This window comes from Corynebacterium sp. ED61 (assembly GCF_015233855.1).
In the GTDB taxonomy this organism is placed as follows: domain Bacteria; phylum Actinomycetota; class Actinomycetes; order Mycobacteriales; family Mycobacteriaceae; genus Corynebacterium; species Corynebacterium dentalis.
Genome location: NZ_JADGIT010000006.1, coordinates 1 through 57,671, shown reverse-complemented (window position 1 = coordinate 57,671; position 57,671 = coordinate 1). Strand labels below are relative to the sequence as shown.

Sequence of the window (57,671 nt, the reverse complement as noted above, 5' to 3'; positions counted from 1 at the left end):
CATCACTTTGGCCTGGGTTATCTCCATCGGGTCTGCGCTGCTGATCGGCTAGAGAATCAGGCACTCAAGACGGATGAAAGGCAGGCACCGATTTGTGGTGCCTGCCTTTCGCTTTTTCGACTACCGTGGTCACTTCGCGACGATGTTGACCATCTTGCCTGGTACAACGATGATCTTCGCCACCTTCTTACCCTCAATATGGCCCACCACGTTGGGCTCTTCCAATGCGGCCTTTTCTATATCCTCACGCGAGGCATCCGCGGGCACGGTGATCCGCCCACGTAGCTTGCCCATCACCTGAACAGGCAGCTCGATGCTGTCATCCTTCAACCAACGCTCTTCCCAGGTAGGGAAGGGGCGATAGGTGACGCCATTGTCGTTACCCAAGATCGCCCACATTTCTTCTGCGATGTGTGGAGCAACAGGAGCGAGCATGAGCACCAACGGCTCTACTGCAGCGCGTGGCACAGCAGCTTGGCCGTATGCACCGCTGCCGCCGTAAGTCTTGGTGAGGTAGTTAACGTACTCGATGAGCTTGGCCACGGCGGTGTTATCGCGCAGCTCAGCGTAATCCTCGTGGACGCCGGCGACGGTGCGGTGCAACGCGCGGTTGTCGTCGTCGGAAAGAGAAGCACTAGTGACTGTGGAATGGCCGGTGGACTCGTCCACAACCAGGCGCCACGCACGCTGCAGGAATCGCTGCGCACCCACCACGTCCTTGGTTGCCCACGGACGTGACGTGTCCAGTGGTCCCATCGCCATCTCGTAGACGCGCAGGGTATCCGCGCCAAAGTTCTCGCAAATGTCATCCGGGCTCACGGCATTCTTCAGGGACTTGCCCATCTTGCCGTACTCCTGGAAAACCTCCTCCTCAGAGCCATCTCCGGCGGGGTCGGTCCAGAAGAACTTGCCCTCGCGCTCAGTGACTTCCTCGGCGGGAACGTACACGCCACGGGCATCCGTGTAGGCGTACGCCTGGATGTAGCCCTGGTTGAACAAGCGATGGTACGGCTCGAAGCTGGATACGAAACCGAGGTCGAAGAGAACCTTGTGCCAGAAACGGCTGTACAGCAGGTGCAGGACAGCGTGCTCCACACCGCCGACGTACAGATCCACGCCGCCGGAGGGGCGGCCCTCGCGAGGGCCAACCCAATAACGCTCATTTTCGATGTCCACCAGGGCATCGTCGTTGGTGGGATCAATGTATCGCAGCTGGTACCAAGAAGAACCCGCCCACTGCGGCATCACGTTGGTATCGCGCCGGTACATCTTCGGCCCATCGCCTAGATCCAGCTCCACGTTGACCCACTCCTTGGCCTTAGCCAACGGGGGTTGAGGGGCTGAATCCGCATCGTCAGGATCAAAGCTGACCGGCTTGTAATCCTCTACCTCAGGCAACTCGATGGGCAGCATCTTCTCAGGCAGTGGGTGAGCTACACCATCCTCGTCATAGACGATAGGGAAAGGCTCGCCCCAGTAGCGCTGGCGAGCGAAGAGCCAATCGCGCAGCTTGTACTGAATCTTTCCTTGACCAGTACCGTTGTTTTCCAGCCAATCGATCGTTGCGGCCTTAGCCTCGTCCAGACCCAAGCCGTTGATGTCCAAGCCACGGTCGTTCGCACTATTGACAGCTACGCCGCCGTCAACGAAAGCCTTTTCCAGCTCGCCCTTTGGAGGTTGCTGACCTTCCGGAGCGACCACTTGGGTGATGGATAGTCCGAAAGCCTTGGCGAACTCGAAGTCACGCTCGTCATGCGCCGGAACGGCCATGATGGCACCGGTACCGTAGCCCATCAGGACGTAGTCAGCGATGAATACGGGAATGGACGCGCCGTTGACCGGGTTGGTGGCAGTCACACCCAAGTACACGCCGGTCTTTTCTTTGTTCTCCTGACGTTCCAGATCGCTCTTCGCAGCGATAGACGCACGGTACGCTGCAACTGCTTCAGCAGGATTGCTAGAACCATTGGTCCAGCGCTCGTCCACACCGTCATAAGTCTGGTCACCAGCGGCTTCCACCAGCGAGTCCACGAGCTCGTGCTCCGGAGCCAGCACCATGTACTGCGCACCGAAAAGAGTATCCGGCCGAGTGGTGAATACAGTGATCGAGTCATCGGTGGCGTCGGACGAAAAAACAACCTCTGCACCACGGGACCGACCAATCCAATTCCGCTGCATGGACTTGACCTTCTCCGGCCAATTCAAATAATCCAGATCATCAATCAGACGATCCGAATACGCAGTGATGCGCATCATCCACTGCTGGAGATTCTTGCGGAAAACGGGGAAATTACCGCGCTCGGAACGGCCGTCCGCAGTGACTTCCTCATTAGCCAACACAGTTCCCAAGCCGGGGCACCAATTGACCATGGAGTTCGAGCGGTACACCAAGCGGTGTTCATCGAGAATGGCCTGACGCTCAGCCTCGCTCAGAGAAGACCAATCCTCGCGCTCGCCAGCAAATTTTTCTTCCAGCTCAGCAATCGGACGCGCCTTACCCTTGCCGTCATTAGCCTCTGGATCAAACCAGGAGTTGTAAATCTGCAGGAAAATCCACTGCGTCCACCGGTAAAAATCAGTGTCCGTGGTAGCCACGGAACGGCGCTTATCGTGACCCAAACCCAGGCGACCTAGCTGGCGCTCCATGTTCTCGATATTCGCCATCGTGGTGGTACGCGGGTGAGTGCCGGTCTGTACAGCGTACTGCTCAGCGGGCAGGCCGAAAGAGTCATAACCCAGCGTATGCAGGACATTTGCACCCTTCATACGGTGGAAGCGCGCAAATACGTCCGTGGCAATATAACCCAGCGGGTGCCCCACGTGCAGACCCACACCGGACGGATAAGGGAACATATCCTGCACAAACATGCGGTCTTCCGGCAGCTGCAAACCCGGTTCCGAAAGATCTCCCGTGGGGTTGGGAGCGTTAAACGTGCCTTGCTGCCTCCACACGTCCTGCCAGCGCTTCTCAATCTCCGCTGCAAGCTGCGGGGTGTAGCGATACGTGGTGGCGTTCGCTGAATCCGCGTTGCCTGCGCCGGACTGGCCTTCTGGGCTGGTCGAATTGCCGGTAGCTGGGGTAGTCATGCTTGAAAATTGTAGTGGGTGGCCGGGACAACGGTGCAACCGCGTGGGCTGGTGGATGCACCGCAGGCGAAATATTGGGCGTTCGGCGGAGACGCCACTAGTGGCTAGCCATGTGACAACTTTGAACTCCCTAGGTGAGCTGCCAACTCTCTAGAGCCTCACATCAGATGCAAAATACGATTCCTCTGCTTACAGTTAGGGGATTGAACTCCTTGAGGTTAGGTAGAAATGGGTGCTGGTGAAGTAGGACCAGGTTTCTGGACGGTGTCTGATCTTCATCTGGGACACCGCTTGGTTTCAGAATTGCGTGGGTTTGTTTCAACTGATCAACATGATGCAGTGATTTTGAATAACCTTCGGGAGATTCCAGATCGCGTGAGACTAGTGTGTCTGGGGGATATTTCGGTACGTCGTGATGATGAGGCGTTGCAACGGTTGGGAGAGCTCAAGCGTGAGAAGTCTTTCAGGATGATTCTGGTGCCGGGCAACCATGATCGTGTGCATCCGATGTTCGGGATGGATTCGGTTAGGGAGTGGACACCGAAGTATAGGGAGGTCTTCGATGTGATCTCGTTTGATCTGCAGGTGCGGATTGGTCGGTGGCTTGTGCTGCTGACTCATATTCCGCGGGCTGTGGGGGAGTTTGCGGTGGTGGATCCTCATCAGACGGACAAGCTGGCCCGGTGGGCAGCTCGAGAGGGGTTCGAGTGCACGGTGCATGGGCATGCACATTCGGATGTGGCGATTCGGCGCGAGAACGTGAACGTATGTCTGAAGGCGACAGGCTTACGTCCGGTGTCACCGGCGGCGCTGGAGGAGATGGTGACCAAGGCAGTGCGATTAAAGCACTGAGCTAGGAACAGCAGTTCCCTCCATTGGGTGAGGTCATCATCGATGAGGTTCTATCCACAGCGGATGTGAGGCGGCGTGGATGCCATCGCTTTCTGCGACGCCGTGTTTAGTGGCAGATTTCGCTGCTCTCATGCCGCCGTGAGTGCGCTGATGGCTTGGCGAACAAGTTCGGATCGGGTGAGATGCTTTTCCGCAGCCAGGCGGTCTAGGGCGCTGAGTTCATCGGCGGTGAGGCGCACAGCGACCACTTGCGCAGGATCTGTTCCACGACCGGGGCGTCCGCGTCCGCGCTTTTTCAGAGCCTCCAGATCGTAGCCTTGTTCTGCTTCGGAGACCCAGGTGTCGAGTTGGTTTTGGGTGATGTTCACAGGCATAGAAATATTGAATAACGAAAATAGCTTATCGTCGATGCTAACCATGATTTCGCATGCCTGTTCGGCATCGTGAACATCTCTGGCGGAACGTGTTTGTTCGGTAGTAGCTACCTGCGTTTACTTGGTGATCCCCGCAGGCAGTTCTAGACTGTTAAGCATGAGTTTCCTGAGCATCATCGTGGCTATCGCTGGTCTGGGCATCCTGTTTATTGGATTGCTGTGTCTGACGGAAAATCTTCCGGGAAATGCCCTGGTAGGACTGCGGATCCCGGAGGCGCGCAAGTCTCAGGATTACTGGAACATGGGACACAAGATTGCTGGTCCAGCCTGGACAGGTTCCGGCCTCGCAATGCTGGCTGCGGGTGCCGTGGCATGGAGCGCTGCGGGATGGACATGGCTTGTCGTCGCCGGCCTGGTGGTGGCCTCCCTATTCCTCTTGGGAATGGGCGGTGCGCTTGCAGCACACGCTATGGCGCAGGTAGATGCCCGCGCGCAGAAGGAAGCCGACGCTGAATCAGGTTGCTGTTCTTCTGGATCAAGCGCCAGCTCAGCCGGCGCTTCGGATACCTGTTGTGGTGGGTCTGCGGACGTTTCACCCGAAGGGCAGGCTGCAGCCGATGGGGTAGTGAGCGCAGACGCGTGTGCGTCTGGCCAAGCCTGCGGATCCTGCTCGCTCAACGGTTCCTGCAAAGGTGGGGGAGCGGCATACGATTCTGCTCCTGCGCTAGACCTCGATGCCGCCCGGCGCGCAGTGGCTTCACAGGACACTCAGTAGTTCTTACCCTGCTGAGCGGCCTCTTCCTGCAACATTTCTTCGTCCTGCCAGGCCGCTTCGTCCTGCCAGACACTTTCTTCCGCTAAGCGCCTTTTAGAGATTCTCCGACGATTTCGGGTACGCAAGGCAAAGGTTGTCAGCCACGCAATAGCGAAGAACGCGAGAAGCAAGAGGATCCAGATGGTCGCCACGACCAGCACACCCGTGTTCACTAGTGATCAACTCATTTCTGCGCGTTCGGCTTTTCAATCTGATACAGAAAAAGTTTTGCCCTCAATTGTTTCATAGGTGCGTCCAACCTGACTTGGGAACCTCAGTCCCAGCGATAGCTTTTCCTTCCGTTTGGGTATTCTTGGGCGCCATGAACCGCTCTTCCACCCCAGCGCAGTCTGAGGCCTCCGCTACCGACGGACCGATCGTTGCCGTTTGCGGCACCATCAACGTTGATACCTTCGTGGGACTCACCGAGTTCCCCGCGCCCGGCGAGACCGTGATCGGCACCCGCGGTGTCCAAGGTCTAGGCGGAAAAGGTGCCAACCAGGCAGCGGCATCTGCCCACCTGGGCGTAGAGACTCTGCTGCTTTCTGCAGTGGGGCCAGGTGCAGATGGCACCAGCAGCTCTGCCGCCGACCCTCTGGCAGATCTTGCCCTGGATGAGCTGCAAGCACACGGGGTGGACACCACTCATGTGTCGCGTACTGATCTGCCCACCGGCCAAGCTTTCATCATGAATGATCAGTCTGGCGAGAACATCATCATCGTCACCTCCGGGGCCAACGAGACCGTCAGCCCGTTGGCATTGCGAGAGACGCTGAAGGGGGAGGGTGGCGTCGAAAAAAGAATCAAGGTCCTGCTCGCACAGGGCGAGCTAACCCCAGAACATTCGGCAGAGCTGCCACGTCTGGCGGAGGCGCTGCCCGGCGCGCGGTTCGTGCTCAACTTGGCGCCCGTCACCACGCGCGATGCAGACCTGCTGGCGGCGGCAAACCCGCTGATGGTCAATGAGATCGAGGCGGCTGATGTCACTGGCCTCCCGCGCGATACTCCCTTTGAGCAGCTGGTAGAGGCGCTGCGTTCCGTGGCGAAATCGGCCGTGATGACCCTGGGACCCAAGGGCGCGGCAGTGATCACGCAGGACGAGGTTCGCCTGGTGCCGTCTCCTCCGTCGCCAGACGTGGTGGACACCACCGGCGCGGGAGATGCTTTCTGTGGCACCTTTGCCGCGGCATTGGCGCAAGGCGCGGACATGGTGGAGGCCGTACAACTGGGAGCTGCGGCGGGTTCTTTGGCCACCCGCAAAGCTGGAGCGGCGGGTTCCTATGCCACCGAAGCAGAGGTGCGGGCGCTGGCCAAGGACTTCTTCTCTAGCGCCAACTAATCCGTCGACAGCGCTCGCCCATCAGGCGACCAGCACAACAATCCTCGCGCGACAGCGCGGATCACTGTCCCCGGTGTCCGCTCTGGGTCTACTCTGTCTTTAAAGTTCACCTTCTGAAACGATCAAGACTTACAAAGACATGAGAAAGGATCGCACCCATGACGAAGATCATCCTGGATTGCGACCCCGGACACGATGACGCCATCGCCATGCTCCTGGCCTGGGGAAACCCAGACATCGAGCTCCTCGGCGTAACCACCGTGGCCGGCAACCAGACGCTGGAAAAAGTCACAACCAATGCCCGTGCGCTCGCCACAGTGGGATCCATCACCGGAGTTCCCTTCGCGGCAGGTGCCAGCCGACCACTAGTAGGGCCACAACTCATCCCGGAGGAAATCCACGGCGATTCCGGTCTCGATGGCCCACAACTGCCAGCACCCGGCGTGGAACTGGATTCTCGCCACGCCATTCAGCTGATTGCGGACATCGTGGCCGAGCAACCAGACAAATCCGTGACCCTAGTACCCACCGGATCGCTAACCAACGTCGCGCTCTTCGCTCGGACCTACCCTGAACTGGTGGAACGCGTAGCAGGCGTGACACTGATGGGCGGTGGACACCACACCGGAAACATGACTCCCGCCGCAGAGTTCAACATCCTCGCGGACCCAGAAGCCGCGCAGATCGTCTTCGAGGCGCAGTGGCCCGTGACCATGGTCGGCCTGGACGTCACCCACAAGGTGCTCGCCACGCCCGATCGCATGGAGCAGCTCAAGAAGGTGAATACGGACGTCTCCCAGTTCATCGCGGAGCTGGTGGAGTTCTTCGGTGGTTCCTACATGAAGGAACGCCGCTACCCCGGACCTCCCATGCATGATCCGCTGGCAGTGGCGGCCGTAGCTGATCCGCTGATCCTCACCACCGTTCGCGCGCCCATCCAGGTGGAGACCAAGGGCGAGTTCACTCGCGGACAAACCGTAGTTGACCTGCGCCGCACCTGGAATCCCGACCAGGCGGAAGATCCCAGCGCGCTGGGAATCGCAGACGATTATGAAGCTGATGCCCACGGTGTGCGGCACTGCGTGGGCATCGACGTGGACGCGGATCGCTTCTGGGATCTGCTCACCAGCGCCTTGACCCGCATCGGCACCACCAATTTCCGCGGTTAGCGCGGCCAGATTCAACAGGATGACACTGTGACTAACAACCCTTCTTCACGCGCCACCGGCGCTTCCACCGGCACGGGCACTGCCTCTACTTCGCTTCCTGATCCCGTGGATTCCCGCAAGGGTGGCCTCGCCCTGCTGATGACCGTGCTGATCACGGCGGCCATCGCCTTCCAACTCAACGCCTCCATGCTCTCGCCGGTGCTGGCTACCATGGCGCGCGAGCTCAACACCGATGAGGCCGCCGTGGGCTTGACCCAGACGGCCTTCTTCACGGGCGGCGCGATGTGCGGCCTGTTCCTGCCTCGTTTGTCCGACATTGTTGGTCGGCGCAAGATCCTCCTCATCATGCTCGCCGTCATGGCCCTCGGCGGTGTGATCGCCGCACTAGCCCCCAACATTGAGGTGTTGATGCTGGCCCGCGCGATGCAGGGTATCGCCGGACCCACCATCCCGATGACGCTGATCATCCTGCGCAGCCAGGTCAAGGACGAGATTCGCCTGGGCACGCTGATGGGCTTGATCGCCGCCATCAACGGTGGCGTGGCTGGCTTGGACGTGCTGATTTCCGGCTGGATGGCGGAACACTGGGGCTTCCGTTCCGTGTTCTGGCTGATCGCGATCATCGGCGCCATTGCCGTAGCCGTGGTGGCTCTGTGGGCTCCGGAATCCAAGCCTTCTGACAACGTGAAGATGGACTGGGGTGGCGCGGCGATCCTGGTGGTCTCCGTCCTGTCCATCACCCTGGCCGTCAACGAGGCGGGCAAGGCCAGCGCTGCGAACTGGCTGATGGTCGCTGGCCTGGTGCTCCTGGGCCTGCTGGTCTTCGCCTTGTTCTGGACGTACGAGAAGAAGCACGAGCAGCCTCTGGTGGCGCCTAAGTACCTGGCTCGCCGCCAAACTTGGGGCTTGCTGTTGACCACCGTGTTGACCATGACCGGTGTGTTCGCCGCGGTCAATGGCGTGGCTACCTCGTTGGCCCAGAATCCCGACGCAGGCTTCGGCTGGCAAGCCGATGCAGCCTCCTTGGCTCTGCTGACTCCCTATGCGTTGATCGGTTGGCTCGTCGGTCCACTGGCTGGACGCTTTGCCCCACTCATCGGTTACGCACGCCTGCTTCGCCTGGCGAACATCGCCACCGCATTGCTGCTGGTACTGCTGGCCTTCGTGGGCATTCACAGCGCAGTCGTGCTGATTGCTTCCATCGTCCTGATCGGCATCACCTACGCCGGTGTGGCGAACATCGTCCTGAACAACTTGGGCGTGGTGAACTCCCCGAAGGACTACGAGGGCTTCCTGCCCGGCATGAACTCCGCTGCGTTCAACCTGGGCGCAGGCATCTCCTTCGCCATCCTGCCGGTATTCATGGTCGCCGGATCCCCCGCGGGATCGGACAGCGCAGCGGGCTACACCACCGCGTTCATCGTAGGTGCCATCATTTTGGCCATATCCGCAGCCACGTCTCTGTTTATTCCCAAAACTACGACTGCGGAACTAGATAACGCATTGGAAACTGTCTAGCGTTAGCTGGATGAAACGCCTACTCAGCTATCGGCCAGACTTCCTCATTTGGATGATCCTGCTCGGGGTCATCGCCGGCATTGTGTTGCCGGTCAGGGGTGATGCGGCCGAAGTAGCTGACTGGGTTGTCAAGATCGCTATCGCGTTTCTGTTCTTCCTCTACGGTGCTCGTCTGGCACCGCAGGAGGCGCTTCGCGGGCTGTTACATTGGCGGCTCCACGTACTGATCTTGCTGTTTACGTTTGTGCTCTTCCCAGTCGTCGGACTGGCATTCAAACCGCTCACTCCATGGATCGGCGAGGACATGTACATGGGCATTTTGTTCATGACTCTGGTGCCCTCCACGGTGCAGTCCTCCGTGGCCTTTACATCTATCGCCCGCGGAAACGTGGCGGCGTCCATCGTGGCGGCGAGCGCATCCTCGCTGGTCGGCGTGGTGATCACCCCGCTGCTGGTGCTGCTGCTGATGACCGCACCCGGCGGTGTCCACGTGGATGGCGGCACGTTCATCAACATCGGCGTGCAGCTGCTGCTGCCGTTCTTCATCGGCCAGATCCTGCGCCCGTGGGTGAAGGGATTCGCCGCCTCCAAGATGACCAAAAAAGTGGATCAGATTTCCATCGGCCTGGTGGTTTACGTCAGCTTCTCCGAGGGCATGGTGCAGGGCATTTGGAGCTCCGTGGCATGGCAGGCAATCGTGGGGCTGGTCCTGGGATCTGTCGTGCTGGTGTACCTGATGCTGTGGGTCACCAGCGTGATCACCCGCAAGCTGAACTTCAACTACGAAGACCAAGTAGCTATCCAGTTCGCCGGAACTAAAAAGTCCCTGGCCGCGGGCCTGCCCATGGCCGCGGTGATGTTCGGTTCCACCGGACTGGGCCTGATGATCCTACCGCTGATGATCTTCCACCAGATGCAGCTGATCATCTGTTCCATCCGGGCCTCCACGTATGCCGAGCGCTATGAACAGTCCCCGGAGACCGCGCACACCTGGTAGCTCGCGAAGCCCTTCGGCGGTTAGCTAGTTGCGTTTGCTATAGCCCATGCGCGGGCGGAAACCGCCGGGATGCTTCAGCTGCGCTGCGGCATCGGCGATGATCAACCGGAACCGCGGCTGCATAGGGGGGAGCTGGGAAATGGGGAAGAAGCCGACGTGGGAGGACTCGGCGTCGGCAACAAAAGGATCCTGATTCCCACCGTCCACCAAACTGCAACGCATCGCCGTGTCCACGTAATTGGTCACGTCACCGTTCGGGTACTCCACGGGACCCACCTGCCCCACGCCCAACAGCGCCACGGGCGTGACATCCACGCCGGTCTCCTCTTTGACCTCGCGAACCGCCGCCACGTGAGGCTCCTCGCCAGGATCCACGATGCCCGTCACGGGAGTCCACTGTCCGTTGTCCGCGCGCTTGACCAGCAACACCTCCGGAACCTGCCAGATGGGCGCGTCCGCGGGCACCTCTTTGAGCACGATCGCCGTGACGCCGGGGACCCACAGCGGCGCATTTCCCACGTGCTTGCGGAGTTCTAGGATGAATTCGGGTGTAGGCATGTGCTTCATCGTAGTGCGCTGGAAATATGGCATGGGGTCTGGCGTGACAGTGACACAGCAGGTAAGTTTTGCCTAGAAAACTGTTTCTCTAGGAGTTCACACATGAAAAAGCGCACCCTCGCCGGCATCGTGTTGGCGGCCACCATCCCCTTCAGCCTGGTCACCACCTCGGCCGCATCAGCAGCGGAAGGTTCGTTGGGCTCGCTCGAGTCCTTCGATGTCCTGGGTTCATTGGGCACCGCTTCCTCCCCGACGCCAAACCCCACCCCAACCCCAGATCCTGACCCAGGCACCACGCCAACCACCCCAACTGCGCCGGAGCTGGAGATCTGCCCTGGCACCCCGCGCACCGGGAAAATCACCCAACAGGCGCTGTTCGATGCCACCAATGCGTACCGCGTGGAGCACGGCTTGGCACCGTTTAAGCCCAACGCTGAAGTTTCTTCCGTAGCGCAGGCGTGGGCACACTGCCTGGCTTCCACCGGAGATTTCCAGCACAACCCGAACTACTCCGACCAGTACCCAGACGGCTGGACGTGGGCAGGGGAGAACATCGCCTTGAACGGCGACCCAAATGCAACGGCTGCGGATATCGTGGAGCAGTGGCACAACTCCCCAGGTCACCGTGCAAATATGCAGAATGAGAACTTCAACACCCTGGGTGTGGGAGTGGCATATTCAGCCAGCGGCGCCGTCTACGCAGTGCAGAACTTTGCGTGCTACTGAGCTATTTTTCAGCTCTCGGCCGCGGTGGCTTTTCGGTTCAGAACACCCAGTTGACCAGCACCACATAAAACAGGGTGCCCAGCAGGATCGAGAGGCTGGCCGAACGCTTCCACAAGTGCAGCGCCACGGTAAATCCCACCCCTAGCCCCAAGGCGGCGTATCCGCCGGTCTCGCCATCGCTGCCCGTTAGTGCGTAGACCATCAGAATGGCCATCACACCGGCGGGCATCACCAGGCCCAGCCAGGTCACCAGCTCTGATTCACGGAAGAACCGTAGCGCGGCGAAGGGCAGCGCGCGCAGGGCGACCGTCACAGCAAACAACACTGCCAGGATCAGCACGGTAGGCAGCAGTTGCACATCTTCGGGCAAGCCCGCACTCGCTAGGATCATGCTCGCTCACCACCCTGTTCGCGCGCCCGAGCGCTGCCGACCAATAGCTTCATCGCCGCATCCACCGGTGGCACGAAGAACCGCACCAGCAGCACGACGAAGTACACGCTCATCGCCACCATCAGCATGTTCTCCGGAGAGATAAGCAAGCCAATCCCGGCCGCCACTACTGCGGTTAGGGGAAGCGAGAGGTCCTTGTATCCCGCGAAGGCCTCGATGGCCAACACGGTAAACAGCGCGGTCAGCGCGAATTCCATACCTTCGATCTCCATCGGCAGCATGGAGCCGAACAGCCCGCCGATGATTCCTCCGCCGACCCATCCGGATTGCAGCATCGCCTGCACAGTGATCACCCGTGGACCGGTCCATTCCACATCGCGGCGGGCGGAAATCACCGCATAGGTCTCGTCCGTGAGCGCATAGACGCCGTACATGCGACCCACCAGGCTTTTTATTTTGGTCAGCGGGTAGTTCAGCGCGTAAAAGACGTGTCGGAAGTTCACCAGCAGCCCATACAACGCGGCACTGAGCGGCCCCACCCCGCCGGTGATCAGCGAGAGAGCCAAAAACTCCATCGAACCGGCGTAAATCGCAATCGAGAGCGCCGGTGCCCAGAACCAGGCGAAGCCCAATTGCGTCACCAGCAGCCCAAAGGCCACGCCCAGCGGGAACATGCCCAGCGCCACGGCCCACACATCACCGATACCGGTCTTGATCTGTTGGGGCACCCAGCCGCGAGGCTTATCGTTGTTTGTTCCCCGCGCCACTTAGTTCCGCTCCGGATGTTGCGCCCAGGTGGAGAAGAGATTCTCAGGGAAGGGGCGCCGAGCCATGATCTGCCGCCAGGTTTCGCTGGGCCTTTCGGCAAAGACGTCCTCGTAGGTGGCCTGCTCAGCTTCAATGAAGCCAGCCTTCACCCACTGCGTGATGTGCTCTACCGGGGCGGTGACGTAGCTGTGGAATAGGCGTAGACCGGCTAGCTCGCTGCCGGTGGCTTCCACTTGCTGCTCCACGGAGTTCTCCGGATCTCCCGTGTGGATGTGCAGGAACTGGTGGTTCTTGCCGAACAGTGGCGCACTGGTTTCTTCGTCATGCGCTGCGCGTTCGGCATCCATGGAGCTGGCGAGGTAGCCCACTCCCAGCACCACGGGCTGGTTGTGCCCGCCGATGAAGAACACCTTGGGCTTGCTCAGCGCCTTGGCCAGCTCTGGCAAATGATTGGCCACAGGGTCGGTAGACATCACGCCCAAGCGCACGGCGATGACCGTGTCATTGTCCTCCACAGAAAGCACCAGCAGGCTATCTGCCGTGGGGAACCCCGGTGCCGCCAGTTGTCCGGGCTCGGTGCCGAAGCAATCGGTGAAGGTGTGCATGGCGTCGAGATCAAGAACATCATCCTCAAAACCCAGCCCATCGAAACCAGGGTTGGCCACGCTGCGCGCGGACATGAAAAGGATGTCACCGGGGGAGACGTGCAGGTCAGAGGCTTGGCTCATGGTCACTTCTCCTTGTGCTGTTGGTGCTGTGCATGGTCTTGTTCTGCGTGATCCTGCTGCTCGGCCCACCACTGCTTCAGCGCCGTAATGGCCTCCTCGCGGTCCAGGGGACCCCGATCCAGGCGCAGCTCCTTAAGGTACGCCCACGCGCGACCCACGTCGCGGCCCGGCTTGAGCTGCAAGATCTCCATGATCTGGTTGCCATCCAGATCCGGGCGAACAGCTTCTAGATTTTCCTGCTCCTGCAGCTCCGTGATGCGCTGCTCGAGCCCGTCATAAGTGCGCTGCAGGCGGCGAGCCTTGTTCTTGTTCCGGGTGGTGCAGTCCGCCCGGACCAGCAGGTGAAGGAGGGGAAGCAGGTCTCCGGCGTCAGTGACATAGCGGCGCACGGCGGAATCCGTCCACGTGCCATCGTCCTCTGCAGAGCCGTTGCCCTGGCCGTACCCGTGGAAACGCATGTGCAGGCGCACCAGTTCAGAGATGTCCTTGATGTGCTGCTTGGAGTACTTCAACGCGCGCAAGCGGTGGCGCGTCATGCGGGCGCCCACTACTTCGTGCTGATAGAAGGTGACATTGCCGTTTTCGTTGAAGTCCCTGGTCTCCGGCTTGCCGATGTCATGCATCAGTGCGGCCCACCGCAACTCCAGGTTGGGTTTCATTCCGCGCTCACGCTCCAGCTCTACCGCATTGCCCAGCACCTTCAGCGAGTGCCAGTACACGTCCTTGTGCTGGCGGTGCTCATCCTGGGTCAACTTCAGCGCGGGCAGTTCGGGCAGCACATGCTCCGCCAAACCTGTGGTGACCATCAGGTCCAGGCCGCTCCACGGCTGTTCGCCGAGCATGAGCTTGTTCAACTCCACGGCCACGCGTTCCACGGTGATGCGCTGGATCTGGGTAGACATATCCTGCATCGCGGACTCCACGCGCGGTGCCACCTGCAGGCCCAGCTGGGAAACAAAGCGGCAGGCCCGCAGCATGCGCAGCGGGTCATCGTTGAAGCTGATCTGCGGCGAATCCGGGGTGTCCAGCACGCCCGCGGCTAGATCGTCCAGCCCGCCGAGCGGATCCAGGAAGGTGTGCTCGCCTTCGGTAGCAAGCTCCAAAGCCATGGCGTTCACGCGGAAATCGCGACGCACCAGATCCCCGTCCAAGGTGTCACCGAAGGTGACCTCGGGGTTGCGGGACTGGCCGTCGTACTGGTCCGCGCGGAAGGTGGTGATTTCCAGGGTCATGCCCTTGACCAGCGCAGATACGGTTCCGTACTCGATGCCCGTATCCCACACCGTGCTGGCCAGCGGCGTGACAATCTCGATGATCTCCTGCGGACGTGCCGGAGTGGTGAAGTCCAGATCGTGCGTCAGCCTGCCCAGCAACGCATCGCGCACGGACCCGCCCACAAGGAAAATCGGTTGCCCAGCCGCAGCAAACGCCACTGCCAGCGGGCGCAGCCAGCCATCCAGTTCCTGCAGACCCTGCCACGCGTTGGCCATCAGCTGCGCTGGGGCAACGCTATCTGCCGCAGCCTCCGACCCACCGGGGATCACCACATCAGACGCAGGTTCGGGCAGGCGTGGGGCGGGGGAGGAGGTTGGGTCAGTCACAGCGGTAATTCTACCTTGCGACTTTTGCGCGTTTTCAGCCCTCCCACTCACGCAGTTCGTTCTTTTTCACCTTGCCTGTGGAGGTGCGCGGAAGCTCGTCGATGATGCGGTAATCGCGTGGCACCTTGAACCCGGCCACCAGTCCGCGGCAGTGATCGATCACTGAGGCCTCCACGTTTTCATCCGCCTGGTTGCCCGGCGCGAGCACCACAAATGCCCGTAGCGCTTCACCCCATTTGTCATCTGGAATTCCAATGACAGCCACGTCCGCGATCGCCGGGTGGCTGATGATCGCCTGTTCCACCTCGATGGTGGAGATGTTCTCGCCGCCGGAGATCACCACATCTTTGTCTCGGTCCAGAATCTGGATGTACCCGTCCGGGTGTTTCACAGCAAGGTCTCCCGAGTGGAACCAACCGCCAGCGAACGCCTCCGCGGTGGCATCGGGATTGTGGAAGTATTCCCGCATCACCACGTTGCCGCGCATCACCACCTCGCCCATCGTCGCGCCGTCCGCAGGCACATCCACCAGCTGAACGTCAGCCGGGGAGTGCTTCGGGATCTGCTCCACCACGCGCACTTCTTCGCTGGTCACCATGGCAATTCCCTGGCGGGACTTCAGCTTGGCACGCTCCGCGGTGGACAGCTCCTTCCACGCGGGTTGCGGCGCGCAGGCCACCGTAGGTCCGTAGGTTTCCGTCAGCCCGTAGACGTGGATGATGTCAATGCCCAGGTCCTCGCACGCGCCGATGACTGTGGGGCTCGGCGGCGCTCCGGCCGTGGCGATCATCAGATTTGTCACTTCGTGTGCCTCCTCCGCGTTGACCAGCGTGGTCAGCACCGCAGGCGCACCACACAGATTGCTCACGCCCTCTTCGTCGATCAGCCGCCACATTTCCGGACCTCGCACCGCACGCAGCGCGATCTGCGTGGACGAGGCCGCCATCGCCGCCCATCCCGTGCACCAGCCGGAGCAGTGGAACATCGGCAGCGTCCACAAATAGACAGAATCGCGCGTGTACTGGTGCGTCATCACCATGCCCAGCGCCGCTAGATATGCCCCGCGGTGGGTGTAGACCACGCCCTTCGGCCGCCCGGTGGTGCCGGAGGTGTAGTTAATCGCGATGGCCGCGTCCTCGTCGTCCACGCCGTAGGTCAGCCCCCGGGTGCTTGCTTGTTCTTGTTCCCTATTTTCGACGCCAGCAACGAACTCTTCGAACGTGATAACCACCCCAGAATCTGGATGATGAGGCTGGGGTTGGGAGCCGTTGGCGTCGGGAATAAGAACGAACGTCTCCACCAGACCTGCGCTTCCGAGAGTGCGACGGCACGGATCGATCAGTTCTTGCTCACCGAACAGGATGTTGATGCTGGCGTGATCGCAGATGTAGCGGACTTCGGCGGGAGCCAGGCGGGTGTTGATGGGGACGAGTACTCCGCCGGCGAGGGGGACCGCGAACTGGGCGAGTAGCGCCTCGTAGCTATTGGCGGCAAGCATGCCCACGCGCTCGCCAGGGCGTAGGCCGCCTTGCAGTAGACCCCGTGCCATGGCTTCTGCGTCCGCTTTCATCTGTGCGAACGTGAAACTGCGCGGGCCGTCTTGGCAGGCAGTGCGATCTGGGTAGGCGGTGGCGCTGCGCTCGAGGAAGCGAAGAGGGGACAGAGGTGCGTTGAGTCCGGCGAGCATGTTCGGCTCCTAACTTTGCGGTAGCTGGCGCTGATGGTCAGCAAAGGATGCTTCCATCCTTACCGCAAAGTAGTGACTCATATCACTTGGTTGGGGAAACTAGTGGGCTCCGCTGCTCGTTCAGTGCTGCCCTGTATATGACATCTGCCCCCATCCCACAGCGAACACATTTGTGCACGCTCGTGCCAAAGTTCCACATTATTTAGGTGGGCGACTAGTCTTATCGGAATGAGTGAGAGCGAGACCACCGGTGGCGCGCCACGTCGTCGTCGGCGGCGCCGTTCCAACCGCAATAACGCGAATAAGCAGGGCAGCCAGCAACAGTCCGGCGGAAACCAAGGCAAGAACCCGCAGGCCAAGAACAATTCTGCGGGCAAGAGCGGAAATAAGCCCGGCAACCGTCCCGGCGGAAACGCCAACAACGGCGGCAAGTCCGGCAACCGCAATAACCGGGGCGGCAAATCACGCCGTTCGGGCAGCGCGAATAGCTCCGGAGGTAATCGCTCCGAGAACAACCGGAATAATCGGCGTACCAGCTCCAATCAATACCGTCGCAGCCCGGCGCGTCCGTCGTCGCACTACAACGATGCCCACTCCGAGCTGCCCGTTTCCGTGGAAACCTCAGCAGGTGGCTTGGTCATTTCCGGGCTCGCAGAGGCAGTAGGCAACGATAATAACGTTGACCTCTCCAAGATCTACGTCGCTCTCATCGGGCGCTTGGACCGTCGCGGGCGCCTGCTGTGGTCCATGCCCAAGGGGCACGTGGAGCCGGACGAGTCTCAGCACGCCACTGCGGAGCGCGAAGTGTGGGAAGAAACGGGTGTCGCTGGCGAGGTGATCGCGGATCTGGGAACGATTGACTACTGGTTCGTCTCCGAAGGCGTGCGCATCCACAAAACGGTGCACCACCACCTGCTGCGCTACGTTGATGGTGCCCTCAACGACGAAGACCCCGAGGTTACTGAAGTGTCTTGGCTGCCCGTAAACCAGCTGGTAGAGCGCTTGGCGTACGCCGATGAGCGTCGCCTGGCACGCCAAGCATTTGAACGGCTCCCCGATTACGCTCGGGAAGAAGCCAAGGCTGGCCGGTACACCCCGCGTTAGGTTGCTGATGTCTATTCGAGCCAATCGCCTGCGACAGCCTCAGCCCACCTCTGGGCTGAGCACGAGGTTGCGCAGGCCTGCGCTGACCGTGGCTGCCACGTGCGCTGCGACGATGATGACCTGCGCAAACGCTCTACCCGGCGCGATAAACAACGCGGTAGATCACGTACTTCACCCCATGGCCACGGCCCAGGCCCAGCAGAATCCGCGCCAATCTCACGACCCAGCCAATGACCAAGAGGCTGGGGTGTGGAGCAATCCGCAGGCACGCAGCACGGATCCTCACCTGGGCGTGCGCGTGGGGCTCGCCTCGCTCGATGTGCAGGACCGCTCCATCGATGCGCAGCTGTCCTTACGCAATGACACTGCCGCTCCCGTCAGCAACATCGCCCTGCGTGTGCTTTCGCAACCGGTGGCAGGCAGTGCCTCGGCGGTTCGTTCCGCCCAGTTGGCCAACTTCGGCGAATATCAGCAGTCCTCGGAGTTGCTCCGGCTACCAATTTCCGTTGCGCCAGGGGAAAGCCAGACTTTCTCTCTGCACCTGACCCCAAACGATTCCACAGACCCGGAATCTACAAGCACGCTGGTCACGCCCGGCCTCTTTACTGAAGGCAGTCACCCGGTGATGTTCAGCGTCACCGCCGATGCGCAGTCCTCGGATCAGTCGCAGGGCCAGCAGGAACCCACGCAGCAGTTGGTGGGCGTGGCCCGCACCACCGTCAGCATGACCGAGCCACGCACCCCGGTCGATCCAGCCGCCCCTGCCGCAAACCCTTCGGATGACGCTCCCACCAGCCCCACACCGGTGACCTTCATGTGGCCATTGGCTGCGGAAACACACGTTCTTGGAGGAGCCACGGGTGAGGCACCACAGCGCGGCCCCCTTTACCTCACAGACGAGCATCTGGCCGACGAACTCGCTGACAACGGCCGTCTGCGCACCTTACTGGACACTTACCGCGAGGCACTGGAGGGCCCGGAGGGCACCAAGCTCAAGCAGGCCAGCTGCCTGGCCATCGATCCAGAGCTGATCGACACGGTGGACCGCATGACGCGTGGCTATCGCGTGGGTACCGAACGCCCGAGCCCAGTGGACGTGCCCAAGCAGCTGCGTGATTCTTGGGGCGATATCTTCGGCGGCGACGAGCCCAAGTATCAAGAGGGCCGGGGTGCCGCAGACGCTCGTCAGTGGATCGCGGATCTCAAGGACACGGTCAACCAGGGTTGCAGCGTCGCTCTGCCGTATGCAGGTGCGGATCTGGACACGATTGCGGCCACGCAGCAGGATTGGCTCGGCGTTCACGCCGTGGCTCAAGGTCCGCAGATTGTTCACCGCATTTTGGGTGTGTGGCCCACGCAGAATGTGGTGATTCCCGACGCCGGTTACCTCACTTCCGCCGCAGCCCCTTTGTTGCGCCATGCGGACACGCTGGGGGAGGAGTTGGATCTTTCCGATGAGTTTGAGCGCCGGGTTCGGCTCCATAACTTGGCGGACGGCGCTCCCGCTGCCACGCGCCCTGGAGCAGAAGGCGACGATGACACCGTCACGGCCATCGTTGCGGATAACACCCTCAACGTCTCCGCAAACAACCCAGAAGCGGACAATTCCGCGAACACCGGCATCACCCCAGTTCCCGTAGCAAATATTACCGGCGCAGTACCGCAGTCGACGCGCGGGCAAGTGACGCTGAATGCGGTGGGCTACTCCGCAGATTTGGGCTCGGCTCTGCGCGCCACCGGTTCGCACCCAGAGATTGCGGCGTATTCGGATCCCGCTAAACGCTACAACGTGGAGGAAGACAGTCCCGCGGCGCGCATGGCTGATGCCACCGCGATTTTTGACGAGGAGGTACGCGCCGGCGATGCCGTGGTGGCCATCCCACCTGCGCTATGGTCCGTCGATCAGACTGGAGCCAACGCATTCTTGGATGCGGTGACCTCCAGCTTTGCAGACAACCGAGCAGAACCAGCGTCACTGAGCGCTGTGATGCAACAGCGCTCCCAGCCGGGCAATCTGACGGAAAGCTATACGGACCCCGGCGAGGTCTCGGCAGAAACGGTGCAACGGATTGCCGATCAGGCCAACACGCTGGGCGAGCTAACCACAACCATGAGCAATGATCCCACCATCGCTCTGACTCGCGAGGCCTTCACTCGGCCGTTGTATGACGATCTCACCCGCGCCACCAGCAGTTATCGCATGCGCGAACGTAGCTCGTGGGCGGACGTACGGGCGGGCCTCGCGCGCCGCCTGGATCAGGTGCAGGACATGATTGCCTCCCTGCAGCGCAGCGTGTCTTTGGTCCCACCCGGCAACGTGTTCACGCGTACTTCGGATTCCTCGCCGCTGCTGGTGCTGGCACGCAACGGGCTTCCTCTCCCAGTACCCATCACCTTGGACTATGAAGTGGAAGACGATAAGCCGCTGACACTGGAATTGCCGGACGATAACCAGTCCATCCCCGCCAAGGGTTCCATCACGTTGTCGCTCAATACGTCCTCGGAGAGCGCTAACGCAGAAGAGAGTGACGCAAACCTCACAATGTGGCTTAACTCCCAAGGTGGCGATCGCATCACGGAGCCCGTCCAGCTGCGCATGCAGTCCGTCCCCGGAGTCTCTCCCGGGTTGATCATCGGCGTGCTTATGCTGCTCATGGGAGTGGGCGTGGCAGGAAGGGTGTTGTGGAATCGTCGCTCCGGCTCGGCCACAACGTCCAAGAATCGCCGCGGCCGCAGCCACCCACAGCGCTTGGATCTGGACAACAAATAGCAGACACGCCCCGCACAGGTTAGGTATCCGCGCGGCTGGTGAACCAAGATGGTGGAGTGACTACCCCTCACTCTTTTTCTGACGATTCACGCACGGAGCACTCCGAGCGCTCGGAGCCGGACCTCACGGAGAGTCCACGCGAGACCACAGGACAGCGTGGCCGCTTCCGCCGTTCGCGCCCTCCGGCGCTAGCTCCCGAGCGCAAGCAGAGCACGCCTGCCGCGCCCGCAGCAGCTGCGACTGCCACCGCGACAGTGGATCACTCCACTCTGTCTGAGTCCCCCAGCGAGCGGCAGCAAATCAACGCTGAATTCGCAGAGGTGGCGTCGGAACAAGAAGTCGACGGTGACGGCCGGGAGGAAACGACCAGCGACACCCAGGTGGTGCGCGCGGGCGGTTCCATGGCCATCGCCACCATGATCTCCCGCATCACGGGCTTTTTGCGCACGGTCCTGATCGGCTCGGCGCTGGGCCCCGCGGTCGCTTCTGCGTTTAACACCGCAAACACGCTGCCCAACCTGATCACCGAGCTGGTGCTGGGTGCCGTGCTGACCGCCCTGGTGGTGCCGGTGTTGGTGCGTGCGGAGAAGGAGGACCCGGATAAGGGTGAGGCCTTTATCCGACGCCTACTCACCCTCACCTTCACGCTGACCGTGGTGATCACGCTGCTGTCCCTCCTGCTGACCCCGATTCTCACGCGCGTGATGCTGGACACGGAGGGCAAAGTCGATGTAAATATGGCCACCGCGTTTGGCTATCTAGTCCTGCCACAGATCTTTTTCTACGCCATGTTTGCAGTGTTCATGGCCATCTTGAACACCAAGGAGATCTTCAAACCCGGCGCGTGGGCACCCGTTGCTAACAACGTGGTCACACTCGCCGTCTTGGGTTTTTACCTGTTGCTTCCCGAGAGCTCAAAGCTGCAACCGTTCGAGAATGTCACTATTACCGATCCACACATCCTGTTGTTGGGATTGGGAACGACTCTGGGTGTGGTGGTGCAGGCGCTCATCATGGTGCCTTATCTGCGTAAAGCCGGAATCGATATTCGCCCTCTGTGGGGCATCGATGAACGCCTGAAGTCCTTCGGTGGAATGGCAGTTGCAATCGTTGTCTACGTTGCCATTTCCCAGGTTGGTTTCGCTCTGAATAACAGAATCGCAGCCAATTCCAGCGATTCGGCAGCTTTCATCTACCAGCAAGCCTGGCAGCTATTGCAAGTTCCATATGGCGTGATTGGCGTGACGCTGCTGACTGCCGTCATGCCTCGGCTATCCCGCAATGCTGCGGATGGCGATGACAAGGCCGTGGTCCGCGATCTCACGATGGCCTCTAAGTTGACCATGATGGCGTTGATCCCGGTGATCGTGTTCTTCACCTGCTTCGGCACGCTGATTTCTTCCTCCTTGTTCGCCTACGGAAGCTTCGATCTGCAGACCGCGAACGTGCTGGGCTGGACCATCAGTTTCTCCGCCTTCACCTTGATTCCTTATGCGTTGGTTCTGCTGCACCTGCGCGTTTTCTACGCCCGCGAGGAAGTCTGGACTCCCACGTTCATCATCGCCGGCATCACTATCACCAAGCTGGCCCTGGCTTTCAGTGCACCTCTGATTGCCACCGAGCCACGCTTGGTGGTGGTGCTGCTGGGTGCCGCGAACGGCATGGGCTTTTTGGCCGGCGCGATCATCGGCCACCGCCTGCTGAATCGTTCACTGGGCAGCCTTCGCTTCCGGGACGTCTCGCACGCGGGCGGTTGGGCCTTGGGCGCTTCGTTGCTGGGCGCGTTGGTTTCCTGGCGGTTGGATGCCCTGCTGACGCGCTTTGTTTATCCCGGCGACGGCATCGGCCACCCCTGGTTCCTCATCCGCATGGGCATCACGGGCATCGTCTTCCTCGCCGTCACTGGCATCGTGCTGTCCCGTTCGCGCCTGCCGGAGGTCACCACGGTGGGTGCCGCGCTCTCCCGGTTGCCGGGTGTTTCCCGTTTTGTTTCCCGACGCCAACCCGCCCCCGATCAGCCTCTTGCCCAGCAACCATCGCAGGCATCCGAGGCAGCTGTGGTGGCTTCCGCCACCAACACGATGTCCCCAATCCTTCCGCCGCTGTCCGCCGGACGAGTCCGCGGACCCCGTCTGGTTCCGGGTGCCCCGATCCTCGGCGGTCAGTACCGCCTCCTCGCCGATCACGGTGGCTCAGCGGCGGCCCGTCTGTGGCAGGCCCGAGACCTGTCTACAGGCGAGGTGCGGGCGCTGACCATCATGGATCCCGCCGTGCTGGGTGGGCACAAGGGCCGCGACGAAACCGCTTCCCGCACCCGCAGCAATGCCTCCCGTGCACAGGCCAAGGCGCAGATCCTGCGCCGGGCCAAACTGTTGGCGTCGCTGGATACGCCGGGCATGGCCAAGATTCACTCTGTGGTTGATGGTGGATCCTTGGTGCTGGTCATTTCCGAGTGGATTCACGGCAGTCCACTGGACGCCGTGGCTGAGTCCGGACCGGATCCGCTGGCTGCGGGCTATGCGGTGGCGGACTTGGCTGATGCGGCTGCAGATGCGGCGGACGTGGGCTCGCCCATGGGCTTGGACCACCGCGACCGCGTGCGCATCAACACGCACGGTTCCGCTGTTCTGGCTTTCCCTGGCGCGCTGCCGGAAAACAGCGTGCGCCAAGACGCTCACGGCGTAGCTACCGCCCTGGGACTGCTTTTGCGCAATGTCCCGGATGAAGAAATCCCAGACGAGCTTGCCCACGAGTATTTCCGCTTGCGGGAGCTGACTCGGAACAAGAGCGAAGAATTGAATCTTCGGGAAGCCGCGCGAACCTTGCGTCGACTCACAACGGGCGAGCTGGCGATCCACGAGGACACCACGCCGGACCCTTCCTCCCGCGCTGGATTCGGCGTGGAGAAGGTGCGGGCTCGCACGCTGGTCAAGGCCGGTGCCATCGCACTGATCTCCGTGGCCATCATCACTGCCATCGTGATCACGGCCGTCAGCGTGCTGGGCGGCAACCGCCAGGATTCCCCAGTCTCGCGCAACTCCTTGCAGGACGGGGCCAATGCTGTGGCGAACCATGACCCAGCCGTGATCTCGCTATCCGTGGCGGAGGAGTGGATGCCGCAGGACGGACGCGGTACTGAGGATTCGCCGGAGCTGGCCGAGCTCACCGTGGACCACAACGCATCCACCGCGTGGGAGTCCGATACCTACCTCAACCAGCTGGGCACGAGCCCCACAGCAACGAAGGAGGGAATCGGCCTGCTCATCGACCTTCCAGAGCAGACCATGGTCTCCTCCGTATCGCTCGAAGGCTTGCGGCCCGGCACCACCATTGAGCTACGCTCCGCCGACGGTAAACCCACGACGCTGAGCGATACCGAGTTGCTGGACACCGTCCGCTCAGATGGAGCCACGAAAACCGTGGATCTGACGAGCCAGGGCAGCAATGCCGACGCAGGCGCCGAGGCATCGAGCGCGGCCCAGCCCACGGAGACCGCGTCCCACAATGCGGATCGTCCAGTAGGCAACTACCTGCTGGTGTGGATCACCGAGCTGCCACTTCCGCAAGCTGCGACGATTAGCGAGGTCAGCGTCATGGGCACGTGGAAGGATCAACCGGCCGGCGGCACCTCCGCTTCAACACCGGCTCCCACCACGTCCGGCAGGGAGCAATAGTTAACTAGCCGCTGGTTATCCACAGCCGGCACAGTTATCCACACTTGAGGTGGCAGGACGCGCTTTTACACGGCGCGCCCTGCCACCTCGTTGTTATGGTGTAGCTGTACGCACGCTCGTCAACGAACAGCATGGCTTGTCACCGCATCGGGGGATGCGCAAGCACTGCGAACGGGCGGCACTGAAAAACTCTTGGGGGAAGAGCACATGACCATCCGTCTCGCCTACGATTACCGCGCCACCACAGACGCTGAACTATTGCACGGACACATCGCGGGCAACCGCGGCGCATTCAATGAGCTGGCACGCAGGCATCACAAGCTGATGTGGAGAGCAATCCGCCAAGTGGGCATCACCAACGAAGACGAAGGCTGCGACATCCTGCAAGATGCACTGCTGAAGGTGCATCGCCACGCACATCGCTGGGATGGATCCGCCAAGGTCGGGACGTGGATCTTCGCTTTGGTGCGCAACACCGCGCTGACTCACATCCGCGCGAAATCGCGGCGTGTGGAGCCTGGGCTGATTGAGTTTGAGGAGCGGATAAAGAGTGTCGCCGCAGCGGTCCCGCGGGAAGATTCCACCGTGATGCGGTTGGATCTGCACCGATATGTGAACGCCATGGCGTCGGAACTCAAAGAGGTCCTGGTACTGACCACGCTGTACGGACTCAGCGAAGTGGAAGTGGGGGAGAGGTTGGGCATACCGGTGGGGACGGTGAAATCTCGGAAGTCGCGAGCGCGCAGGACGCTACGGGAGATCATTACTGCCGACGGTGGGGACTTGGCTCCGATGGTGGTGGCGGCGTAGGGGAGCGAACGTGGGGGCACAACGGCGAGGAATATGCTGCGGGGGCTGGCGGTTAGAATGGGATGAAACTTTCAGCACGTCTCTACCTCTATAAGGAACTCGATTCACCATGACTCAGCCTTTCCTGCAGGCCCCAGGACTACTCGGCAACTCTACGGCGAAGGATTCCTCCGCAGTACCGGAGAGCTCCGTGGGCAACCAAGGTGACGTTCAGGGCGATCAGCACGTCCATGATGTGATCATTATCGGTTCCGGCCCTGCTGGTTACACCGCAGCGGTCTACGCAGCTCGCGCGGACCTGAAGCCTTTGGTGTTTGAGGGAATCGAATACGGCGGGCTGCTCATGCAGACCACCGAGGTGGAGAATTTCCCCGGTTTCCAAAACGGCATCATGGGCCCCGCACTGATGGAAGAAATGCGCGCCCAGGCTGAGCGCTTTGGTGCAGATCTGCGCGGTGAAGACGTGGAGCGCGTGGAGCTGGACGGCCCAGTGAAGAAGGTATGGGTCTACGGCGAGGAATTCCGCGCGAAGACCATCGTTTTGGCTACGGGCGCTGCGCCTCGCTACCTGGGCGTGCCCGGCGAGCAAGAGATGCTGGGACGTGGCGTATCGGCATGTGCCACCTGTGACGGCTTCTTCTTCAAGGAAAAGCAGATCGCAGTAATCGGTGGTGGAGATTCCGCCATGGAGGAGGCAGACTTCCTCACCAAGTTCGGCGATAGCGTCACCATCATTCACCGTCGTGATGAGTTCCGTGCCTCCCAGATCATGCTGGACCGCGCGCGCAACAACCCAAAGATCAAGTTCATCACCAATGCCCAGGTGGTCGCTGTCAACGGCGAGAGCGCTGTGACCTCGTTGACCCTGAAGGACACCGTGACCGGCGAGACCAGCGAGCTGTCGATGGACGCCATGTTCGTAGCCATTGGTCACGATCCTCGCACCGAAGTATTCGCAGGTCAGGTGGAATTGCAGGATAACGGTTACGTCAAGGTTGCCGAGCCGGGAACACATACGTCCATCGACGGCGTTTTTGCCGCTGGAGACTTGGTGGATTCCCACTACCAGCAGGCCATCACCGCAGCGGGCTCTGGCTGCCGTGCGGCATTGGATGCCGAGGAATTCCTCGCGGCGCTGACACAGTAATTGACGATATTTCCGCAGTTCACGTTACTACGGAACGTCGCTATGGTTGATTGTGGCCTACTCCGAGTAGGATGTGGCTTTGTAGATATTGTCTGCTTCAAGCGTGCACGCTTTTTTCGTCACAACTAGGAGGCCCACCCGATGGCTCAGATCCAAAAGGTTACTCAGGCCACTTTCAAGTCGACCGTCACTGATTCCAAACTCCCTGTTCTGGTGGATTTCTGGGCTGAGTGGTGCCAACCATGCCATCGCATGAACCCGGCTCTCGAAGAACTCGCGGAGGAACTGGATGGCAAGGCGGTTATCGCCAAGGTCAACGTGGACGAAGAGCGCGCTTTGGGGGCAATGTTCCAGATCATGTCGATTCCGGCTCTCCTCGTCTACAAGGACGGGGAAAAGGTTGCCGAGTTTGTTGGTGTGCAGTCCAAGGACACGCTCAAGGCCAAGCTCGAGAGCCTGGCATAAACCACCACGTTATTAAGATTATTGAAGTAGGTTTTTTGACCAGTGAATAAGTTCTTGCTCCGAGTAGGCGACCGCAGCCCGCGCGTCGCTGAGGTTCGTGGCACCTTGGCGCGACTTGGCCTCGTCGAGGATTTCGAGGGCGATACCACCGGTAGCAAAACCCAACAATGGGCCCACGAAGATGAATTCTTTGACGAGGACCTCGCCAACGCGCTGCGCGCTTTCCAGCAAGATCGCGGAATCGTCGCTGACGGTGCTATTACTTCCGGCACACTCCGCGCCCTGCGCGAGGCCTCCTACAAGCTGGGCGCACGCATTCTATCCCTGCAGAACAATCAGCTTGTGGGGGATGACGTCAGCGAACTTCAGGCTCAGCTTCATGACCTCGGTTTTTACACCAACCGAGTGGACGGACACTTCGGCCCTCAGACCCACAAGGCAGTGGTCGCCTACCAAACGGATTACGCTCTCCAGGCCGATGGACTAGTGGGGCCGAGCACACTGCGTGCTCTGTCCTACCTTGGACGCCGGATTACCGGCGGTTCACCGCAATCCATCCGGGAAAAGGAGCAGATTCGCGCCGCGGGCCCACAGCTGTCCGGCAAGCGTGTGGTCATCGATCCGGGCCTTGGCGGTTCGGAAAAGGGCGTATCGGTCCAGGGCAAGCACGGGCAAATCTCTGAGGAAGACATTCTGTGGGATCTGGCAGGGCGCATCGAAGGCCGCATGATTGCCGCCGGCATGGAGACCATTCTTTCCCGCCCGCGCTCAGCTAATCCCTCCCAGTCTGACCGCGCTTCTATGGCTAATGCTTTTGGTGCTGACGTAATGATCTCGCTGAAGTGCGATATCTATCCCAATGACAAAGCAAACGGCGCGGCGAGCTACTTCTACGGCTCTATGCACGCATACTCCTCCATGATCGGAGAGAAGCTCTCTGGCTTCATCCAGAGAGAAATTGCCGCCCGCACCCCTTTGCAGAATTGCTACAACCACCGCAAGACGTGGGATATTCTTCGCCTGACCACGATGCCCACGGTGCAGGTAGTTCCTGGCTATCTCACCAATGGCCAAGACGTGGCGGTACTGACTGACCCTTCCATGCGTGACACGATCGCTGAGGCCATTGTGGTGGCCGTGAAGCGCCTCTACCTGTTGGACAATGACGTTCACTCCACAGGGCAGTTTACTTTCGACGAGCTGTTGGCTCGCGAACTTCGTGGCTAAATTTGCTCCGCTTCACCTTTGAGCTATTTCCTCAGTGCTGCGGATAGGCTCTTCGCGTGCGCCGGATAGTTCTTTTTACCGCCGATGACTGTTGGCCAGGGGCTGACTGCAGCTCCTAGTGCTTGCTTGTCTTCGTTGACTCCCACAGCAAACATTGATGCGGCTTCTCCGATGTCATACCGGTATCGAGGGTATTTCGCGTGCTTCTGAATCAGAGTAAATCCCTGATCGCGGACAATGTCCTCAGAGATAACGGGGGAGACGCTGAGATGATCCATCCGCTGCTCGGAGTGATCATTCAACACGAGTTCGTGCCAACCCCCATAGGCCTCATCAAAGAAGTACTGCTGATTTTCTAGTGGCTGCGTAGCTCGGACTGCTCCCTCTACCGGGTTCTTCTTATCGTGTGCGCGAAGGTATCCGTCGATATCTAGCTGCAGCGCTTTTTCGATTAGATCCTCTTCATCCTCTGCTCTAGCGAAGGTCTCTATTGCCTTGATACCCCGCTTCCGCGCCTCGGCTACTACGGCCTCGATAATTTGATGTTCGAGATACAGTCCCATATATGCTGCCGTGACATAGACGTGCGACATGACTACAGCGTCCGGGGAGATAGGTCCAGACGGCATCACCGCATAACCAGGAAAGTAGCCAGCCGGGGCAAAGAATACAGTTGCTGCAGGTATTGACTTCGCGTCGCTTTCCCCCGTGCTTACCAGCGCGGTAAACCCGCACGTTCCCCATTCCATGAGCACGCGTTGGATCCACAACTGTTTATCGAAGGCTCCATCCTCGCATTGGCGCGGCCGGTGGTTGTCCTCCCACTCGAGCTCCCAACACGTGGTCGATCCCGCTGCCTTTTCCAGCTGCCCGAACGCAGAGCCGTTGACTGGCGCTATCTCTATTTTCATTTCACCTCCTCTGGGCTCTTTCTTTGTTTGTTCATTGATTCTCATCCCATCCTATGGGCATGGCGGTTTCCTGTCTGAGCTTTCTGAATATCCCCTTTTGTGTGCTGCTTCCCATCGCACATCGGATTCTTTTTGAGCGGTCCCAGCGATTCCGTTCGCGGTCCCTGGGCGTTTCACGTGAAACTTCTGCTTTGGCCCGTGGATCTTCTCTATTTAGCAGTCGAGGCGTTTCACGTGAAACATCGCTTCTTTTTCAGCGAACACCCGCCCCGCCCGAAGAGGATGTTTCACGTGAAACCAACCGAGCTGTGCATAGAAACGGGGTGAGCCTTCACCAAAAGACCTCTATACCGAGTCAGCAATAGCCGACACATTGACCCAACCTCGTTCACAAAAAGGCCGGATGTTTCACGTGAAACATCCGGCCTGTCCATCAAGGCAAGGGTACTAGAACCAAAATTAGTCAGATTCGAACTTCAACATCTCCACGATGCGATCGAAGTCCTCTGGGCCGCCGAACTCAACGACGATCTTGCCCTTCTTCTTGCCCATTTGTACAGACACTTTGGTTTCCAACGCATCTGAAATGTCATCCACCCAGTGATTCACGTGGGAGGGGAGCGGTGGCTTACTTCCCTGACCCTTCTTCTTTGAAGTGTCATCTCCAGCCTGACGGTTCAGGAGAACAACCGCTTCCTCTGTCGCGCGTACCGACATACCTTCAGCAATAATGCGATTAGCGAGCCTATCTTGGGCGTCAGCACCCGCACGGACTGAAAGCAGTGCTCGAGCGTGTCCGCTACTGAGTACACCTGCAGCTACTCGTCGTTGAACTCCTACCGGCAACTGCAGTAGTCGAATCATGTTGGTAATTCTTGGGCGAGAGCGTCCGATGCGACGTCCGAGCTCGGCTTGAGTGACTCCGAATTCCTCCAAGAGCTGCTGGTAGGCCGACGCTTCTTCGAGTGGGTTCAACTGCACACGATGGATATTCTCCAGCAAGGCGTCACGAAGCATTTCTTCGTCATCCGTCTCGCGCACGATCGCAGGGATAACCTGAAGACCAGCACGCTGTGACGCCCGAAGCCGCCTTTCACCCATGATCAGTTCATAGTGAGTATCCGCATCCGGTGCCTCGCGGACAACAATCGGTTGCATTAAGCCAAATTCTCGAATGGAATGTTCGAGCTCTTGCAGTGCCTCTTCGTCAAACACTGACCGAGGCTGCTTGGCGTTAGTACGGATATCACCCAGAGAGATCTCTCGGTAGGTAGCTCCGAAATTCGTGTCTGTTGTCACCTCGTTGGCATCAGAAGACCTAGTTGACTGATCGTTAAGACTATTGGCCTGGGCTCCGTTCCTCTTCACACCTGAATCATCCGCGGAAGCTGCGACGCCAGTCTGAGATCCCTTGGTGGAATCCTCATTCGGGAAGTTTTTGGGTACAACCTTCGTGTCTGAACCTTGGCCGGCACTCACAATCGTTTCGTCACTGTGACCCTTCGTCGCTGCTGCGGTTGATCCCGAGGCAGGTGAAGTTTCGGCCGAATGAGCCGAACGACCGGAAGGGGAGTGGGTTCCTAGAATTACATCCGCCGCCCCATTGCCCAGAGAGGGACGAGCATTGCCCGTAGGAATTAGGGCGCCGAGACCTCGTCCGAGACCACCCCTTCGCGCGTTCGATACTGCGCTAACGGAAGGCATCCCAGACTTGTGCGCCTTGTTAGGGGCACCGTCATCAATCTCTGACTTAGATGATTGACGTTTCCCATTATTGTTCGTAGCCATAGTCAGGGTAATCCTTAGTGGAGATCCGGAGCAATACCAATTGGAGCAGTTTCAGAAGTGGGTGAATAGTCACCACGTTCGGCTAGCTCTACAGCAGCGTCAAAATACGCCCGTGCTCCGGTCGATCCACCGTCGTATTGAATCACGGTCTGACTGTATCCCGGTGCTTCTGAAACCTTAACACTACGCGGGATGTGATTGTTAAGAACAACCGAGCCAAAGTGGTTACGTACTTCGTCAGCAACCTGCTGCGAGAGCTTGGTACGAGCGTCATACATCGTAAGCAATACCGCAGAAATATGGAGAGAGGGGTTGAGGCTCTCCCGAATCATCGTGATGTTGTTTAACAGCTGTCCCACGCCCTCAAGGGCGTAGTACTCGCACTGTATAGGGATAAGAACCTCTTGCACCGCATTCATGGCGTTAATCGTGAGCAGGCCAAGGGAGGGAGGACAGTCAATAAACACATAGTCGAATCCATGCTCTTGCATGAAGGACTCTCCTAAGGCATCTGATAGCCGGTATTCGCGACGCACCAGAGAGACCAGTTCAATCTCCGCTCCAGCCAAATCAATAGTCGCAGGGATGCAGTAAAGATTAGGGTTTTCTCCGCTTTGCTGCATGACCTCAGAAGGTGTTGCTTCGCCGATCAGCACTTCGTAGGACGACGGAGTGCCCACGTGATGATCAGCATCGAGAGCCGTGGAAGCGTTGCCCTGAGGATCGAGGTCTACCACCAACACCTTTAAACCGTGCATGGCGAGAGCCCACGCAAGGTTCACTGTAGAGGTAGTCTTACCCACGCCTCCCTTCTGATTGGCGATGGTGAAGGATCGACAACGCTCTGGGCGATCCAAGTGCAGGTTTGCGGTATTACTCAGCCGAGCTGCTTGCCGAGCAGCCACATCAATAGGTGTGGAATCCCAATCCATACTGGTCATGAACTTCCTCTAGTCTCTACGCACCTTTTCAATGCGAAGTTTCACGTGAAACATCGGAACCTGACGATTCACAAACCGCTACCGATGACAACGATGTGTCGATGACTCAACACTAGTGGGCGAGGGAGACAGCAACAACGCGACTGTTCTTTATAAAAAGCACAAAGGGGCCGACCCCATAAAACCCAGCAAATACTACTTAACTCGCGAGATGATCACGACGTGCGTCGGTTCTCCCAAAACGGCATCTCCAACCGTTTCCACCCGGCCCGCATCTCCGCCGGCCTTCCTAATCTCCACAGCGTCGCGAGTTAGCTCTTCGGCAACAGAGTCCCCCTTCAGAGCGCGCATGCTGCCCCCCTTACGAACAAGTGGCAAAGACCACCGTGTGAGCTTGCCAAGAGGCGCAACAGCTCGCGAGGTAACGATGTCCGCTCCTCCTACTGCAACCACTGATTCTCGCTCCTCAGCGCGGCCGCGAACTACTTCGACATTCGGCAGCTCAAGGGCCGCCACAACCTCATTCAAAAACGTCGTGCGTCGCAACAGCGGCTCCAGGAGCTGGATCTCCAAGTCCGGTCGGGCGATCGCCAAAGGTAATCCGGGAAGCCCAGCGCCAGACCCCACATCAACAACACGGGCACCTTCGGGAATGACCTCTTCCAAAACTGCAGAATTGAGGATGTGGCGATCCCACAAGCGACTCACCTCACGGGGACCAATCAGGCCTCGCTCGATACCCGCGCCAGCAAGCCACTCAGCGTAGAGGTTGGCCATATCCAAACGCGGGCCGAACAATTCGGAGGCGTTTGCGGGGGACAGGGGAGCAGAGTTCTCATTGTGAAGTTCCACGTGAAACATTCTAGCCCCCCAGCGCACGCACAAAAAAGGGAGCCAACACCCCACACGGGATGTTGACTCCTCGAGGCTCCAATTGTCCTAAAGCTCCGAAAGAAAACACATCTTCAGGCCGGACGATTCACGAACTACCTGTTGCCCTTCTTACCCTTCTTCGGAATATCTGGGCGCGCGCCAACCTTTGGCGCAGACGTCCGCTTCAGCGCCGCCTTAGCTTCCTTCTCTTCTTCTTCCTCGCGGTCCATCTTGGCGAACAGCAAACGCTGCTGGACCAAGGTCCACAAGTTGTTAGTAAACATGTAGAGAGCAAGACCAGTCTGCCACAGGAAGCCACCCATCAGGTACATAACGGGCATAACCCACAACATCATGCGCTGCATCAGATCCATCTGCATCTGCATCTGCTGAGCCTTCTGATCATCGGCAGGCTTCTTAGGGTTCGCAGCCTGACGCTTCTTCTGGCGATCCATAGACATGCGCGCGCTGAAGTGCATCATGACGGCCGAAGCCAGCATCAGCGGAACCACCACGAAGATAATGTTGTTGCGCGTGAAGTCCGCCGCTACACCCAACGGGGAGAACGCATCGTAATTACCCGGATCCATCGAAATGTAAGCGGACAACGGGCTACCGAACAGACGAGCATCCAGGAAACTCTGCACATCGTCCACACCAAAGATGTAGTTAGGGGTGTTTCGCGTCTCTTCAACAGTCATGCCAAGCTCACCGAAAGCGCCGCCCGTGCGGTTGAACGAGCGCAAAACATGGAACAGACCAATGAAGATTGGGATTTGCACAAGCATCGGCAAGCAGGATGCGAGGGGGTTGAATCCCATATCCTTCTGCAACTTGCGCATTTCCAGAGCCAGCGTTTGCTGGTCATTCTTGTACTTGCGCTGCAGCTCCTGCATCTTAGGTTGGAACTCAGCCATCTTGCGAGTGGACCGAAGCTGGTTGGCCATGGGCTTGACCAGCAAAATGCGGATGGTGAACACAAGGAAGATGATGGCCAGCCCCCAGGTGATGCCGGAAGCCGGGTCGAGCACGAGGCTAAATGCCTTGTGCCAGAACCACAACACCGCCGAGATGGGGTAATAGATAAAGTTCAGCACGTCTGAAGGGTTCTCCTATGTCAGAGTTCTGGGAAAACTGATGGGCAAAAAACTTGGTCGTCCTCAGCGGCACGCATATGTATCCAAGAGCGAAACTCGGATCATCACGTCCACAGTTCGATACGTCAGTTGCGGCGTGACGGTGGAACGGGATCCCATCCGCCGGGGTGCCACGGACCGCATCGAGCCAATCGTCCAAGAGTCAGAACCAACCCCTTGAGCGCCCCATGTCTGGAAAACGCCGTCAAGGCATAGTTGCTGCACGTCGGATCAAAACGACACGTAGGCCCCATTTTAAGACCTGAAAGGTATTCCTGGTAACCCAAGATTGCTCGGCGCGCCCACAGAGCTCGGGTTTCAGTGGGCTCCACACGTTCTGCCGGTGACTCATTAGGAATCGGCTCGTTGCTTGGCGATTCGTCTGAGGCAGCTGCGCACATCCTTTTCTACCTCCTCGGTGGTTGCGGTGGCGCTGTTGGAAAGCGCTCGGATGACGATCGTGTGGTGTGATTCGATGTCGACGCCACTTCTGTCATCCAAGATAGAGCTAAACGCGGCCCTGATCTTTCTCGCAGTATTGTGGCGTACCACTGAGTTACCTACGGCCTTGGAAACCACGAGTCCCATCTGCGGACCGCCCCAGGAATCAATACGAGGATTAGAGACCTTCCCCAGCTTCTTAGGGATCGAGGGTTCCAGGACGTAGACCACCACCGTGCGACTACCCTTTTTGCGACCGCGCTTAATCGTGCGCGCAAAGGCTGCGGACGATCGCAAGCGGTGAGGAGCAGGAAGCACGGCGGTCAAGACCTTTTCTTAAAGGGAATAAATGAAAGAAAAGCCCGGCTCCCACTTCGAGGGGAGAGCCGAGCTTTCACAAGATCGAGCAGTGAACGCGAATTTTACGCGGTCAGAGACTTGCGACCCTTGCGACGACGTGCGGACACGATTGCACGACCTGCACGGGTATTCATGCGGGTGCGGAAGCCGTGCACGCGTGCGCGACGACGGTTGTTCGGCTGGAAAGTACGCTTGCCCTTAGCCACGGTACTTCACTCCTTCATTACTAGTAACCCGAGTACGCACCGGTGACCTTCAACCTGAGTATTCATTTACTTCAGACGAGTGAGCCAGGCGGCTTCCGTTGGAACCCGCATCTGCCTCAAGGTGTTCACCTTTGCGCCCACGGATTGTGGACGGTTGTGCCGCGAAGAACTAGATATTGCGGCTTATATGGCATCTGTTGGGATAACGGGGGTAAAGCGTGAAGCTCACTTCTTACCCGCTACACCGTGTGTGATGCCGCAGACCTCACCAAGGATACGCGGTCAGAACAGTCAAAACAAAACGAGCGCACATATGACCTCGGGATTAGCTTGTGGAAACGATGCGCCGATTCTTTGTCCACAAACTGTTTGCGGGATAAATGCCATATCGTCTAGCTGTGGACAACACCCACACCCCCGAAGTTTAAAGTGAGAGTTTAGGGTATGTTTATGCAGGTCACGCGATTTTCCCCAAACAAGTAGAGTTATCCACAAGCATCGACTACATTGGGGATAACTCTGAACTGAAAGTTATCCATAGCTGTGCACAACTCTGTGGAATACCAGTTAAACGGACATGTTTGGCTGTGGAACAAGCAGTGAAGAACTTGAGTATAAGTTCATGAACTTCAGGTGACGTTTCACTGCGAGCTGACAGGCACTTGCCAGCCTGCCAATACCCCCCAATCACGAACCCAGACGACCCACCACTGACAGATCGCGACACACTGACCCAATGACTGACCCCAACGCCTCCGCTTCTATGCCGTTTCCAGACCTATGGAACGCTGTCATTCCTCAATGGATCTCCGATGACCCACAGCAACCGCAATTTCCTGCGATTACCCAAAGGCAAGGGGCACTACTCGATCAAATTGAGCCGGAAGTTTTAGCTGGTCACTACATGATTTTGAAGACCACGTCCCGGCTGGTCCGCGAGGAAGTAGAGACCAAACTCAACGCCAAAATCTGCGATGTCTTCAGCAAGAAGTTAGGCCAAGACATTCAGCTGTCCATCAACATCATCGAACCTACAGAACCTTCTTCTAAAACAACCACTTCGGCTAATTCCGTACCGAGATCAGAAGCGGGAACTCCCCAGGATTCCGCCGGCCAGGTATCCCGCGCGCAATTAGCCGAGGAGCACGCTCGCAGCTACCAAGCCTCTACCGAGCACATCAACGAAGAGCCGTCGCCCACTCCAGAATCCTGGGGAAAGATGGTCAGCCCAGGGCTTCGGGAACACGATCGTGGATTCCAGCCCCCTAATCCAGCCCAGGCAGCGCCTACTCAGGGGAGTAGACAGGGCTCGAAGGGGGAGAGGTTGGCGTCGAGAAAAGAAAACGACGTACAACCACCTGCGCACAGCAAGCCTGCCCAACCCACCCCGGCTGGTCCCGGCAACGAAGACGAAGTGTTCCTGAACCCCAGCTACACGTTCGAGAATTTCGTGACTGGTTCCTCGAACCAGCTGGCCTATGCGGCGTGCCGCGCCGTGGCAGAATACCCCGGAAATTCCTACAACCCGCTGCTCATCTGGGGTGAATCGGGACTCGGCAAGACCCACCTGCTGCATGCGATCGGACACTACGCACGCGAACTGCGTCCCAACATGCGGATCAAGTACGTCTCCAGTGAAGAGTTGACCAATGACTTCATCAACTCGATTTCCACCGGTGCGCGCGACGATTTCAAGCGGCGCTACCGCAACTTGGACCTGCTGATTGTGGACGATGCTCAGTTCCTGCAGGGCAAAGAGTCCACGCAGGAGGAGTTTTTCCACACCTTCAACGCTCTGTACCAAACCGGTAAGCAAATTGTGCTGAGCTCCGATAGGCCGCCGCGGCAGCTGACCACGCTGGAGGATAGGCTGCGCACGCGCTTCGAATCAGGGCTGATCACGGACGTGCAATCGCCTGATCTGGAAACGCGCATGGCGATTCTGTCCACGAAATCCACGGTGGAGTTGCCGCAGGACGTCAAGGAACTGATTGCCTCGCGCTATGAAAAGTCCATCCGTGAGCTCGAAGGTGCGCTGATTCGCGTGGTGGCATACTGCAACCTCGGCAAGGAACCGCTATCTATGCAGGCGGCCGAGGCGGCGCTGCGGCACATCATGCCTGGTGACGGGGATATTGAGATCACCCCGGAACTGATCATTGAGATTGTCAGCGAGTTTTTCTCTCTGACTCCGGACGAGATCGTGGGTAAAGGCCGCGCACGTCAGGTGGCCAATGCCCGGCAAATCGCCATGTACCTGGGACGCGAACTCACGGATCTATCTCTGCCCAAGCTGGGGCAGGCCTTCGGCGGCCGAGATCACACAACGGTGATGTACTCCGAACGACGAATCCACGACAAGATCCAAGAGGATCACAAGACCTTCAATCAGGTCCAAGAGCTCACGCAAAGAATCAAGGCTCGTGCAAGGAATTAAGAGAATCTCAGCCCCGCAGGGGGTTGGGGAGTGCACTTGTCCACAGTTATCCACAGATTCCTGGGGACAAGTGGAAAGTTCTGTGGATAAAGTGCGCCCGCTCGACCACTACAGATAGAAGTTATCCACAATTCCACAGTGTTTTCCACATGTGTAATTACAAGAATGTCATTACGGGTGACCCCGCACCGCTGCTGACAGGCTTGAGATTTTGATTCGAACTTGGGGATAACCCATGGTTAAACACGGGAGAAATGGTGAACAAGATGTGTATAACTGCCCCACGCAGATTTTTCTCCACAGCCTGCGGAAGTTATCCACAGTTTCATCCCCACAGTTTCAACAACTAAAAAGTGGCCACGACGTGCCCAAACAGGCACTATCCCACAGTTCACACAGCCCCTATTACTACTTCTAAATCCCTATCTAAAGGGAAAAGAGAAGCAACTTGGGGATGTGAGTTAATCTGGGAGACGTTAAACGTGCCCACCCTGGACTCCACGACAAGGAAGACGAAAGACAGCAATGGAACAACACACCGTGAGTTTCACAGTGCCGAAGGACGACTTCTCTTCAGCACTCGCCTGGGTTGCTCGCTCTTTGCCTTCCAAGCCCACCCAGCCAATTCTGCGTGGCGTAATGATTGAAGCCGACGATGACGGACTTCACCTCTCCGGCTTCGACCGCGAGGTCTCCACTCGCGTGCACATCAACGCGGAAGTCGATGAGCCAGGCAGCATCTTGGTGGCCGGCAAGTTGGTCTCCGACATCGTGGGATCATTGCCAAATAAGCCCATCACCATGCGTTATGAGGATTCCACGGTTACGCTATCCACCGGGTCCTCCCGCTTCGAGCTGCGTCCAATGACCATCGAGGACTACCCCGTTCTGCCGAAGCTTCCAGAAAACACCGGCACGATTGATCCGCACCTGTTTTCTCAAGCCATCTCTCAGGTGGCCGTGGCCGCAGGACGCGATGACACCCTGCCCATGCTCACTGGTGTGCACGTAGAAATTGATGGATCGAATGTGGTTCTGGCCGCCACGGATCGTTTCCGTTTGGCAGTGCGCCAATTCTCGTGGAATCCATCTGATTCTTCGTCGAAGGCAACGTTGTTGGTTCCTGCGCGTACGTTGGCGGACGCCGCACGCTCGCTGGATCCACACAACAACCAGGACATCGCCATTTCCGTGGGATCCGGAGAAAACATCGGCAAGGAGGGCTTGCTGGGCATCGAAATGAACGAGCGTCACATGACCACTCGTTTGCTGGATGCAGAATTCCCCAAGTTCCGTCCCCTGTTGCCACAGAATCACACTGCGCTGGCCAGCGTGGAGATTGATCCTCTGCAGGATGCCATCCGTCGCGTTTCCTTGGTGGCGGACCGCAACGCGCAGATCCAGATGGAATTTTCTGAAGGTAGCGTGACGCTATCGGCCGGCGGCAGCGAAGTGGGTAAGGCAACTGAGCAGTTGCAGTGTGCGTTCACTGGTGAACCATTGACCATCGCCTTCAACCCCGGTTACCTCAAGGACGGTTTGGCGGCGATTGGCTCCCAGCGCGTCGTTTTCGGCTTCACGATGCCTTCCCGCCCCGCCATCCTGATCCCGGAGCCAGCTGAGCTGCCGGAAGCAGATGCCGAGGGAAACTTCCCCACCCCATCCACGGAATTCATTTACCTGCTGATGCCCGTGCGCTTGCCGGGCTAAGCCAACACGGCCTTTCAAGAAAGCACCATGTATGTTCGCGCGCTACACCTCGAAGACTTCCGCTCATGGAAGTCCCTCGATCTGGAGCTTTCTCCAGGTGTAACCGTGTTTTCCGGCCCCAATGGGCACGGGAAAACCAACATCGTGGAGGCGTTGGGCTACCTGGCCCATTTGAGCTCGCACCGGGTCAACAGCGATTCCGCGCTCGTGCGGGAAAATGCCACCGCGTCCATGATTAGTGCCACGGCCGTCAACGGAAGGCGCGAACTCACGGCGCGCATGACGTTGCGTGGCCACGGAGCCAATAAGGCGCACATCAATCGCACCACCTTGGCCACCACCCGCGAGCTGTTGGGCATCGTGCGCACCACGCTGTTTTCACCAGAGGACCTCGCGCTCGTGCGCGGTGAGCCGGAGCAGCGACGCCAATTCCTCGACACCATCATGATCGCCCGCTATCCGCGGCTGGGCGCCGTTAAGGCGGATTATGACAAGGCCCTCAAGCAGCGCAATGCTCTGCTGCGGTCGCACGCGATGCGTTCAGCGCTGGGTGGCACGCGTTCAGAGGAGGAAGAAGCGGCCCTGACCACCCTCGATGTGTGGGATGCTCAGTTGGCGGCGCTGGGTGGGCAGATCATGTCCGCCCGCATTCAGATCGTCCATGATCTGGCTCCGCACCTGGCGCAGACCTATCAGCGCCTGGCCCCCGGGTCGCGTCCGGCGCACGTGTCTTACACCTCCACCATCGATGGCCCGCTGGCTGAAGTGGGTGTTCATCTGGGTCAGTCGGTGCCGGCAGAGCCCACCGCTTTGCTCACTCCGGAGGTCGCCGAGGCAACCCTTCTGCATGCGTTCGCAGACAAGCGTTCGCAAGAAATTGATCGCGGCACGACCTTATTGGGCCCGCACCGCGATGACGTGATTTTGATGCTCGGCACGCAACCGGCCAAGGGTTTCGCCTCCCACGGGGAGTCCTGGTCCGTTGCATTGTCCCTGCGTCTAGGCGCTTTTTTCATGCAGCGTGGCGATGGCACTGAGCCCGTAGTCATCCTCGATGATGTGTTTGCGGAGCTCGATTCTTCCCGACGCCAAGCTCTTGTCTCCCTGATCTCCGATGCCGAGCAAGTACTCATCACGGCCGCGGTGGAGCACGATATCCCGCAAGCGCTGAAGCAAGATGCCACGATAGTGTCTGTCTTAGCGCGAGATACGCCCGACGGCCGTATCTCGGAATTGACTCTCAAGGCAGGTGTAGACGATGAGTGAACAGGATGACTTTCGTTCTGCTGAGCGGCCTGAGAACTCCGCGGAAAACAACGCGGATCACAACCTGGACCCTATCGCCCAGGCTCTCGAAGGATTGAGAAAAGCGGGAGGAAAACCGGGAGCGGCTTTGCCCAGGGTGGCATCGAAAAAAAGAATGAGCGACACACGAGGACGTGGATCGCGCGTGTTTAAGCGACCCACTGGACTCGACGGGCGAGCGGACCGCAGCTACCGAAACCCGAAGTCTTTGCACGATCTGATCAAACCCACCATCGGGCGTTTTGGCTGGGCAGAAGACTTTGCCGTGGGATCGGTGATGAATAACTGGGAAGAAATCGTGGGTCCCACGGTGGCGGATAAGACGCGGCCGGTGGCTTTTGATAAGCGCAAGCGCGAACTGTCTATCGAGTGCGATTCCACGCCGTGGGCCAGCAACCTGCGATTTATGAAGCCGCAGATTCTGCAGGCGATCGAGCGGCTAGCAGGTGAGGATATTGTTCGAGATTTGGAGATTCGTGGGCCAGATCTGGGTCCGAAACGCAAGGGTCGCTACAAAGTTCAAGGTCGAGGGCCACGCGATGATTATGGATGAGATATCCACAGAAGCTGTATCGCTACGTGAATTTGGGGTGCTAACAAGCTAGGATGGTGAGGTTAATGTCCACTGTTTAAGGAGCTTGACCCACCGTGGCAGAATCAAATGCAGCTGAATCCAACGCAGCAGAGTCCTCCGCGGCTCAGCTAGCCGTAAAGAACAATTACGGCGCGGATTCCATCACCATCCTCGAGGGATTGGAAGCTGTCCGTAAGCGCCCCGGCATGTACATCGGTTCCACCGGTGAGCGCGGCCTCCACCACCTGGTGTGGGAAGTTGTGGACAACTCCGTGGATGAGGCCATGGCAGGATACGCCACCACCGTGGGCGTGACCTTGCTGGCTGACGGTGGCGTGGAAGTCACCGATGATGGCCGTGGTATTCCCGTGGAGATGCACCCCACGGGTGCGCCAACCGTCCAGGTGGTTATGACCCAGCTGCACGCCGGCGGCAAGTTCGATTCCGATTCCTATGCGGTCTCCGGTGGTCTGCACGGTGTGGGTATTTCCGTGGTGAACGCGCTGTCCACGCGCATGGAAACGGAGATCAAGCGCGACGGTTACCTGTGGCGCCAGAACTTCGAATACGCTGTTCCCGCTGAGTTGGAGCAGGTGAAGAAGGCCCGTGGCACCGGCACCAAGCAGCGTTTCTGGCCAGATGCAGAGATCTTCGAAACCACGGATTTTAACTTCGACACCGTGGCAAAGCGTCTGCAGGAGATGGCATTCCTGAACAAGGGATTGACCATCGTCCTGACCGATGAGCGTCCCCAGGCTGAGCCGGAGAAGGACGAGCTGGCCGAGGCCACCGAGGATGCTGAAGCACCAAAGTCTGCGGAAGAGAAGAAGGCGGAAGAGGCCAAGAAAAAGGGCCCACGCACCCGCACCTTCCATTACCCAGAAGGTCTCAAGGACTATGTAGACCACATCAACCGCAAGCGCACCCCAGTCCACCCCAGCGTGATCTCCTTTGAAGCCAAGGGCAAGGATCACGAGGTGGAGGTGGCCATGCAGTGGAACAACGGCTACTCCCAGTCCGTGCACACCTTCGCGAACACCATCAACACCTTTGAAGGTGGCACGCACGAGGAAGGCTTCCGCGCCGCGCTGACTTCCTTGATGAACCGCTACGCACGCGATCACAAGTTGCTCAAGGAAAAAGAGTCCAACCTGACCGGCGATGACGTCCGCGAAGGTCTGGCTGCCGTGGTTTCCGTGCGCGTGGGTGATCCTCAGTTCGAGGGTCAGACCAAGACCAAGCTCGGCAACACCGAGATCAAGGGCTTTGTGCAAAAGGCCGTCAACGAGCACCTGACGGATTGGCTGGATGCCAACCCTGCTGAGGCCAAGGCCATCATCAATAAGGCCGTGGCTTCTGCACAGGCTCGCGATGCTGCTCGCAAGGCCCGCGATCTGGTTCGCCGCAAGTCTGCTTCCGATATGGGTGGACTGCCTGGCAAGCTTGCCGATTGCCGCTCCAAGGATCCGAAGCTCTCTGAGCTCTACATCGTGGAGGGTGACTCCGCAGGCGGTTCTGCGAAGTCCGGCCGCGATTCCATGTACCAGGCCATTTTGCCCCTGCGTGGCAAGATCCTGAATGTGGAAAAGGCTCGCATGGACAAGGTGCTGAAGAACAACGAGGTCCAGGCCATTATTACGGCACTGGGCACCGGCATTCACGAAGAGTTCGATATCGCCAAGTTGCGCTATCACAAGATCGTGCTGATGGCCGATGCCGATGTGGACGGCCAGCACATCGCAACGCTGCTGCTCACGCTGCTCTTCCGCTTCATGCGTCCACTGGTGGAGCAGGGATACGTCTACCTGGCTCAGCCACCTCTGTACAAGCTGAAGTGGGGCAAGGGTGAGCCCGGATTCGCGTTCTCCGACCGCGAGCGCGATGCGCAGCTGGAAGAGGGTCTGGCCGCCGGCCGCAAGATCAACAAGGATGACGGCATTCAGCGCTACAAGGGTCTGGGCGAGATGAACGCCAAGGAGCTGTGGGAAACCACGATGGATCCCACCACCCGTACTTTGCGCCGCGTGACCTTGGAAGATGCCGCGGCAGCCGACGAGCTGTTCAGCATCCTCATGGGCGATGACGTGGTTGCTCGCCGCAGCTTCATCACCCAGAACGCCCGCGACGTCCGCTTCCTGGACGTCTAAGCCTGCCGTGTCTACTTCCAAGTCTGCCGCGAAGGACGTCCGCACCAAGGACATTCGTATGCCCGATGGGTCCACGAGTTCGGTTCGTTTGTTCGACGCCAACTCTGAGACTTCGGCTTCTCCTCACAAGCCGTTAATTGTCATCTGGCCGGGCTTCGGCATGGGCGCGCGGTACTACGATCCGATCGCCTTGGAGCTGGCCGCGCGTGGCTATCCCACGGCCACGGGTGAGTTGCGGGGTCAGGGATCGTCGACCGCGGTGGCGTCGAGAAAAAAGACATGGGGATACCACGACCTGGCCTCTCAGGACTACCCGACCACCGTGCGGGCGGCGAAGAAGGAGCTAGGCCTAGCAGAGGATCACCCGACGCTGCTGCTGTGCCACTCGATGGGTGGGCAGATCGCCTCGCTGTTCTTGGCGCGGCCGGAGGCAGAAATGCTGAACGTGCAGGGCATGATCGGTGTGGGCGCGGGAACTCCGTACTACAAGAGTTTTAGTGGTGATTCGAAGCGTCGGTTGCTGTTTGGTGCTCCGGTGATGGGTATCGGCAGCTTGCTGATTGGCTACTGGCCTGGCGGCAAGCTGGACATCGCGGGTTACGGGCGCCAAGCTCGAGCACACACGTGGGAGTGGTTCCGGTTCGGTCGTACCAACACACTGCGCAAACTGCGTGGTCAGGACCGTAATTACATGGATGCGTTGGCGCAGGTAGACAGTAATGTGATGCTGACTCGGTTCACCAACGATGACGATTGCCCGCGGCAATCCGCGCAAAATCTTGTGGACTTGATGCCGTGTGCGAACACTTCTGTGGTGGAGCTGAAGGGCGGCCTAGGCCACAATCGGTGGGCGCGGCAACCCCACATTGTGGTGGACAAGCTGGAAGAATTTGTGGATGAGGCCAAAATTTCTGTGCGATGATTGGCACATGAATTCTCAACTTCTGCGTAAAGCAGTGGCGGTAGTGGCAGCAACGAGCCTGTTCGGCTTGGTAGCCTGCTCCAATTCTGGAGATTCCGCCGATCCAGCCCAGTCAGCAGCATCTGGTTCCACCAGTGGGGACTTGGGGGAGTCCAGCGCTGGGGACAGTTCTGCGGCAAATTCCACCGAGAGTTCTGGTAGCTCGGATGCTTCGGAAAGCGAACAGGCACAGTCCGAAAGCGTGTTTGATGTCAGCTTGGGCGACTGCCTGATGCTAGGGGACGCGCCCTCCGGCGAGGTTAAAGATCTGAACCGCATTGATTGCGATAAGCCACACAATGCGGAGATCTATGCGCAGAAAGATATGGCGGACGGAACCTTCCCCGGCACTGAGGCTGCAGCGAAAGAAGCTAAGACATACTGCGCGCAGGAGTTTGGTCCATTCGTGGGAATCCCCGGATCCGATTCCAAATTAGAAGGCCAATTTATTCACCCCACTCAGGAGAGCTGGGATCAGGAATCTGACCGTCGCATCCAGTGCGTGGTCACCGATCCGGCAGGCGGGGTTACTGGTTCCATGAAGGATGCAAAACGATAGGCCCAAAACCCGCTCTGACATGGGAGATTTAAGAGGAGCCATTAACCGGGAATAGCACTATTACGTGCTAGAATTGGTCGGTCTGTCCCAAGTAGAAAGGAACGCTCTCACGTGAGCGACGATACTAACGGCGGAGATTCCCTCTTCGACAAGATCGAGCCAATTGATCTCCAAGAAGAGATGCAGTCCAGCTACATTGATTACGCCATGAGCGTCATTGTCGGCCGCGCCCTTCCTGAGGTGCGTGACGGACTGAAGCCCGTACACCGCCGCATCCTTTACGCGATGTACGACAACGGCTACCGCCCCGAGCGCAGCTATGTGAAGTCCGCGAAGCCGGTTGCGGACACGATGGGTAACTTCCACCCGCACGGCGACTCGGCGATTTACGACACGCTGGTCCGCATGGCGCAGCCGTGGTCGATGCGATACCCGATGGTTGACGGCCAGGGTAACTTCGGTTCCCGCGGTAGCGATGGCGCTGCGGCCATGCGTTACACCGAGTGCCGGATGACCCCACTGGCGATGGAGATGGTGCGCGATATTCGCGAAAGTACCGTCGTCTTCCAGCCAAATTACGATGGCAAGACTCAGGAGCCAACGGTTCTGCCGTCCCGCGTTCCCAACCTGTTGATGAACGGCTCCGGCGGTATCGCTGTGGGTATGGCTACCAACATTCCTCCGCACAACTTGAACGAGTTGGCCGAGGCCATCTACTGGATGCTGGACAACCACGATGCAGAAGAGGCCGAGGCTCTCGAAGCCTGCATGGCTCGCGTCAAGGGTCCGGATTTCCCAACCGCTGGTCTGATTGTTGGCGATAAAGGCATCGATGATGCCTACCGCACCGGCCGTGGTTCCGTCCGTATGCGCGGTGTGACCAGCATCGAGGAAGAAGGCAGCCGCCAGACCATCGTCATCACGGAGCTTCCGTACCAGGTCAATCCGGATAACTTGGTCTACAACATTGCGGAGCAGGTGCGCGACGGCAAGCTCGCAGGCATCTCGAAGATCGACGATGAGTCCTCCGACCGCGTCGGCATGCGCATCGTGGTTACGCTCAAGCGCGATGCGATCCCTCGCGTGGTGCTGAACAATCTGTACAAGCACTCCCAGCTGCAGACCAGCTTCGGCGTGAACATGCTCTCCATCGTCGATGGCGTGCCTCGCACCCTGCGCTTGGATCAGATGATCCGCCTGTACGTGGATCACCAGATCGACGTTATCGTTCGCCGTACCCAGTACCGTTTGGACGAGGCTGAAAAACGCGCCCACATCTTGCGCGGCTTGGTCAAGGCACTGGACATGTTGGACGAGGTCATCGCCCTGATTCGTCGGTCCGCGACCGTCGATGTGGCACGCGAAGGCCTGATGGATCTGTTGGATATCGATGAGATTCAAGCCGATGCCATCCTGGCCATGCAGTTGCGCCGTCTGGCCGCTCTTGAGCGCCAGAAGATCATGGATGAGCTGCAAGAAATCGAAGAGACCATCGCGGATTTGAAGGACATCTTGGCCTCCGAGGAGCGCCAGCGCACCATAGTTCACGATGAGCTCAAGGAGATTGTGGACAAGTACGGCGATGAGCGGCGCACGCAGATCATCGCTGCAGCTGGCGAGGTATCTGAGGAAGATCTGATCGCACGCGAGAACGTGGTGATCACCATTACCTCAACGGGTTATGCCAAGCGCACCAAGGTGGATAGCTACCGCAGCCAGCGCCGTGGTGGCAAGGGTGTGCGCGGTGCAGAGCTGAAACAAGACGATGTGGTGCGCCACTTCTTCGTCTGTTCCACGCATGACACGGTGCTGTTCTTCACCAACTTTGGTCGTGTTTACCGCTTGCGTGCCTTCGAATTGCCAGAAGCATCGCGTACTGCGCGCGGTCAACACGTAGCGAACCTGCTGGAGTTCCAGCCGGGCGAGCAGATCGCTCAGGTCATCCAGATTCAGAGCTACGAAGACGCTCCGTACCTGGTGCTGGCAACTGCACACGGACGTGTGAAGAAGTCCCGTCTGACGGATTACGATTCCCCACGCTCCGGCGGTTTGATCGCCATCAACCTGAACGAGGACGACCGCCTGGTTGGTGCCCAGCTGTGCACTGACGAGGACGACCTCCTGCTGGTCTCTGAAGAGGGACAGGCCATGCGCTTTACTGCCGATGACGAAACGCTGCGCCCAATGGGCCGCGCCACCGCCGGTGTGAAGGGCATGCGTTTCCGCGGCGAGGATCAACTGCTGGCGCTGACTGTTGTTCGCGAAGGATCCCAGTTGTTCGTGGCTACTTCCGGTGGTTACGGCAAGCGCACGCCAATGGATGAATACCCAGCTAAGGGCCGTGGTGGCCTGGGCGTAGTGACGTTTAAGTACGATCCAAAGCGCGGCAAGCTCATCGGCGCATTGTGTGTCTCTAACGATGACGAGATCCTGGCCATGACGTCTGCGGGTGGCGTGATTCGCACCGAAGTCAGGCAGATCCGAAGCACCTCTCGAGCAACGATGGGCGTGCGCCTGGTTGATCTGGGCAAGGATGTGGAACTGCTGGCTGTGGACCGCAACATCGAAGAAGAAGTTGAGGAACACGCTGAGGCAAAGGCGCAGGAGAAGGAGAAGTAGCCCATGACTTTCCACAGCCCCGGTCCGGACGGCAAAGATAAGGAAAGCTCTAACCCGTACAAGGATGGAGAGGTCTCTAAGGAAGCTGGGGCGAAGGAAGTGAAGGCTGCGAAGCCGGAAGCTGGTGCCAACCCAAAGAAGGCTGCCGCTCCGAAGGCTGCGAAGAGTTCGAAGGAGACTTCGAGTAGTGCCGCTGCCGCCTCTGCCGGCGAGAAAAAGTTGCCTGTAATGAACAATCAGGAGACTGTGGCGGCCAAGGCAGATGTCTCAGCCGAGAAACCTGGTGTCCCAACTAAGAAGCCCGGTGTGATGGAGACCTTGCGGGAGTCAGCTCGAGTCACAGACCCGGAGGAGCGCACCCTTGCATATATCAACCCGCTCAGCGCGTTGAAACTGGGCGCGTCGGTGAACGTGTGCCTGTTGGTGATCGTACTGGTGGCATCCGCCGTGATCTACGCGTTGTTGGGGATCGCAGGCGTGTGGGACAACCTGAATTCTCTTCTCGGGGATCTCACGGGTATGGGATCGTTTGGCAGCGCAGAGTACTTCGGCATCGTGTTGACGGTGGGCATCATTGAAGTGATCATTTTCAGCTTGCTGGCGCCCGTTTTGGCAGTGGTGTACAACCTGTCTGCGAAGCTTGTGGGCGGGCTGCGCATCACCGTGAGCAAGCGCAGCGAATAGCCTTTTGACCAGCCGATTTGGTAAACACCTCAAGGCTGGGTAGAGTACTTTCTTGTTCGAAGGGCCTATAGCTCAGGCGGTTAGAGCGCTTCGCTGATAACGAAGAGGTCACAGGTTCAAGTCCTGTTAGGCCCACCATTCGAACACTTCGAATGAAGATTCGGGGCATTAGCTCAATTGGTAGAGCACCTGCTTTGCAAGCAGGAGGTCAGGAGTTCGATTCTCCTATGCTCCACAGCATCAAAGTGGCGAGGAACAGAAAAAGTTCCTCGCCACTTTTTCACTTGGCCCCGCAAGGCAGCGGGGTGGAGAAATGGCTTCGGGGAAGCAGCCACCACACCCATGACAAACGTCATGCTCAAGTCGTGACGGATTACGTCCGCCACACCGCGTGCGCCGGGCGAAGCTGTAAAGCACGAATCCAGCTGCATGCACAGTAGATACGGCAACCAAGAGGTTCTGTTCGGCCCAAGCCCCGCGAAGCAGTCGCGAAATGCAAGGTCAGCGTGGTTCTGCACACTGGTGGGCTGCTACCGGACCTTTCCGTCAAGGATACGATCCGCATGATCGCCCCCACCTTCCCCAAGCCCCGCGATGTGGACGAAGTGACAACGGAAACCAACCTTACGCATCTCGCCAAGCAGGCCGTCAAGCGTTGTTCGGGCGGCGAGAAGCAGCGAGTCCGTCAGGCGCTGGCGATCCTCGGCTCACCTGACCTGCTGATTCTGGACGAACCCACCGCTGGCATGGACCCGAACGCCAGATGAGCACGTGGGCAAGCGGGGAAGACCTGCCTGCTGGGGTCACCGAAGTAATTCAAGATGGTGACCGCCTCACGTTCACGGTGCTGAACCTGAAAAGACATCTGCCTAATATCTCCAACCTCGTGTTTTCTATGTTTTCGCCCCTCCTGTTCTTTCTCTTGTTCGGGTCGCTACAGGATTAGGGGGCGGAGATGATGAAGCACGGCAACGTCACTGCTTACGCGATGGTGGGCATGGCCGTCTACGGCGGCATTACCGCAGCGGTATCCACGGTGGGAACCACTGTGGTGGAGCAGACCACAGGATGGGGGAGGCAGCTGGCGCTAACCCCGATGACTGGTTCCCAATTGCTGACTAGGTAATGCGTGGTCATCTTGTTCCGCGCAATGTTCCCCGTCGCGGCGGTGTCTCTGCTGGTCATCTTTCTGGAGTTTCAGGATGATCCACTCTTTGCCACCTACATGCTGCTGGTGGCCAGTTCCTCTGCCGTGATCGTGCCTTTAGCCTTGGCAGTTGATTTTGGTGATGAGCGAAAGCGCGACGAACAGAACCTCTTCGTTCTCCAGGAGCGTGAACGATTAGCGCGAGACGTTCAAGATCTCCTGGGACACTCGCTGACCGTGATTAACCTCAAGGCAGAGCTACGCGGGCGGTCGTGGATAACGACCCTAAAGTGGCTCGCGCAGAGTTGGAAGAGATCGTGCATCTTTTCCGCACCGCCTTGGCAAAGGTGCGCTCCACAGTTACTCGTATCGAAAGGCCAGACTTTGCTGGAGAGGTTTCTGCAGCTCAGCGGGCGATGGAAACCGCTGGGATACAAGCAGACCTGCCCAACCCAGACTCTGCCCAACACATCAGCGGCGTGAATGCGCAGCTATATTCTTGGGTATTGCGGGAGGCCGTGACGAATACTGTTCGGCACGCTGAAGCGAGCTCATGCCGCGTTATCGTTACTGCAGATCAGTGCAAGGGTGGTCTCCGCGGCTTCCAGCGACGTGCTGAAGAAGCGTGCCCCGCGGGTGCGCTCGTCGATTGTCACCACATTTGGCAAGCCCGGTTATGTGCGCAGAGCCCTGCAGGAAGGTGACAGCGGGTTCATCGTCAAAGACACCCCGCCGGCGCAGCTGGCCGAAGCTATTAGACGGGTGGCGTCCGGACTGAGAGTGGTGGATCCCACGCTCGCTGAGGATTCATTGTTCACCCCAGCCAATCCTTTGACCGAGCGAGAAACCGAGGTGTGTCAGGTGGCACGACATGGTGGGAGCATCAGCGAAATAGCAAATGAACTGCACTTATCTTCAGGAACAGTGAGAAATCACATGTTATCTCTGATTCCAAAGACGGGGACAGGCAATCGTCACGCTGCCGTGCGGGCCGCCGAAGATAATGGGTGGCTCTAAGCCACCACAGTCTCTACGTCCGCAGTCTCAGCGTTGTTCGTCGCTCCGCCACGCCCTGCTTCGTCGAGTACAGCATCGCCACGGGCAGCGACGCTCTCACGCTGATCGCAGACCACGCCGTAGCCCATGTCCCACTCCAGCATGGACTGAGCCAGATCTTGCTCGCCCACGAACAGAGCCGTCGCCCAAATGTCAGCCCAGGTAATCGACGGGCCGAACACGGAGATTGCCCCTTCGTGCTGGCTAACCTCCTGCTGGGCTGCATCGCTGAGATCTCCGAAGTCATAGGTGCGGGAGTCCACAGGCGTTGGCCGGTACAGGTGGTTGCCCCGCGCGTAGGTGCCCGTGGTAGCCACCGCTCCCTCGTATAGCGTGACCGTCCCTAACAGGGAATTCGGATCCTCGGCGCTTTCAATACCTACGGTCCACGGCCAGTGTTCATTCGCTCCGCCCACCAACACATCGCCGCCACCGTTCAGGCACCAAGTCAACCCGTCAGCCTTCAGTGGTTTGAGGTGCTCGCTGGCCACCTCCATGGCCAAGCCCTTGACCAAGCCCGTGGGATCAAAGACCAGATCCGACCCTTCAGTCACAAACGCTTCGAAGTATCCCCGGGTCACCTCCTTGGCCTGTTGTGCCAGCTCAAAACAGGTAGCGACACGAGAATCCAGCTGGGACATGTCCTCGCCGCGGGCTAAGCGGTTAATGTCTGAATCTTGCTTCCATCGGGAGAAGATGGCGTCGAACTCCCGAAGAGTGCTCCACACGGACTCGGAGGCATCCACGAGACGCTGCTCGAGACCGGCCCGCCAATTCTTTTCACTAATCAGGCCGTAATTGGAGGTTGCTCGAAGAGCCGGGCGGATGTGCAGGGAAAACGGAAGGCCCATAATCTGTTCAACGGCGACAAAGGGCTGCATGGTGTGGTTCATGATGAAAATCTTTTCTTGAAAATCCAAAGAGAGGGTTTACAATCCGGCCTGGCTTCGTGCGGAGGATGACCTATCTACTCAACATGGCGCGAGACGGTAGGGAAGGGGATTGATAAAGATTATTTCAACCCGCGAACCTGAGATAAAGCTGAGAATGAGTGGTGATCCTATCCCCATTTTCAGTGGAGTTTTCAGGCAGGAATCCTCTGAGATTCATGCGGTATGACCTGCGAAGTTCTTGGAAGAGACGGGCAAAAATGTGGCAATGACCGCGGAGCGGAAACTGTGAGTAGGCCGCGATGTCTTGGGCTGCGGTAAATTGATTGGCATGTCTCTCATTGAGCTTCGCGATGTGCGAAAGATATATTCAGCTAAGAAAGGCGAGGTCAGAGCGCTAGACGGTCTGAACCTTAGCGTCGAAGAAGGCACCGTTCGTGGACTACTCGGCCCCAACGGTGCGGGAAAAACTACCACAGTGAAGGTGCTGACCACCCTCATCAAGCCCACCTCGGGGCAGGCCACCGTTGCGGGTCTAGACGTGATGAAGCAGCCGGATGACGTGCGCAAGATCATCGGCGCGTCGGGGCAGTACGCCACGATCGACGAGGAGCTCACCGCCCGCGAGAACCTGATTCTCATCGGCCGCTTGTTCCACCTCGGGGACAAGCGCGCCAAGGCGCGGGCGGACGAGCTGCTGGAGATTTTCACCTTGGAAAAGGCCGCGAACCGGCCAATCAAAGGCTTTTCTGGTGGCATGCGCCGGCGTGCTGACCTGGCTGCGTCGCTGGTCAATGACCCGAAGATCCTCTTCCTAGATGAGCCAACCACCGGCCTAGATCCGGCCGCCCGCTTGGCTTTGTGGGACGTGATTCGCGATCGAGTCAGCCGCGGCACCACCTTGCTGCTGACCACCCAGTACCTCGAGGAAGCCGATGCGCTGGCCGATGAGATTAGCGTGGTGGACCACGGACAGGTCATCGCAGAAGGCACCGCCGACGAGCTGAAGACTCGCGTGGGTGGGCAGCGCGTGTACGTCACCGTTGTGGACAACGACGATGTGGAGATTGCCCGACGCCTGGTAGCTGGCGTGGCCAACAGCGAGGACGCAGTTTCCGTACAGGACCGTACCGTGGCCGCGCAGGTGCACGACGGCACCTCGGCGCTGCAACTGCTGCTGGCAGGAGTAAAAGACAACGACATCGCAGTACACGATGCAGGCTTGGCACGCCCCAGCCTGGATGACGTGTTCCTGCAGCTCACGGGTGGAAAGGCCGGTGAAGGACAATGAGTCAATGGCTAAATGACGTGCGCGCGGTCACCACGCGCAACATCATCCGCGCTAAGCGGACCCCCGATGTCATCGTGTTTGCAGTGCTGCAGCCCATCATGTTCGTGGTGCTGTTCAGCCAGGTATTCGGCGGTGCCATCAACGTGCCGGGTACGGATTATACGAACTTCCTGATGGCGGGCATTTTCGCGCAGACGGCCATCTTCGGCGCGACCTTCAGTGGCATGTTCATGGTGCAGGACAAGAAGGACGGCCTGATTGACCGCTTCCGCACGCTGCCCATGAGCAACTCCGCTGTGGTGTTTGCCCGCACCTTCACGGACCTGCTGCTCAACGCCGTATCGCTGCTGGTCATGGTGCTGACCGGACTGGCCGTAGGATGGCGCCCGGAATCTGGCATCGGGGGATTCCTCGCGGGCTACGGCCTGCTACTGATCTTCAGCTGGTCCTTCTCTTGGGTCCTGGTGTGGCTGGGACTGATGGTGAAGTCCGTGGAGGCGATGAACTCCGCGACATTCATGGTTCTGTTCCCATTGACGTTCCTATCGAACGCCTTCGTGCCTAGCGACAGCATGCCCAAGGTGCTGCAGGTCTTCGCGGAATGGAACCCTGTGTCTTCGCTGGTGCAGGCCACGCGTCAGCTGTTCGGCAACCTGGGTGATGCACCCGTGCCTGATTCCTGGCCAATGCAGAACCCGCTGATCGCGGTGTTTGGCGGCATCATCGTGTTCGTGGTGATCTTCTGCCCACTGGCTATCCGCCGCTACAACCAGTCCTCTTAAGCAGAGCGAGCTGGGGCAGCCTCGGCACGAAAATGCCGAGGTGAGGCCACCAACCACAGCACAACGAACGCGGCAATCATCCACCACATGTAGGCATTGCCCAGCACGTGCCAGAAAATATTCCACTCCTGTTCCACATTTCTGCTGGAGGGCGCGACTGTTCGGGGGGACACCGCGCAACACACAATCCCGCTGATCGCGAGGCCAGCCAGCAGCTTTAGCTGCGCAGGAGTCCACACACCCTCCGGCCGGGAAGCTGGATCACACCAATAAATTCCCAGTACCACCACGAACACCGCCACCCACACAAAGTGGTGATCCCAAGAAACTGGGCTGGCCAGCAGTCCGAAGAACGCGTTGACGCACAAAGCCAGCACCGGCAAGCCCCTGCGGAAAAGGCGGATCATCACCGCGACGGTGGCCACCAGCGCGATGCCCACCAAAAGTAGCCACCAGGCGGTACCGGCGTCTGCAGTGCGCACGCCTAGGCGCCACAGCTCGCCATTGAACGACTGGTTAGAGGAATACCCCAGCCCTCCAATGCGATCGGTCTTCTGGAGAGTGCCAAACCAGTAGCGCATAGAGGCGTCGGGCAGAAAGAGGAACCCAGTACCGGTGGCGACCAGGGCAGATACGCCCATGCGAAGGATCGAGGGGACGTCCTTGCGGAGCAAGAACCACAAGCCAAACACCGCCGGAGTGAGCTTGAACGCGGTGGCCAGGCCGGTGAGAATGCCGCGGAAACGAGGCGGCACCACGGTCGCATCCAGCACAATCATCAACACCAAAATCAGGTTGACCTGGCCATAGTTCAACGTGGAAGCCACAGGCCCGAAGAAAATCAGCGCGCCCGTGAGGAAGACCACGAGCCAACGGACAGTCGTGGCGGGCAGGCGACCGAGATGAGTAAGCAGCAGCCAGACGATGCCAGCGATTGCAGCGATGTTGACGATTCCAAAGACCAACGATGCCCCGTGAGCAGTGAAAATAGTCAACGGGACGAACGCCAGCGCGGAGATCGGCGGGTAAGTGAAGGGCAGGAAAATGTCATCGCTGATGAGGAAGGATCCGGAGTACAGGTCCTGGCCGTCCAAAAGTCGCTGTGCGCCCAGGCGGTAGACGTCCGTATCCAGGCGATAACGGATCCCGGTGGATGTGAACAGCGACCACGTCACTGCCACCAGCGCCAGCAGCGCGGCTACCCAGCGGAAAGCCACGGCGTTGCGGCGATCCCGCGAGATGCTTTGAGGGCTGCTGCCATGCGGGTCAGAAGCATCGCGAGATGTGACAGTGATGCGGCGGAGTTGGTTCATTCAGCGGCTAACTTTTCGATGTTTTTGTAGACGGATCCACTTTATTCCATGCCCCGCCAGCGGGTTGTTTTCTACCCTTAGCCATGGGGTGATCCCCGGCCAGTGAGGCGCTCTATCCAAAGGTCAACGAGTAGATCGTGAGCCCTTTAGAGACCTCGATATCGATAACCTCAGAGCGCGACTTGGAAGCGCGGACGAGGTCGAGCGTGCCGTCGGAAGAAACGTGGTGCACCTCGCGCTTGCCGTCCGGATGGGTGACGGTTACCGTTCCTCTGCCCGACGCCACCAGTTGCACGCGCGCGGCCGTGTAGTTCAGATGCACGACGCCAGGCTTGTCCACCGGCGTGATGGATTGCTCCGCCAGCCGCCATCGACCCTCTAGGGAGAAGCGCCGCACCGCCGTGGTGTGCCTTGTCTGTTTCGACGCTGCGGTGTTGGTCGGTTTTCTTTTACGACGCCAACTCGATTCCTTTCCGCATTATCGCTTTTGGGCCTGGTTTGTCTCCCAAGCCGTGGCGACGGTGCTGAATTTCCTGTTGCAGAACTTCAGGGTATTCCGGGCCGGCAGGCTTTCCGACTAGATCTGCGCGGCGGCGCCCTACCGCCAGCTACCGGAGTCTTACCGGAACGGTACCTCGCCAATCGCGCGGCGCAGCTTGCGCGTCCGCAGCCGCTCCGGCGCCTCAGCCAGCGTCTCCATCGCCCGCACCGCACACATCACGTGCGCCTGCTTGGAGTTCGAGTAGAACGCCTGCGCCCCAGCAGGCAGCTTCGGCACGGCGTGAAGTGGCAGGTCAGAGACACTCAGCAACGTTCCATACGGCACGCGGTACCGGTAACCATTGGCCGCCAACGTGCAGCTTTCCATGTCCACCGCCACCGCCGTGGATCCGCGCAGCCACTCCCACAGATCCTTCTGCGTGTGCCACTCCCAGTTCCTATCGTCGGTGGAAATCACCGTGCCAGTACGCATGAGCTGCTGGTCATCGCCATAAATCTCATCCACACTCGCCTCCAGCGCACGCTGAACCTCCGGCACCGCGGGGATCGGCACGGCCGAGGGAATGTAGCGCTCCAAGATGTGATCGTGACGCTGGTAGGCATTGCCCAGAATCAGATCGCCGATCCGCATGCGCGCGTCCAGGCCCGCGCAGTGGCCAATCATGATCCACGCCTCCGGCCGCAGCGCCGCCAGCGAATCCGTGATGGTCTTCGCGTTCGCTGGGCCCACGCCAATGTTGATCATGGTGATGCCGCTGCCATCATCGGCCACCAGGTCGTAGCGCGGCATTTGAAATTCGGATTCGAGGTTGAGTGTGGCGTCGTCGGCAACAATCTTTAGGGCCTGCGACCTGGTGATTTTCCGACCATCCGGCATGTGCAACGACGTATACCGGGACCCCTCGCGGGCGATCTGCTGCACGCCGAAATTCACGAATTCGCTGGTGTGCATCGCATAGTTGGTGAACAGGATGAACTTCTGCACGCTGGCGGCGCTGATGCCGGTGTAGTGACGAATGCGCTGACAGGCGATGTCGAAGCGCTCGGGGCCGAAGTGGAACAGCGGCTTTTCGGCGGCGTGGAAAACGTCCCAGTGGCCGTCGATGATCGCGTCATCAACATCGTCGAGGGAGGGCCGTGGGATGATGTCGCTGACGTCGCCGGCGCGCCGGGCTTCGTTGATTCCTTCAATGCCGTCGATGTACTCCGGCGGGATTTTTTTATCCGACGCCAACACCGTCACCTCGCACTTATAGTTCGAGGTCAGGCGGGTGAGCTGTTCCGTGAGATAGCTGCGGATGATGCTGGGGTGGGAGATGACGGCGGAATAAGTGCCACCTTCGTTCACGTATCCGAAAGGCTCCGAACGATCGATGGGCTGCCATTTCTGCACGTCAACGATGAGTTTGGGGTAGCGAACGGCATCATATCCGTCATAATTGCCGGTCTCGAGGGCAGTTCTGGCGACGCTGCAGGAGCGCTCGTAGATGTCCACGAGTTGCTGGACGGCGGCATCGACGATGTGGCGATCGGAATGGGACATGGAGTTGCCCTTTCGCGAGGTTGGAAACGGTGGTGCGTGAAGTGTGTTGTTCAGCCTAGCTGCGGGTTCGGTACTGTGATGATGACGAGTATTTCTGTTGCTTTATTCAAGGGGAGCATTCCATGGGCTTTGCCGCGGGCATTGATGCGAGCAGTTTCGCGCTGGCTTTTGGACTGACGCTGTTTGCCGGTTTGGCCACGGGCATCGGCGGGCTGATTTCTGTGCTTCAGCGCTCGACGACCACACGCTTCCTCGCGACCTCGCTGGGTTTTTCTGCGGGCGTGATGCTCTACGTTTCGATGATGGAGCTGCTGCCACAGGGCATTGACCACTTGCGGCAGGACATGGGGGAGCGCCCTGCAAACTGGCTGGCAGTGGGGGCTTTCTTCGTGGGCATTGCGGTGATCGGTGTGATTGACCGGTTAGTGCCCGAGGAGGTCAATCCGCACGAGCCGGAGGGTGCTGCGGGGAAGAAGAGCGGTGCGCGGGGATCCGCGATGATGAAAACCGGTGTGATGACTGCGATGGCCATCAGTATTCACAATTTCCCGGAGGGTTTTGCGACGTTTGTCTCTGGGTTGGAGGATCTGACTATTGCGCTTCCGGTGGCGGTGGCGATTGCGATCCACAACATTCCGGAAGGCATTGCGATCGGTGTGCCAGTGCGCGAAGCCACGGGTGATCGGCGCAAGGCTTTCTGGTGGGCGACACTATCCGGGCTGGCCGAGCCTCTGGGCGCGCTGGTGGGCTTCCTGCTGCTGATGCCACTAATGGGGCCGCTGGCTCTGGGGATTATTTTTCCAGTGGTGGCGGGAATCATGGTCTTCATCAGCCTGGATGAGCTGCTGCCCGCGGCTATTTCTACGGGCAAGCACCATGCTGCAATCTATGGGCTGATCGCGGGCATGGCTGTGATGGCGCTGTCTCTGCTGCTGTTTATTTAGCGGTTGGGGTTGGCTGCGTGAGGATTTGTAGGTAGGCGTTTATTCACAAGATTTCGCGGATTGTGGATTCATTGTGAGATTAGGGCGCATCTAATTGCATCGATGTGGCTTCGTCTGAATAAAGCGTGGAGCTTTGTGAAATAGCTATTCGGTTACAGGTCCGCATGGCACGGCTGTCCCCGTCGATGATGAAAACGTCGATGAGCTCGGTAGGCGTGGAAGACTGAGTGACCTCATGCCCAGCGACTTCGAGCAATTGGGCAAGACCTGCCCGCAGCCATCGCCACCGATCAACCTGATGATGAAGGAATTCGACGGTGTCAGCGTTGACAGCACGGCAATGTTGTTTCTGTTCTTGACCCCTGTTTTTGCGCCACCGCTCATCGCGGCGCTGGGATCGTTGTGCGTCTTGGCGCCGAGATTGCGGAGCGACAGTATTGTGCTCCGGCGATCAGGTGGGTCGGTTGCACAACGGTATGCGTTGTTGGTTTGGGAAGCCGTTGTGGTCTCGTCGACGTCAGGCTTGCTCACCTTGGCAATTGTGTTGTTCGGAGTGCTCAGCACCAATCATGTGATCCGTGGCGATGTCCTCTATCCAGGTTGGGTTTCAAGCATCTTGTGGGGACCATTCATAGGAATTATCGGTGTCATGGCCTTGGCAATGTTTGCGATCAAGTTCGCACTAGTCACTTGAAGTGCCCTAGGTTTTGTTCCTAGGCATGTGCCTTGATTTCCATTATTCCTTG

Annotated in this window: 54 protein-coding genes and 2 tRNA genes (1 of these 56 running past the window's edge); 35 read left to right on the top strand and 21 right to left on the bottom strand. The window is 59.0% G+C overall.

Going from position 1 to position 57,671, the window contains the following annotated elements:
- Positions 1-52: the 3' end of a hypothetical protein gene (locus IM764_RS07995; protein ID WP_228073615.1), read on the top strand. It extends 416 nt beyond the left edge of the window; 52 of the gene's 468 nt are visible here — the last part of the coding sequence; the start codon falls outside the window, past its left edge; its stop codon occupies positions 50-52.
- A 77-nt stretch (positions 53-129) separates the two neighbouring features.
- On the opposite strand, the gene leuS is transcribed toward IM764_RS07995, so the two are convergent.
- Positions 130-3,087 (bottom strand): leucine--tRNA ligase, encoded by a 2,958-nt coding sequence (gene leuS / locus IM764_RS07990; RefSeq protein ID WP_099298522.1) that lies wholly within the window; start codon positions 3,085-3,087, stop codon positions 130-132.
- 264 nt (positions 3,088-3,351) lie between these two features.
- On the opposite strand from leuS, the gene IM764_RS07985 reads away from it, so the two are divergent.
- Complete coding sequence (locus IM764_RS07985; RefSeq protein ID WP_159460957.1) at positions 3,352-3,939, top strand: metallophosphoesterase family protein; 588 nt, start codon at positions 3,352-3,354, stop codon at positions 3,937-3,939.
- A gap of 128 nt (positions 3,940-4,067) precedes the next feature.
- Here IM764_RS07985 and IM764_RS07980 read toward each other — a convergent pair whose 3' ends face one another.
- Complete coding sequence (locus IM764_RS07980) at positions 4,068-4,313, bottom strand: ribbon-helix-helix domain-containing protein (RefSeq protein ID WP_099298583.1); 246 nt, start codon at positions 4,311-4,313, stop codon at positions 4,068-4,070.
- Between the two features lie 157 nt (positions 4,314-4,470).
- Between IM764_RS07980 and IM764_RS07975 the strand changes: the two genes are divergently transcribed.
- Entirely contained in the window at positions 4,471-5,088 is a 618-nt protein-coding gene (locus tag IM764_RS07975) for an SdpI family protein (RefSeq protein WP_099298524.1), read from the top strand.
- On the opposite strand, the gene IM764_RS07970 is transcribed toward IM764_RS07975, so the two are convergent.
- Complete coding sequence (locus IM764_RS07970; protein ID WP_099298525.1) at positions 5,082-5,300, bottom strand: hypothetical protein; 219 nt, start codon at positions 5,298-5,300, stop codon at positions 5,082-5,084. The genes IM764_RS07975 and IM764_RS07970 overlap by 7 nt on opposite strands.
- Before the next feature lie 149 nt (positions 5,301-5,449).
- Between IM764_RS07970 and IM764_RS07965 the strand changes: the two genes are divergently transcribed.
- The 4 genes from IM764_RS07965 to IM764_RS07950 all read left to right on the top strand — a co-directional run bounded on the left by IM764_RS07965 (position 5,450) and on the right by IM764_RS07950 (position 10,150).
- Positions 5,450-6,466, top strand: a complete 1,017-nt coding sequence (locus IM764_RS07965) for a ribokinase (protein ID WP_099298526.1) — start codon at positions 5,450-5,452, stop codon at positions 6,464-6,466.
- 158 nt (positions 6,467-6,624) lie between these two features.
- Positions 6,625-7,635, top strand: coding sequence for a nucleoside hydrolase (locus IM764_RS07960; protein WP_099298527.1), 1,011 nt, complete (start codon positions 6,625-6,627; stop codon positions 7,633-7,635).
- A gap of 138 nt (positions 7,636-7,773) precedes the next feature.
- Positions 7,774-9,153, top strand: coding sequence for an MFS transporter (locus IM764_RS07955; protein ID WP_194187517.1), 1,380 nt, complete (start codon positions 7,774-7,776; stop codon positions 9,151-9,153).
- Between the two features lie 10 nt (positions 9,154-9,163).
- Positions 9,164-10,150, top strand: coding sequence for a bile acid:sodium symporter family protein (locus tag IM764_RS07950; RefSeq protein WP_194187487.1), 987 nt, complete (start codon positions 9,164-9,166; stop codon positions 10,148-10,150).
- Between the two features lie 24 nt (positions 10,151-10,174).
- Here IM764_RS07950 and IM764_RS07945 read toward each other — a convergent pair whose 3' ends face one another.
- On the bottom strand, positions 10,175-10,708 hold the full coding sequence (locus IM764_RS07945) for an NUDIX domain-containing protein (protein ID WP_099298529.1): 534 nt from the start codon (positions 10,706-10,708) through the stop codon (positions 10,175-10,177).
- Positions 10,709-10,810: 102 nt separating this feature from the next.
- On the opposite strand from IM764_RS07945, the gene IM764_RS07940 reads away from it, so the two are divergent.
- Entirely contained in the window at positions 10,811-11,434 is a 624-nt protein-coding gene (locus IM764_RS07940) for a CAP domain-containing protein (protein ID WP_194187486.1), read from the top strand.
- A 37-nt stretch (positions 11,435-11,471) separates the two neighbouring features.
- Here IM764_RS07940 and IM764_RS07935 read toward each other — a convergent pair whose 3' ends face one another.
- From IM764_RS07935 to IM764_RS07915, 5 genes are all read right to left on the bottom strand, one after another.
- On the bottom strand, positions 11,472-11,825 hold the full coding sequence (locus tag IM764_RS07935; protein ID WP_194187485.1) for a branched-chain amino acid transporter permease: 354 nt from the start codon (positions 11,823-11,825) through the stop codon (positions 11,472-11,474).
- Complete coding sequence (locus IM764_RS07930) at positions 11,822-12,592, bottom strand: AzlC family ABC transporter permease (RefSeq protein ID WP_288802027.1); 771 nt, start codon at positions 12,590-12,592, stop codon at positions 11,822-11,824. The genes IM764_RS07935 and IM764_RS07930 overlap by 4 nt, the downstream gene beginning before the upstream one ends.
- On the bottom strand, positions 12,593-13,321 hold the full coding sequence (locus IM764_RS07925; protein WP_099298531.1) for a hypothetical protein: 729 nt from the start codon (positions 13,319-13,321) through the stop codon (positions 12,593-12,595). It lies immediately after the preceding gene.
- A 2-nt stretch (positions 13,322-13,323) separates the two neighbouring features.
- The gene (locus IM764_RS07920) at positions 13,324-14,811 is read right to left on the bottom strand and encodes a CCA tRNA nucleotidyltransferase (protein WP_194187516.1); all 1,488 of its coding nucleotides are present in this window, start codon (positions 14,809-14,811) and stop codon (positions 13,324-13,326) included.
- Positions 14,812-14,956: 145 nt separating this feature from the next.
- Positions 14,957-16,609: an AMP-binding protein gene (locus tag IM764_RS07915; protein WP_194187484.1), complete on the bottom strand. Its 1,653-nt coding sequence runs from the start codon at positions 16,607-16,609 to the stop codon at positions 14,957-14,959.
- 228 nt (positions 16,610-16,837) lie between these two features.
- Here IM764_RS07915 and IM764_RS07910 point away from each other — a divergent pair, with 228 nt between their 5' ends.
- The 7 genes from IM764_RS07910 (at position 16,838) to IM764_RS07880 (ending at position 27,806) form a co-directional block, all read left to right on the top strand.
- Complete coding sequence (locus tag IM764_RS07910; RefSeq protein ID WP_194187483.1) at positions 16,838-17,713, top strand: NUDIX hydrolase; 876 nt, start codon at positions 16,838-16,840, stop codon at positions 17,711-17,713.
- 7 nt (positions 17,714-17,720) lie between these two features.
- A complete protein-coding gene (locus IM764_RS07905) occupies positions 17,721-20,483 on the top strand; it encodes a hypothetical protein (protein WP_194187482.1) in 2,763 nt (920 codons plus the stop codon).
- 56 nt (positions 20,484-20,539) lie between these two features.
- Entirely contained in the window at positions 20,540-24,157 is a 3,618-nt protein-coding gene (locus IM764_RS07900) for a murein biosynthesis integral membrane protein MurJ (protein ID WP_194187481.1), read from the top strand.
- Positions 24,158-24,364: 207 nt separating this feature from the next.
- On the top strand, positions 24,365-24,967 hold the full coding sequence (locus tag IM764_RS07895; RefSeq protein ID WP_194187480.1) for an RNA polymerase sigma factor: 603 nt from the start codon (positions 24,365-24,367) through the stop codon (positions 24,965-24,967).
- 109 nt (positions 24,968-25,076) lie between these two features.
- Positions 25,077-26,114 carry a thioredoxin-disulfide reductase gene (gene trxB, locus IM764_RS07890; protein WP_099298536.1) on the top strand — a complete coding sequence of 346 codons (1,038 nt, stop codon included), beginning with the start codon at positions 25,077-25,079 and terminating at the stop codon, positions 26,112-26,114.
- A gap of 141 nt (positions 26,115-26,255) precedes the next feature.
- Positions 26,256-26,579, top strand: coding sequence for a thioredoxin (trxA, locus tag IM764_RS07885; RefSeq protein WP_099298537.1), 324 nt, complete (start codon positions 26,256-26,258; stop codon positions 26,577-26,579).
- 42 nt (positions 26,580-26,621) lie between these two features.
- Positions 26,622-27,806, top strand: coding sequence for an N-acetylmuramoyl-L-alanine amidase (locus IM764_RS07880; protein WP_099298538.1), 1,185 nt, complete (start codon positions 26,622-26,624; stop codon positions 27,804-27,806).
- Positions 27,807-27,829: 23 nt separating this feature from the next.
- Here IM764_RS07880 and IM764_RS07875 read toward each other — a convergent pair whose 3' ends face one another.
- The 8 genes from IM764_RS07875 to rpmH form a co-directional block, all read right to left on the bottom strand.
- Positions 27,830-28,717 carry a hypothetical protein gene (locus IM764_RS07875; protein ID WP_099298539.1) on the bottom strand — a complete coding sequence of 296 codons (888 nt, stop codon included), beginning with the start codon at positions 28,715-28,717 and terminating at the stop codon, positions 27,830-27,832.
- A 459-nt stretch (positions 28,718-29,176) separates the two neighbouring features.
- A complete protein-coding gene (locus IM764_RS07870) occupies positions 29,177-30,421 on the bottom strand; it encodes a ParB/RepB/Spo0J family partition protein (RefSeq protein ID WP_194187515.1) in 1,245 nt (414 codons plus the stop codon).
- A 98-nt stretch (positions 30,422-30,519) separates the two neighbouring features.
- Positions 30,520-31,446: a ParA family protein gene (locus IM764_RS07865; RefSeq protein WP_099298540.1), complete on the bottom strand. Its 927-nt coding sequence runs from the start codon at positions 31,444-31,446 to the stop codon at positions 30,520-30,522.
- Positions 31,447-31,641: 195 nt separating this feature from the next.
- The gene (gene rsmG / locus IM764_RS07860; RefSeq protein ID WP_099298541.1) at positions 31,642-32,307 is read right to left on the bottom strand and encodes a 16S rRNA (guanine(527)-N(7))-methyltransferase RsmG; all 666 of its coding nucleotides are present in this window, start codon (positions 32,305-32,307) and stop codon (positions 31,642-31,644) included.
- Positions 32,308-32,432: 125 nt separating this feature from the next.
- Positions 32,433-33,416, bottom strand: a complete 984-nt coding sequence (gene yidC / locus IM764_RS07855; RefSeq protein ID WP_194187479.1) for a membrane protein insertase YidC — start codon at positions 33,414-33,416, stop codon at positions 32,433-32,435.
- A 125-nt stretch (positions 33,417-33,541) separates the two neighbouring features.
- Positions 33,542-33,763, bottom strand: a complete 222-nt coding sequence (gene yidD / locus IM764_RS10375; RefSeq protein WP_255510490.1) for a membrane protein insertion efficiency factor YidD — start codon at positions 33,761-33,763, stop codon at positions 33,542-33,544.
- Positions 33,764-33,806: 43 nt separating this feature from the next.
- Positions 33,807-34,214: a ribonuclease P protein component gene (gene rnpA, locus IM764_RS07845; RefSeq protein WP_194187478.1), complete on the bottom strand. Its 408-nt coding sequence runs from the start codon at positions 34,212-34,214 to the stop codon at positions 33,807-33,809.
- A gap of 104 nt (positions 34,215-34,318) precedes the next feature.
- Positions 34,319-34,462, bottom strand: coding sequence for a 50S ribosomal protein L34 (rpmH, locus tag IM764_RS07840; protein ID WP_099298543.1), 144 nt, complete (start codon positions 34,460-34,462; stop codon positions 34,319-34,321).
- 670 nt (positions 34,463-35,132) lie between these two features.
- Here rpmH and dnaA point away from each other — a divergent pair.
- The 15 genes from dnaA (at position 35,133) to IM764_RS07765 (ending at position 49,622) form a co-directional block, all read left to right on the top strand.
- Positions 35,133-36,899 (top strand): chromosomal replication initiator protein DnaA, encoded by a 1,767-nt coding sequence (gene dnaA, locus IM764_RS07835; RefSeq protein ID WP_370551577.1) that lies wholly within the window; start codon positions 35,133-35,135, stop codon positions 36,897-36,899.
- A gap of 525 nt (positions 36,900-37,424) precedes the next feature.
- Complete coding sequence (gene dnaN / locus IM764_RS07830; RefSeq protein WP_099298545.1) at positions 37,425-38,609, top strand: DNA polymerase III subunit beta; 1,185 nt, start codon at positions 37,425-37,427, stop codon at positions 38,607-38,609.
- Between the two features lie 27 nt (positions 38,610-38,636).
- Positions 38,637-39,875: a DNA replication/repair protein RecF gene (recF, locus tag IM764_RS07825; protein WP_099298546.1), complete on the top strand. Its 1,239-nt coding sequence runs from the start codon at positions 38,637-38,639 to the stop codon at positions 39,873-39,875.
- Positions 39,868-40,467 (top strand): DUF721 domain-containing protein, encoded by a 600-nt coding sequence (locus IM764_RS07820; protein WP_099298547.1) that lies wholly within the window; start codon positions 39,868-39,870, stop codon positions 40,465-40,467. The genes recF and IM764_RS07820 overlap by 8 nt, the downstream gene beginning before the upstream one ends.
- Positions 40,468-40,562: 95 nt before the next feature.
- Positions 40,563-42,635 (top strand): DNA topoisomerase (ATP-hydrolyzing) subunit B, encoded by a 2,073-nt coding sequence (gene gyrB, locus IM764_RS07815; protein WP_099298548.1) that lies wholly within the window; start codon positions 40,563-40,565, stop codon positions 42,633-42,635.
- 7 nt (positions 42,636-42,642) lie between these two features.
- Positions 42,643-43,557: an alpha/beta fold hydrolase gene (locus IM764_RS07810; RefSeq protein WP_288802033.1), complete on the top strand. Its 915-nt coding sequence runs from the start codon at positions 42,643-42,645 to the stop codon at positions 43,555-43,557.
- Between the two features lie 7 nt (positions 43,558-43,564).
- Complete coding sequence (locus tag IM764_RS07805; RefSeq protein ID WP_194187477.1) at positions 43,565-44,155, top strand: septum formation family protein; 591 nt, start codon at positions 43,565-43,567, stop codon at positions 44,153-44,155.
- A gap of 111 nt (positions 44,156-44,266) precedes the next feature.
- On the top strand, positions 44,267-46,774 hold the full coding sequence (gene gyrA / locus IM764_RS07800) for a DNA gyrase subunit A (RefSeq protein ID WP_194187476.1): 2,508 nt from the start codon (positions 44,267-44,269) through the stop codon (positions 46,772-46,774).
- Between the two features lie 3 nt (positions 46,775-46,777).
- Complete coding sequence (locus IM764_RS07795) at positions 46,778-47,458, top strand: DUF3566 domain-containing protein (RefSeq protein WP_194187475.1); 681 nt, start codon at positions 46,778-46,780, stop codon at positions 47,456-47,458.
- A 61-nt stretch (positions 47,459-47,519) separates the two neighbouring features.
- Positions 47,520-47,596, top strand: a tRNA-Ile gene (locus tag IM764_RS07790).
- Positions 47,597-47,620: 24 nt separating this feature from the next.
- A tRNA-Ala gene (locus IM764_RS07785) sits at positions 47,621-47,693 on the top strand.
- 205 nt (positions 47,694-47,898) lie between these two features.
- A complete protein-coding gene (locus IM764_RS07780; RefSeq protein WP_288802048.1) occupies positions 47,899-48,225 on the top strand; it encodes an ATP-binding cassette domain-containing protein in 327 nt (108 codons plus the stop codon).
- Between the two features lie 188 nt (positions 48,226-48,413).
- A complete protein-coding gene (locus IM764_RS07775; RefSeq protein WP_159460960.1) occupies positions 48,414-48,584 on the top strand; it encodes a hypothetical protein in 171 nt (56 codons plus the stop codon).
- A 3-nt stretch (positions 48,585-48,587) separates the two neighbouring features.
- Positions 48,588-49,088: a histidine kinase gene (locus tag IM764_RS07770; protein WP_194187474.1), complete on the top strand. Its 501-nt coding sequence runs from the start codon at positions 48,588-48,590 to the stop codon at positions 49,086-49,088.
- A gap of 129 nt (positions 49,089-49,217) precedes the next feature.
- Positions 49,218-49,622, top strand: a complete 405-nt coding sequence (locus tag IM764_RS07765; protein ID WP_312588866.1) for a response regulator transcription factor — start codon at positions 49,218-49,220, stop codon at positions 49,620-49,622.
- On the opposite strand, the gene IM764_RS07760 is transcribed toward IM764_RS07765, so the two are convergent.
- Positions 49,619-50,554, bottom strand: coding sequence for an FAD:protein FMN transferase (locus IM764_RS07760; RefSeq protein WP_194187473.1), 936 nt, complete (start codon positions 50,552-50,554; stop codon positions 49,619-49,621). The genes IM764_RS07765 and IM764_RS07760 overlap by 4 nt on opposite strands.
- A 328-nt stretch (positions 50,555-50,882) precedes the next feature.
- On the opposite strand from IM764_RS07760, the gene IM764_RS07755 reads away from it, so the two are divergent.
- Both IM764_RS07755 and IM764_RS07750 read left to right on the top strand, forming a co-directional pair.
- The gene (locus IM764_RS07755) at positions 50,883-51,842 is read left to right on the top strand and encodes an ATP-binding cassette domain-containing protein (RefSeq protein WP_194187472.1); all 960 of its coding nucleotides are present in this window, start codon (positions 50,883-50,885) and stop codon (positions 51,840-51,842) included.
- A complete protein-coding gene (locus IM764_RS07750) occupies positions 51,839-52,624 on the top strand; it encodes an ABC transporter permease (RefSeq protein ID WP_194187471.1) in 786 nt (261 codons plus the stop codon). The genes IM764_RS07755 and IM764_RS07750 overlap by 4 nt, the downstream gene beginning before the upstream one ends.
- Here IM764_RS07750 and IM764_RS07745 read toward each other — a convergent pair.
- Together IM764_RS07745 and IM764_RS07740 are read right to left on the bottom strand one after the other, a co-directional pair.
- Positions 52,621-53,937, bottom strand: a complete 1,317-nt coding sequence (locus tag IM764_RS07745; protein ID WP_194187470.1) for a glycosyltransferase 87 family protein — start codon at positions 53,935-53,937, stop codon at positions 52,621-52,623. The two genes, IM764_RS07750 and IM764_RS07745, sit on opposite strands and share 4 nt — an antisense overlap.
- 112 nt (positions 53,938-54,049) lie before the next feature.
- Positions 54,050-54,334 (bottom strand): hypothetical protein, encoded by a 285-nt coding sequence (locus IM764_RS07740; RefSeq protein ID WP_194187469.1) that lies wholly within the window; start codon positions 54,332-54,334, stop codon positions 54,050-54,052.
- Here IM764_RS07740 and IM764_RS10370 point away from each other — a divergent pair.
- The gene (locus tag IM764_RS10370) at positions 54,270-54,518 is read left to right on the top strand and encodes a GtrA family protein (protein ID WP_228073654.1); all 249 of its coding nucleotides are present in this window, start codon (positions 54,270-54,272) and stop codon (positions 54,516-54,518) included. The genes IM764_RS07740 and IM764_RS10370 overlap by 65 nt on opposite strands.
- A gap of 38 nt (positions 54,519-54,556) precedes the next feature.
- Here IM764_RS10370 and amn read toward each other — a convergent pair whose 3' ends face one another.
- Positions 54,557-55,981, bottom strand: coding sequence for an AMP nucleosidase (amn, locus tag IM764_RS07735; RefSeq protein WP_194187468.1), 1,425 nt, complete (start codon positions 55,979-55,981; stop codon positions 54,557-54,559).
- 140 nt (positions 55,982-56,121) lie between these two features.
- Between amn and zupT the strand changes: the two genes are divergently transcribed.
- Both zupT and IM764_RS07725 read left to right on the top strand, forming a co-directional pair.
- Positions 56,122-56,925: a zinc transporter ZupT gene (zupT, locus tag IM764_RS07730; RefSeq protein ID WP_099298592.1), complete on the top strand. Its 804-nt coding sequence runs from the start codon at positions 56,122-56,124 to the stop codon at positions 56,923-56,925.
- A 235-nt stretch (positions 56,926-57,160) separates the two neighbouring features.
- Positions 57,161-57,619 (top strand): hypothetical protein, encoded by a 459-nt coding sequence (locus tag IM764_RS07725; protein ID WP_194187467.1) that lies wholly within the window; start codon positions 57,161-57,163, stop codon positions 57,617-57,619.
- Positions 57,620-57,671: the final 52 nt, after the last annotated feature.

Coding starts and splice junctions, on each gene's coding strand:
- IM764_RS07915 (WP_194187484.1), bottom strand. CDS start 16,609: ATGCTCGCCGGACTCAACGCACCTCTGTCCCCTCTTCGCTTCCTCGAG.
- IM764_RS07905 (WP_194187482.1), top strand. CDS start 17,721: ATGTCTATTCGAGCCAATCGCCTGCGACAGCCTCAGCCCACCTCTGGG.
- IM764_RS07875 (WP_099298539.1), bottom strand. CDS start 28,717: ATGAAAATAGAGATAGCGCCAGTCAACGGCTCTGCGTTCGGGCAGCTG.
- IM764_RS07925 (WP_099298531.1), bottom strand. CDS start 13,321: ATGAGCCAAGCCTCTGACCTGCACGTCTCCCCCGGTGACATCCTTTTC.
- IM764_RS07895 (WP_194187480.1), top strand. CDS start 24,365: ATGACCATCCGTCTCGCCTACGATTACCGCGCCACCACAGACGCTGAA.
- IM764_RS07795 (WP_194187475.1), top strand. CDS start 46,778: ATGACTTTCCACAGCCCCGGTCCGGACGGCAAAGATAAGGAAAGCTCT.
- trxA (WP_099298537.1), top strand. CDS start 26,256: ATGGCTCAGATCCAAAAGGTTACTCAGGCCACTTTCAAGTCGACCGTC.
- IM764_RS07870 (WP_194187515.1), bottom strand. CDS start 30,421: ATGCCTTCCGTTAGCGCAGTATCGAACGCGCGAAGGGGTGGTCTCGGA.
- IM764_RS07945 (WP_099298529.1), bottom strand. CDS start 10,708: ATGCCTACACCCGAATTCATCCTAGAACTCCGCAAGCACGTGGGAAAT.
- IM764_RS07910 (WP_194187483.1), top strand. CDS start 16,838: ATGAGTGAGAGCGAGACCACCGGTGGCGCGCCACGTCGTCGTCGGCGG.
- IM764_RS07960 (WP_099298527.1), top strand. CDS start 6,625: ATGACGAAGATCATCCTGGATTGCGACCCCGGACACGATGACGCCATC.
- IM764_RS07865 (WP_099298540.1), bottom strand. CDS start 31,446: ATGACCAGTATGGATTGGGATTCCACACCTATTGATGTGGCTGCTCGG.
- trxB (WP_099298536.1), top strand. CDS start 25,077: ATGACTCAGCCTTTCCTGCAGGCCCCAGGACTACTCGGCAACTCTACG.
- IM764_RS07760 (WP_194187473.1), bottom strand. CDS start 50,554: ATGAACCACACCATGCAGCCCTTTGTCGCCGTTGAACAGATTATGGGC.
- IM764_RS07820 (WP_099298547.1), top strand. CDS start 39,868: ATGAGTGAACAGGATGACTTTCGTTCTGCTGAGCGGCCTGAGAACTCC.
- IM764_RS07965 (WP_099298526.1), top strand. CDS start 5,450: ATGAACCGCTCTTCCACCCCAGCGCAGTCTGAGGCCTCCGCTACCGAC.
- IM764_RS07775 (WP_159460960.1), top strand. CDS start 48,414: ATGATGAAGCACGGCAACGTCACTGCTTACGCGATGGTGGGCATGGCC.
- IM764_RS07980 (WP_099298583.1), bottom strand. CDS start 4,313: ATGCCTGTGAACATCACCCAAAACCAACTCGACACCTGGGTCTCCGAA.
- IM764_RS07745 (WP_194187470.1), bottom strand. CDS start 53,937: ATGAACCAACTCCGCCGCATCACTGTCACATCTCGCGATGCTTCTGAC.
- IM764_RS07920 (WP_194187516.1), bottom strand. CDS start 14,811: ATGGCCAACGCGTGGCAGGGTCTGCAGGAACTGGATGGCTGGCTGCGC.
- amn (WP_194187468.1), bottom strand. CDS start 55,981: ATGTCCCATTCCGATCGCCACATCGTCGATGCCGCCGTCCAGCAACTC.
- IM764_RS07755 (WP_194187472.1), top strand. CDS start 50,883: ATGTCTCTCATTGAGCTTCGCGATGTGCGAAAGATATATTCAGCTAAG.
- IM764_RS07750 (WP_194187471.1), top strand. CDS start 51,839: ATGAGTCAATGGCTAAATGACGTGCGCGCGGTCACCACGCGCAACATC.
- IM764_RS07725 (WP_194187467.1), top strand. CDS start 57,161: ATGCCCAGCGACTTCGAGCAATTGGGCAAGACCTGCCCGCAGCCATCG.
- IM764_RS07975 (WP_099298524.1), top strand. CDS start 4,471: ATGAGTTTCCTGAGCATCATCGTGGCTATCGCTGGTCTGGGCATCCTG.
- recF (WP_099298546.1), top strand. CDS start 38,637: ATGTATGTTCGCGCGCTACACCTCGAAGACTTCCGCTCATGGAAGTCC.
- IM764_RS07805 (WP_194187477.1), top strand. CDS start 43,565: ATGAATTCTCAACTTCTGCGTAAAGCAGTGGCGGTAGTGGCAGCAACG.
- leuS (WP_099298522.1), bottom strand. CDS start 3,087: ATGACTACCCCAGCTACCGGCAATTCGACCAGCCCAGAAGGCCAGTCC.
- dnaN (WP_099298545.1), top strand. CDS start 37,425: ATGGAACAACACACCGTGAGTTTCACAGTGCCGAAGGACGACTTCTCT.
- IM764_RS07935 (WP_194187485.1), bottom strand. CDS start 11,825: ATGATCCTAGCGAGTGCGGGCTTGCCCGAAGATGTGCAACTGCTGCCT.
- IM764_RS07955 (WP_194187517.1), top strand. CDS start 7,774: ATGACCGTGCTGATCACGGCGGCCATCGCCTTCCAACTCAACGCCTCC.
- rsmG (WP_099298541.1), bottom strand. CDS start 32,307: ATGTTTCACGTGGAACTTCACAATGAGAACTCTGCTCCCCTGTCCCCC.
- IM764_RS07940 (WP_194187486.1), top strand. CDS start 10,811: ATGAAAAAGCGCACCCTCGCCGGCATCGTGTTGGCGGCCACCATCCCC.
- IM764_RS07950 (WP_194187487.1), top strand. CDS start 9,164: ATGAAACGCCTACTCAGCTATCGGCCAGACTTCCTCATTTGGATGATC.